General features: G+C 72.2%; 42 protein-coding genes and 3 tRNA genes (1 of these 45 cut by a window edge). 20 read left to right on the top strand and 25 right to left on the bottom strand.

The genetic code is table 11. The annotated features are described in order from the left end of the window. Nucleotides 1–533: the final stretch of an ATP-binding SpoIIE family protein phosphatase gene (locus tag ABT093_RS05210; RefSeq protein WP_350560536.1), read on the top strand. Its footprint begins 2,257 nt before the window's first position; only the last 533 of its 2,790 coding nucleotides appear in the window; its start codon lies off the left edge, out of view; it ends in the stop codon at nucleotides 531–533. A 41-nt stretch (nucleotides 534–574) separates the two neighbouring features. Here ABT093_RS05210 and ABT093_RS05215 read toward each other — a convergent pair whose 3' ends face one another. Both ABT093_RS05215 and ABT093_RS05220 read right to left on the bottom strand, forming a co-directional pair. Continuing rightward, entirely contained in the window at nucleotides 575–1,339 is a 765-nt protein-coding gene (locus tag ABT093_RS05215; RefSeq protein WP_350560538.1) for a hypothetical protein, read from the bottom strand. A gap of 220 nt (nucleotides 1,340–1,559) precedes the next feature. Then, the gene (locus tag ABT093_RS05220; RefSeq protein ID WP_350560624.1) at nucleotides 1,560–3,329 is read right to left on the bottom strand and encodes a phosphatidylglycerol lysyltransferase domain-containing protein; all 1,770 of its coding nucleotides are present in this window, start codon (nucleotides 3,327–3,329) and stop codon (nucleotides 1,560–1,562) included. Between the two features lie 359 nt (nucleotides 3,330–3,688). Here ABT093_RS05220 and ABT093_RS05225 point away from each other — a divergent pair, with 359 nt between their 5' ends. Then, the gene (locus ABT093_RS05225; RefSeq protein ID WP_502884131.1) at nucleotides 3,689–4,342 is read left to right on the top strand and encodes a response regulator; all 654 of its coding nucleotides are present in this window, start codon (nucleotides 3,689–3,691) and stop codon (nucleotides 4,340–4,342) included. Further along, nucleotides 4,339–5,481, top strand: coding sequence for a sensor histidine kinase (locus tag ABT093_RS05230; RefSeq protein ID WP_350560540.1), 1,143 nt, complete (start codon nucleotides 4,339–4,341; stop codon nucleotides 5,479–5,481). The genes ABT093_RS05225 and ABT093_RS05230 overlap by 4 nt, the downstream gene beginning before the upstream one ends. A gap of 118 nt (nucleotides 5,482–5,599) precedes the next feature. Here ABT093_RS05230 and ABT093_RS05235 read toward each other — a convergent pair. Beyond that, nucleotides 5,600–5,683, bottom strand: a tRNA-Leu gene (locus tag ABT093_RS05235). 415 nt (nucleotides 5,684–6,098) lie between these two features. Here ABT093_RS05235 and ABT093_RS05240 point away from each other — a divergent pair. From ABT093_RS05240 to pknB, 6 genes are all read left to right on the top strand, one after another. Next, nucleotides 6,099–6,962 (top strand): FHA domain-containing protein, encoded by an 864-nt coding sequence (locus ABT093_RS05240; protein WP_350560542.1) that lies wholly within the window; start codon nucleotides 6,099–6,101, stop codon nucleotides 6,960–6,962. Between the two features lie 13 nt (nucleotides 6,963–6,975). Beyond that, a complete protein-coding gene (locus ABT093_RS05245; RefSeq protein WP_350560544.1) occupies nucleotides 6,976–7,509 on the top strand; it encodes an FHA domain-containing protein FhaB/FipA in 534 nt (177 codons plus the stop codon). A gap of 53 nt (nucleotides 7,510–7,562) precedes the next feature. Then, a complete protein-coding gene (locus tag ABT093_RS05250; RefSeq protein ID WP_350560546.1) occupies nucleotides 7,563–9,239 on the top strand; it encodes a PP2C family protein-serine/threonine phosphatase in 1,677 nt (558 codons plus the stop codon). Between the two features lie 112 nt (nucleotides 9,240–9,351). Next, complete coding sequence (locus ABT093_RS05255) at nucleotides 9,352–10,773, top strand: FtsW/RodA/SpoVE family cell cycle protein (RefSeq protein ID WP_502884132.1); 1,422 nt, start codon at nucleotides 9,352–9,354, stop codon at nucleotides 10,771–10,773. Then, a complete protein-coding gene (locus ABT093_RS05260; RefSeq protein ID WP_350560548.1) occupies nucleotides 10,770–12,227 on the top strand; it encodes a peptidoglycan D,D-transpeptidase FtsI family protein in 1,458 nt (485 codons plus the stop codon). Before ABT093_RS05255 ends, ABT093_RS05260 begins: the two co-directional genes overlap by 4 nt. A 261-nt stretch (nucleotides 12,228–12,488) precedes the next feature. Beyond that, a complete protein-coding gene (pknB, locus tag ABT093_RS05265; protein ID WP_350560550.1) occupies nucleotides 12,489–14,651 on the top strand; it encodes a Stk1 family PASTA domain-containing Ser/Thr kinase in 2,163 nt (720 codons plus the stop codon). Between the two features lie 179 nt (nucleotides 14,652–14,830). On the opposite strand, the gene ABT093_RS05270 is transcribed toward pknB, so the two are convergent. From ABT093_RS05270 to ABT093_RS05290, 5 genes are all read right to left on the bottom strand, one after another. Continuing rightward, entirely contained in the window at nucleotides 14,831–15,712 is an 882-nt protein-coding gene (locus ABT093_RS05270) for a class E sortase (RefSeq protein ID WP_502884125.1), read from the bottom strand. Between the two features lie 31 nt (nucleotides 15,713–15,743). Beyond that, nucleotides 15,744–17,060 carry a class E sortase gene (locus ABT093_RS05275; protein ID WP_350560552.1) on the bottom strand — a complete coding sequence of 439 codons (1,317 nt, stop codon included), beginning with the start codon at nucleotides 17,058–17,060 and terminating at the stop codon, nucleotides 15,744–15,746. A gap of 5 nt (nucleotides 17,061–17,065) precedes the next feature. Further along, entirely contained in the window at nucleotides 17,066–17,728 is a 663-nt protein-coding gene (locus ABT093_RS05280; RefSeq protein ID WP_350560554.1) for an aminodeoxychorismate/anthranilate synthase component II, read from the bottom strand. Between the two features lie 54 nt (nucleotides 17,729–17,782). Then, on the bottom strand, nucleotides 17,783–17,965 hold the full coding sequence (locus ABT093_RS05285; RefSeq protein ID WP_350560556.1) for a hypothetical protein: 183 nt from the start codon (nucleotides 17,963–17,965) through the stop codon (nucleotides 17,783–17,785). A 74-nt stretch (nucleotides 17,966–18,039) separates the two neighbouring features. Next, nucleotides 18,040–18,801: a DUF881 domain-containing protein gene (locus ABT093_RS05290; RefSeq protein WP_502884126.1), complete on the bottom strand. Its 762-nt coding sequence runs from the start codon at nucleotides 18,799–18,801 to the stop codon at nucleotides 18,040–18,042. Between the two features lie 114 nt (nucleotides 18,802–18,915). Here ABT093_RS05290 and crgA point away from each other — a divergent pair, with 114 nt between their 5' ends. Continuing rightward, on the top strand, nucleotides 18,916–19,164 hold the full coding sequence (gene crgA, locus ABT093_RS05295) for a cell division protein CrgA (protein ID WP_350560558.1): 249 nt from the start codon (nucleotides 18,916–18,918) through the stop codon (nucleotides 19,162–19,164). A gap of 362 nt (nucleotides 19,165–19,526) precedes the next feature. On the opposite strand, the gene ABT093_RS05300 is transcribed toward crgA, so the two are convergent. Continuing rightward, nucleotides 19,527–20,432 carry a rhomboid family intramembrane serine protease gene (locus tag ABT093_RS05300; protein WP_350560560.1) on the bottom strand — a complete coding sequence of 302 codons (906 nt, stop codon included), beginning with the start codon at nucleotides 20,430–20,432 and terminating at the stop codon, nucleotides 19,527–19,529. Nucleotides 20,433–20,669: 237 nt separating this feature from the next. Here ABT093_RS05300 and ABT093_RS05305 point away from each other — a divergent pair, with 237 nt between their 5' ends. After that, entirely contained in the window at nucleotides 20,670–21,350 is a 681-nt protein-coding gene (locus ABT093_RS05305) for a DUF5324 family protein (protein ID WP_350560562.1), read from the top strand. A 72-nt stretch (nucleotides 21,351–21,422) separates the two neighbouring features. On the opposite strand, the gene ABT093_RS05310 is transcribed toward ABT093_RS05305, so the two are convergent. The 13 genes from ABT093_RS05310 to dnaA form a co-directional block, all read right to left on the bottom strand. Continuing rightward, nucleotides 21,423–21,495: transfer RNA gene (locus ABT093_RS05310), tRNA-Ala, on the bottom strand. 190 nt (nucleotides 21,496–21,685) lie between these two features. After that, nucleotides 21,686–21,814 carry a DLW-39 family protein gene (locus tag ABT093_RS05315; RefSeq protein WP_014137031.1) on the bottom strand — a complete coding sequence of 43 codons (129 nt, stop codon included), beginning with the start codon at nucleotides 21,812–21,814 and terminating at the stop codon, nucleotides 21,686–21,688. 257 nt (nucleotides 21,815–22,071) lie between these two features. Continuing rightward, nucleotides 22,072–22,455: a DUF6191 domain-containing protein gene (locus ABT093_RS05320; RefSeq protein ID WP_350560564.1), complete on the bottom strand. Its 384-nt coding sequence runs from the start codon at nucleotides 22,453–22,455 to the stop codon at nucleotides 22,072–22,074. Nucleotides 22,456–22,601: 146 nt separating this feature from the next. Then, nucleotides 22,602–22,678: transfer RNA gene (locus ABT093_RS05325), tRNA-Ile, on the bottom strand. Nucleotides 22,679–22,694: 16 nt separating this feature from the next. Further along, on the bottom strand, nucleotides 22,695–24,101 hold the full coding sequence (locus ABT093_RS05330) for a class I SAM-dependent methyltransferase (RefSeq protein ID WP_350560566.1): 1,407 nt from the start codon (nucleotides 24,099–24,101) through the stop codon (nucleotides 22,695–22,697). 277 nt (nucleotides 24,102–24,378) lie between these two features. Continuing rightward, entirely contained in the window at nucleotides 24,379–25,113 is a 735-nt protein-coding gene (locus ABT093_RS05335; protein WP_350560568.1) for a DUF3566 domain-containing protein, read from the bottom strand. Nucleotides 25,114–25,263: 150 nt separating this feature from the next. Further along, nucleotides 25,264–27,867, bottom strand: coding sequence for a DNA gyrase subunit A (gyrA, locus tag ABT093_RS05340; protein WP_350560570.1), 2,604 nt, complete (start codon nucleotides 27,865–27,867; stop codon nucleotides 25,264–25,266). A 55-nt stretch (nucleotides 27,868–27,922) separates the two neighbouring features. Continuing rightward, on the bottom strand, nucleotides 27,923–29,953 hold the full coding sequence (gene gyrB / locus ABT093_RS05345; protein ID WP_350560572.1) for a DNA topoisomerase (ATP-hydrolyzing) subunit B: 2,031 nt from the start codon (nucleotides 29,951–29,953) through the stop codon (nucleotides 27,923–27,925). A gap of 250 nt (nucleotides 29,954–30,203) precedes the next feature. Further along, nucleotides 30,204–30,731, bottom strand: coding sequence for a DciA family protein (locus tag ABT093_RS05350; RefSeq protein ID WP_376086692.1), 528 nt, complete (start codon nucleotides 30,729–30,731; stop codon nucleotides 30,204–30,206). A 196-nt stretch (nucleotides 30,732–30,927) separates the two neighbouring features. Next, nucleotides 30,928–32,061, bottom strand: coding sequence for a DNA replication/repair protein RecF (recF, locus tag ABT093_RS05355; protein WP_350560576.1), 1,134 nt, complete (start codon nucleotides 32,059–32,061; stop codon nucleotides 30,928–30,930). A 42-nt stretch (nucleotides 32,062–32,103) separates the two neighbouring features. Next, nucleotides 32,104–33,099, bottom strand: a complete 996-nt coding sequence (gene gnd, locus ABT093_RS05360; protein ID WP_502884127.1) for a phosphogluconate dehydrogenase (NAD(+)-dependent, decarboxylating) — start codon at nucleotides 33,097–33,099, stop codon at nucleotides 32,104–32,106. 93 nt (nucleotides 33,100–33,192) lie between these two features. Next, a complete protein-coding gene (gene dnaN / locus ABT093_RS05365) occupies nucleotides 33,193–34,323 on the bottom strand; it encodes a DNA polymerase III subunit beta (RefSeq protein WP_350560580.1) in 1,131 nt (376 codons plus the stop codon). Between the two features lie 952 nt (nucleotides 34,324–35,275). Beyond that, nucleotides 35,276–37,066 (bottom strand): chromosomal replication initiator protein DnaA, encoded by a 1,791-nt coding sequence (gene dnaA / locus ABT093_RS05370; protein ID WP_350560582.1) that lies wholly within the window; start codon nucleotides 37,064–37,066, stop codon nucleotides 35,276–35,278. 353 nt (nucleotides 37,067–37,419) lie between these two features. Between dnaA and rpmH the strand changes: the two genes are divergently transcribed. The 9 genes from rpmH to ABT093_RS05415 all read left to right on the top strand — a co-directional run bounded on the left by rpmH (nucleotide 37,420) and on the right by ABT093_RS05415 (nucleotide 44,248). Then, nucleotides 37,420–37,557, top strand: coding sequence for a 50S ribosomal protein L34 (gene rpmH / locus ABT093_RS05375; protein ID WP_030059672.1), 138 nt, complete (start codon nucleotides 37,420–37,422; stop codon nucleotides 37,555–37,557). Nucleotides 37,558–37,575: 18 nt separating this feature from the next. Then, complete coding sequence (rnpA, locus tag ABT093_RS05380; protein ID WP_350560584.1) at nucleotides 37,576–38,004, top strand: ribonuclease P protein component; 429 nt, start codon at nucleotides 37,576–37,578, stop codon at nucleotides 38,002–38,004. After that, nucleotides 38,001–38,372: a membrane protein insertion efficiency factor YidD gene (gene yidD / locus ABT093_RS05385; RefSeq protein WP_350560586.1), complete on the top strand. Its 372-nt coding sequence runs from the start codon at nucleotides 38,001–38,003 to the stop codon at nucleotides 38,370–38,372. The genes rnpA and yidD overlap by 4 nt, the downstream gene beginning before the upstream one ends. Beyond that, on the top strand, nucleotides 38,369–39,535 hold the full coding sequence (gene yidC, locus ABT093_RS05390; protein WP_350560588.1) for a membrane protein insertase YidC: 1,167 nt from the start codon (nucleotides 38,369–38,371) through the stop codon (nucleotides 39,533–39,535). The genes yidD and yidC overlap by 4 nt, the downstream gene beginning before the upstream one ends. A gap of 84 nt (nucleotides 39,536–39,619) precedes the next feature. After that, complete coding sequence (locus tag ABT093_RS05395; RefSeq protein ID WP_350560590.1) at nucleotides 39,620–40,150, top strand: Jag family protein; 531 nt, start codon at nucleotides 39,620–39,622, stop codon at nucleotides 40,148–40,150. A 174-nt stretch (nucleotides 40,151–40,324) separates the two neighbouring features. Further along, complete coding sequence (rsmG, locus tag ABT093_RS05400) at nucleotides 40,325–41,164, top strand: 16S rRNA (guanine(527)-N(7))-methyltransferase RsmG (RefSeq protein ID WP_350560592.1); 840 nt, start codon at nucleotides 40,325–40,327, stop codon at nucleotides 41,162–41,164. 291 nt (nucleotides 41,165–41,455) lie between these two features. After that, on the top strand, nucleotides 41,456–42,430 hold the full coding sequence (locus tag ABT093_RS05405; RefSeq protein ID WP_350560594.1) for a ParA family protein: 975 nt from the start codon (nucleotides 41,456–41,458) through the stop codon (nucleotides 42,428–42,430). Beyond that, entirely contained in the window at nucleotides 42,427–43,506 is a 1,080-nt protein-coding gene (locus tag ABT093_RS05410; protein WP_350560596.1) for a ParB/RepB/Spo0J family partition protein, read from the top strand. The genes ABT093_RS05405 and ABT093_RS05410 overlap by 4 nt, the downstream gene beginning before the upstream one ends. Nucleotides 43,507–43,630: 124 nt before the next feature. Continuing rightward, nucleotides 43,631–44,248 (top strand): GNAT family N-acetyltransferase, encoded by a 618-nt coding sequence (locus ABT093_RS05415; RefSeq protein WP_344330057.1) that lies wholly within the window; start codon nucleotides 43,631–43,633, stop codon nucleotides 44,246–44,248. Between the two features lie 143 nt (nucleotides 44,249–44,391). Here the strand turns inward: ABT093_RS05415 and trxA are convergent, their stop codons facing one another. The 3 genes from trxA to ABT093_RS05430 form a co-directional block, all read right to left on the bottom strand. Next, on the bottom strand, nucleotides 44,392–44,718 hold the full coding sequence (gene trxA, locus ABT093_RS05420; protein WP_350560598.1) for a thioredoxin: 327 nt from the start codon (nucleotides 44,716–44,718) through the stop codon (nucleotides 44,392–44,394). Nucleotides 44,719–44,864: 146 nt separating this feature from the next. Continuing rightward, a complete protein-coding gene (gene trxB / locus ABT093_RS05425; protein ID WP_350560600.1) occupies nucleotides 44,865–45,830 on the bottom strand; it encodes a thioredoxin-disulfide reductase in 966 nt (321 codons plus the stop codon). 173 nt (nucleotides 45,831–46,003) lie between these two features. Then, nucleotides 46,004–46,966: a zf-HC2 domain-containing protein gene (locus ABT093_RS05430; RefSeq protein WP_350560602.1), complete on the bottom strand. Its 963-nt coding sequence runs from the start codon at nucleotides 46,964–46,966 to the stop codon at nucleotides 46,004–46,006. Between the last annotated feature and the right edge of the window lie 169 nt (nucleotides 46,967–47,135).

The following is a 47,135-nucleotide window of genomic DNA, read 5'->3' on the forward strand; positions in this document are numbered from 1 at the left end:
TGCGGGGCGGCGACATAGGAGCCGGGCTGGCCGCGCTCTGCGGGAACCTCATCGACCCCCGGCAGAGCCCCGAGCAGGCCTGCGACGTGGTCCTGGACCGGCTGCACTCGGACGACCGCAAGGACGACGTCGCGCTGCTGGTGGCCCGCTTCGACGGGGTCCCGCCGAGCGAGGTCGCCACCTGGGACCTCACCGTCGACCAGCGCGAGGTCGGCCGCGCCCGCGCCCTGGTCCGCGAGCAGCTCGCCGCCTGGCACCTGGAGCCGCTCAGCGACACCGTCGTGCTGCTGGTCAGCGAGCTGGTCACCAACGCCGTCCGGGTCGCCCGCGACCGGGTCCAGCTCCAGCTGATCCGGGTCGACAAGCTGCTGGTCGAGGTCAGCGACGACAACCACAACCTGCCGTCGCTGGAGCCCGCCGAACAGCTCGGCGAGACCGGCCGCGGCCTCACCCTGGTCACCAAACTCGCCGAACGCTGGGGCACCGCCCGCAAGGCGGTGGGCAAGGTCGTCTGGTTCGAACTGCCTCTCTGACTGGAGCCCACTCGCCTCCGGGGTCGCGGTGCCCTCGCGGGCTACGGCACCGCGGCGCCGGCCGGGGTGCGGCGGCGGGCCTCGGTGGCCGCCTCCAGTGAGACGGTGGCGGCCGCCACCACGGTGGCCGCGCCGACCCCGGCCAGCACCCGCGGCCAGAAGTCCCCGAACACCTCCACCGAGACCGCGATCAGCAGCGCCGCGATCACCGCGACCACGTGCTCCATGCCCGCCAGGTTCGGCAGCACGACCGCCTCGCCGACCATCAGCGCCACCACCAGCCCGGCGGTGAACCAGGCCCGGCAGCGGAACGCGATGCAGATCGCCAGCGCCACCACCGCGGCCGACGGCCCGGTGTCCCGCACGTGCGCGACCCACTTCGGGAACCCGAAGAGGTGGTCGGGCCCGATCGCCACGCCGACCCGGGCGAACAGCGTCCCGGCCAGGGTGCAGGTGTACGCCACCACCAGGGTCAGCCGCCGGCCGAGCACGATCTCGGCGATCCCGAAGACCACGAAGACCTGCGCCAGCGCACCCCACACCGGCAGGTCCAGGGCCGGCACGTACAGCGACAGCGGCGTCCGCAGCAGCGAGACCTCCAGCGGCAGCGCCGCCTTCACCACCCCGATCTGGGTGACGAAGCGCTCCCCGCCCGGCAGGTGCTGGACGATGCTGAACATCAGAATCAGGCAGGTCGCCGCGGTGGCCAACGGGACGGCCGCGAACTTCTTTCGCGCCACCTGCTCCCGGACGGTACCGAACAGCGTTCCCCACTCGGCGACAGCGGCCTCTTTGGCAATAGCCACCGGCCCCTTTCGCACGCCCCCCGCGTGGGTCCTCCGCATCACAACCCGTTCTCCGAATCCCCGTTGGCGCGAGCGCCCTTCCCGACTACCCCCACATTAGAAGCCGCTTAACGAATCCACATCGGCATTTGTGCCGATCCCCGTCATCCTCAGGAGGGAGGAGCCACCCCGAAATCCCCCCATCCGGATGACCGGGCCCCTCCGCCCCCCGGCGGAGGGTCTACCCCTTCCCGCCCCGTGCCGCCACCGGCACGCGGGGCGCCTGCACGGCGGGCGGCCCCTGGTGCCGGCGACGGAACAGCGCGGGCAGGCTCGGTGCGGTGATGAAGCCCTCGGCCCGGGCACTGGCGATGCCGATCCGCGGAATCTCGCTGCTCTTCTCGAAGAGCAGATAACGCGGCTCCCAGATCGGGCGGTACTTGGCGTTGGCACGGTAGAGCGATTCGATCTGCCACCAGCGCGAGAAGAAGCCGAGAACGGAACGCCACAGCCGCAGCACCGGCCCGGCACCGAGCTTCGAGCCGCGCTCGAAAACGGAACGGAACATGGCGAAGTTCAGCGAGACCCTGGCCAGATTCACCTCGCGGGCACGCTGCAGGAGTTCGATCACCATGAACTCCATCAGGCCGTTCTCGGTGTCCCGGGCCCGGCGCATGAGGTCCAGCGAGAGCCCCTGCGCACCCCACGGCACGAAGCTGAGCAGCGCCTTCAGCTCACCGTCGGCGTCGTGGCACTCCAGCATCACGCAGCGCCCGTCGCCCGGGTCGCCGAGCCGGCCCAGCGCCATCGAGAAGCCGCGCTCGGTCGCACCGTCGCGCCACTGGTCGGCCTTGGCGACCAGGTCGGCCATCTCGCTCTCGGGGATCTCCTCGTGGCGGCGGATCCGCACCGTGTACCCGGCCCGCTTGACCCGGTTGTACGCCTGGCGCACCACCCGCATCGCCCGGCCGTCCAGCGAGAACTCGTCCAGTTCGACGATCGCCTCGTCGCCCAGCTCCAGCGCGTCCAGGCCGTGCCGGGCGTAGATCACACCGGCCTCCTCGGAGGCGCCCATCACGGCCGGTGCCCAGGCGTGCTCGCGGGCCTCGGACAGCCAGGCGTCGATCGCGCCCGGCCAGGCCTCCGGATCGCCGATGGGGTCGCCGGAAGCCAGCGAGACACCGCCGACCACCCGGTAGGCGACCGCCGCCTTGCCGCTCGGCGAGAAGATCACCGCCTTGTCCCGGCGCAGCGCGAAGTAGCCCAGCGAGTCCCGCTCGCCCTGCTTGTCCAGCAGCACCCGCAGCCGCTGCTCGTCCTCGGCGGTGAGCAGCTCGTTGCCCCGCGGGCTGCGGAAGGCCACGTAGAGGACGAGCAGGAAGAGCAGCGCGCCCATCGCGTTGATGACCGCGTTCACCCAGGTCGGCGCGTCGATCACGGAGCGCAGGTGCTCGGACGGGGTGATCGTGATCATCCGGCCGACCGAGTAGCGGAACATGTCCCAGAAGTCCGCGGCGGGCAGATTGTTGGTCAGCGCGACCAGCGCGGCGCCGACCACACCGCCGAAGCCGAGGCCGGCCACGAAGGTGGCGGCGGCGGTCTTCGGGTTGGAGCGGTCGCCCTTGGAGGTGAACTCCTTCCGGCCGACCAGCAGCGCCAGCACGAAACCGCAGGTCAGCACGGTGGAGACATAGTTCAGCGGGTGCCGGTCGAAGCCCTCGCCGGGCAGCGACATGGCGGCCAGGTAGAGCAGGGCGAACAGGCCGGCCAGCGCGATGTTGAAGATCCACGCGGCCCGCTTGCGGCGGCGCATGGCGATCGCCAGGAAGACCGAGAGCACCGCGCTGCTCAGGCCCGCGGTCATCAGGTACGGGGTGAAGTACTCGCCCTCGTTGTGCGTCTCGACCTGGTCGCGGAACTGCGCCAGGACCACGGTGACGATGTTCAGCAGGGCGATCAGCCGCAGGTACCAGACGGTCGCCGCGGCGGCCCGCGGGCGCCAGCGCGCCATCACGGCGCCGGGCTCCGACCCGGACCCGGTGGGGGAGGTGGACGGCTCCGGCTTCACAGTGGACGACACAGCTCAATTCCAAACGATCAGGTGGTGGGTCGCATCCGCACGCGACCCGGCTGGACACCCACCTCGGCCGGCAGGCCGACTGAGCGGCAGCCAATTCCATGGTTCCCCACCGACAGTGAGAATTGCGTGAACCGGGTAGCGGATTCACACCCCCGCCGTTCGGCGGGGGTCGCCCGGCCGGTCCGGGCCCGGCGAAGCCGCCGGTCAGGCCCTACCCTCGATTCCAGTCATGCGGACCGGCCCGGCCCGGCCGCCGAACCGAGGAGGGCCCCATCGCCACCACCCGCGTGCTGATCGTGGACGACGAGATCCTGGTCCGGTCGGGGCTGGGCCTCATCGTCGGCTCCGCCCCCGACCTGGAGGTGGTCGGCGACTGCTCCGGCGCGCAGACCGAGGAGTGCGTCCGGCGACTGCGTCCGCACGTGGTGCTGCTCGACATCCGGATGCCCGACATGGACGGCATCTCGGTGCTCCGCCGGCTGCGGGCGCTGCCCGACCCGCCGGCCGTGGCGATGCTCACCACCTTCGACACCGAGGAGTACATCGGCACCGCGCTGCGGGCCGGCGCGTCCGGCTTCCTGCTCAAGGACACCGCCCCGGACCAGCTGGTGCACGCCGTACGGGTGCTCGCGGCCGGCGGCAACATCCTCTCCCCCACGGTGACCCGCACGGTGATCGGCGGCTACGTGGACGGCGGCGGCCCGGACGCCGAGGCGGCCACCCTGGCCCGCACCCTGACCGGCCGGGAGCTGGACGTGCTGGCGCTGCTGGGCGAGGGCCTGTCCAACGCCGAGATCGCCGACCGGCTGTTCCTGGGCACCGGCACCGTGAAGGACCACATCAGCGCGATCCTCGGCAAGCTCGGCGCCGCCAACCGGGTCCAGGCGGCCGTGATCGCCCACCGGGCCGGGCTGGTCCGCCCGAAGCCGAGCGACGGGGCATGATCGGCGACGCCGCTCCCGCACGACGTCTGCCGCCCGGGCTCACCGCGCCCTGGCTGATGCTCCTGCTGCCCGCCCTCTACTCGCTGGTGGACGCCGCCCTGGTGGCCCGGGGCGCCCCGCTGTGGCAGAGCCTGCTGTCGGTGGTGGCCGCCGTGGCGCTGCCGTGGCGCCGGCGCTTCCCGGTCACCGTGCTGCTGCTGACCATGCCCGGCAGCTACTTCGACGACATCTGGCTCGCCCCGATCACCGCCGTCTACACGGTGGCCGCCGAACGCCCCCGGCCCCGGGTGGTGGTGCCCTGCGCCACCCTGTTCGCGCTGGTCGAGTTCTTCCACTGGCCGGTCTCCGAGCAGAGCTTCGAGCTCAGCCGGGACACCGCCCTGTACGCCATCCAGTCCGTGATGCTCGCGGCCGGCCCGGCGGCCACCGGCCTGCTCTCCCGGACCCGGCGCGAGCTGGCGTCCCGGCTGGACGAGCTGACCCGCGGGCAGGAGCGGGAGAGCCGGCTGCTCGCCGAGCGGGTGCTCAGCGAGGAGCGCGGCCGGCTCGCCCGGGAGATGCACGACGTGGTCTCGCACCAGGTCAGCCTGATCAGCATCCAGGCCGGCGCGCTCCAGGTGTCCACCCCCGACCCGGGGGCCGCGGGCGTGGCCCGGACCATCCGCGAACTGTCGGTGCGCACCCTGGAGGAGCTGCGCCACATGGTGGGGGTGCTGCGGGCCGGCGGTCCGCGGATGGACACCCCGCTGGCCCCGCAGCCCAGGCTGGCCGACCTGCCCCGGCTGATCGAGGAGAGCGGACTGGCCGCGGACACCGAACTCGTCCCGGGCGACCGCCCCTGGCCGGAGGCGGTCGAGCGGGCCGCCTACCGCACCGTGCAGGAGGCGCTCACCAACATCACCAAGTACGCGCCCGAGGCCGCGGTGCACGTCCGGATCCGGGCCCGCGGACGTCGGCTGCGGGTCGAGGTGCGCAACGACGCGCCGCCGGTGCGCCCCGCGCAGACCCTGCCGGGCGGCGGCCACGGCCTGGTCGGCCTGCGCGAACGGGCGCAACTGCTCGGCGGTTCGCTCACCGCCGGTCCGACTCCGGACGGCGGCTTCGAGGTCCGCGCCGACCTGCCGGCCCCGTCCTCCTGAGCGGTCCTGCCGGGCCGACCTCCCGGGCCGGAGGGGCAGGCCGGCCCGTGGCCGCCGGCGAGGAGAGCCGGAAGAACGAGAAAGCCCCGCAGATCCGAAGATCTGCGGGGCTTCGCTGTGCGCGAGGGGGGAGTTGAACCCCCACGCCCTTTCGGGCACTGGAACCTGAATCCAGCGCGTCTGCCTATTCCGCCACCCGCGCATGGGTGTTTTCCCTGCTTGCCGGGTGATCAGCCGATCCGCTCGGTACCATGTGGCCTTCGCGGTTCTTCGATCGGGCCACCCGGTGGGCGCCCCTTCCGACATGGAAAACAGTAGCACGACCTGCGGCTCACCTCCGAATCCGTTCCCGGGGCGGCCGAGCGCATCCGAACGGATGCCCGGCGAACAGGCGGGCGAAGGGCGGCGGGCCCGCCGGGCGGGAGGCCCTGGCATGTTGCCGCCCGGATGCGTCACCCTGTGTGTCCGAGCACACCCCCGGGCACCACGTGGTCCGGGAACCGTACGGATGGCCCCGGCGTGGATACGATCAGTACGGAAGTACCGCAAGTAGGCACGATCGGCTCCCCGGAGACCGGTCGGCAGGCAGGCGAACGAACCCTGGAAGGGGGTGCCCCATGGGAGTGCTGAAGAAGTTCGAGCAGCGACTTGAGGGTCTCGTCAACGGCACCTTCGCCAAGGTGTTCAAGTCCGAGGTCCAGCCCGTGGAGATCGCCGGTGCGCTGCAGCGCGAGTGCGACAACAACGCGAGCATCTGGAACCGCGACCGCACCGTCGTGCCCAACGACTTCATCGTCGAGCTCAGCCCGCACGACTACGAGCGGCTGAGCCCCTACTCCGGGCAGCTGGGCAACGAGCTGGCCGGCATGGTGCGCGAGTACGCGGAGGCCCAGCGCTACAGCTTCATGGGCCCGCTCCAGGTGAACCTGGAGAAGGCCGAGGACCTCGACACCGGCCTGTACCGGGTGCGCAGCCGCACCCTCGCCGCCGAGGAGCCGCAGCAGCAGGCCCCCCAGCCGACCCAGCCCGGCTACGGGCGCCCGCCGGCCGCACCGGCCCCCGGCGCGCCGTGGCAGCAGCCCGGCGCCGCCCCGTACGGCGCGCCCCCGCCGCCCGCCGCGCCCCCGGCCATGCCCCCCGGCCCGCCCGCCCCGGCCGGCGGCAACGTGCGCCCGTTCCCGGGCGCCGGGCACGGCACCTCGGTCCGCCGCTGGATCGAGGTCAACGGCGCCCGCCACCAGATCTCCGGAAACGCCTGCGTGCTCGGCCGCTCCACCGAGGCCGACGTCCGCATCGACGACCCCGGAGTCTCCCGCAAGCACGCCGAGATCCGGCCCGGCACCCCCTCGATGGTGCTGGACCTCGGGTCCACCAACGGCATCGTGGTGGACGGGCAGCACACCCAGCGCGCTACGCTCCGCGACGGCTCTCGAATCGTCGTGGGCTCCACCACCATCGTCTACCGACAGGTCGAAGGGTAGAGCGGGCGCGGTTATGTCAGAACTGACCCTCACGGTCATGCGGCTGGGTTTCCTGGCCGTGCTGTGGCTGTTCGTGATCGTCGCGGTCCAGGTGATCCGCAGCGACCTGTTCGGCACGCGGGTGAACCCGCGGGCCTCCCGCCGGGGCGGCGGCGCGACCGCGACCGCCCCCGGCCCCTCCGCCGGGCGAGCCCCGCAGGGCCAGCCGCCCGCCGGCGGTCCGGCGACCCAGGGCGGCGGGCGCCGCCGCGGCGCCCCGACCCAGCTCGTCGTGGTCGCGGGCTCGCTGGCCGGCACCACCGTCGCGCTGCAGGGCCAGACCATCACCCTGGGCCGCGCCCACGACTCCACCATCGTGCTGGACGACGACTACGCGTCCTCCCGGCATGCCAGGATCTATCCCGACCAGACTGGGCAGTGGACGGTGGAGGATCTAGGCTCCACCAACGGCACCTATCTGGACCGTCAGCGCCTGACCGCGCCGACCCCGCTCCAGCCGGGCACGCCGATCCGTATCGGCAGGACCGTCATCGAACTGCGGAAGTAGTAGCGCATGAGGGACAGCATCCCGTCCATGACCCAGAGGGGGGCACAGGTCGCATGACCCTGGTGCTGCGCTTCGCCGCCGGCTCCCACAAGGGACTGATCCGGGAGGGGAACGAGGACTCCGGCTATGCCGGCCCGCGGCTGCTGGCCGTGGCCGACGGCATGGGCGGCGCGGCGGCCGGTGAGGTCGCGTCCTCCGAGGTGCTCGGATCGATCGTCCGGCTGGACGAGGACGTACCGGGCGCCGACCTGCTGACCCTGCTCGGCGACGCGGTCCAGGGCGCCAACGACCGGCTCCGCCAGATGGTCGAGGAGGACCCGCAGCTCGAAGGCATGGGCTGCACCCTCACCGCGATGCTCTGGACCGGCCAGCGGATGGGCCTGGTGCACGTCGGCGACTCCCGGGCCTACCTGCTGCGGGACGGCGCGCTGGTCCAGATCACCCAGGACCACACCTGGGTGCAGCGGCTGGTCGACGAGGGCCGGATCACGCCCGAGGAGGCGGAGACCCACCCGCAGCGCTCGCTGCTGATGCGCGCCCTGGACGGCCGGGGCCAGGTCGAGCCCGACCTGTCGATCCGCGAGGTCCGGGCCGGCGACCGCTACCTGATCTGCTCCGACGGCCTCTCCGGCCCGGTCAGCCACCAGACCCTCCAGGACACCCTGGGCAGCTTCTACTCGCCCGAGCAGACCGTGCAGGAGCTGATCCAGCTCGCCCTGCGCGGCGGCGGCCCGGACAACATCACCTGCATCGTGGCGGACGTCCTGGACGTCGGCGCCACGGACACCCTGAGCGGCCAGTTCAACGACGTGCCGGTGGTGGTCGGCGCGGTCGCCGAGACCCCGCCGTCCTCGACCGCCGCCGACCGCTCGATCGCGGACACCCCGGCCGGCCGCGCCGCCGGACTGGGCCGCGGCCCGCAGGGCGCCTTCGGCCCCGCCGAGGGCTTCGGCGCCGGCCACCCGGACGGCCAGGGCGGCTTCGGGCCGGCCGAGGGCTATCCGGAGGGCCGCGGCGGCACCGATCCGGCGGCCTACGGGACCGAGGACTTCGACGACGGGGTGCCCCGCAGGAAGCGCAGGAACCGGGCGCTGACCTTCTCGCTGGTCGGCCTGGTCACCGTGGGCCTGCTCGGCGCGGGCGGCTTCCTCGGCTACCAGTGGACCCAGAGCCAGTACTACGTCGGCGCCGAGGGCGACCACGTCGCCGTCTACCAGGGCGTCAACCAGAGCCTGGCCGGACTGAGCCTGTCCTCGGTGCACACCCCGTACAAGGACATCGAACTCAAGTACCTCCCGCAGGACCAGCGCACCCACGTGACCAACACCATCTCGGCGAGCAGCCTCGGCGACGCCGACGACAAGGTGCGCAAGCTCGGCGAGCAGGCCGCGCTCTGCAAGAAGGTCGCCGACGTCCGGGCCGCCGCCGCCAACCCGGCCGCCCAGGGCACCGCCCCGGTGCCCGGCCAGCAGCCGGCCCAGCAGGCCGCCGGGACGGTGGCGACGCACGCCGGGTTCGTGACGGCCACCACCGCGCCCAGCCCGACCGCCACCGGCCGCGCCCCGGCCGCCGGCGTCCCCACGCCCACCCCGACCGCCGTCGCCACCACCCCGGCCGCCACGCCCGGCCAGGGCGCCGTGGCCCCGGCGGCCCCCGCGGCCCCGCAGGGCGACCTGCCGGGCCTGACCGACGAGGAGCGGCAGCGCGCCGACTCCTGCCCGAAGCCGTGACGGCCGTGCCCCGACCCGGGCCCGCTCCGAGCGGGCCCGCCGGCCGTCAGGGAGCGGCTTGATCGTGAGTACCTTCGATGTGAGCAGCGACGCCAACCGCCGGGATGCCGGCGTGCCGGCCGACCGCGCGTCCTCGCGGCGGCGCCGCAACACCACCATCTCGCCGCAGGCGACCCCGAACCGCCGCAACACCGAGCTGGCGATGCTCGCCTTCGCCGTGGCGCTGCCGGTCCTGGCGTACGCCAACGTGGGCCTGGCGATGGACGGCTCGCTGCCGGCCGGCATGCTCGGCTACGGCCTCGGCATGGGCGCGCTGGCCCTGATCGCCCACCTGCTGATGCGGAAGTTCGCGCCGTACGCGGACCCGCTGATGCTGCCCATCGCCACCCTGCTGAACGGGCTCGGCGTGGTGATGATCTGGCGGCTCGACAAGGCCGGCCCGCTGCTGAAGAGCAACTACCCGGCCGCCGCCAACCAGCTGATGTGGTCGGGCCTGGGCATCGCCCTCTTCATCGCGGTGATGGTCTTCCTGAAGGACCACCGGGTCCTCCAGCGCTACACCTACATCTCGATGGCGGTGGCCCTGGTGCTGCTCGCCGCGCCGGCGTTCTTCCCAGAGCGCAAGGAGGACTTCGGCGCCAAGATCTGGATCCGGATGGGCGCCTTCTCGATCCAGCCCGGTGAGTTCGCCAAGATCATCCTGACCGTGTTCTTCGCCGGCTACCTGATGGTGAAGCGGGACGCCCTGGCGCTGGCCAGCCGCCGGTTCATGGGCCTGTACCTGCCGCGCGGGCGCGACCTCGGCCCGATCATCGTGATCTGGCTGCTCAGCCTGCTCATCCTGATCTTCGAGAACGACCTCGGCTCCTCGTTCCTGTACTTCGGCCTCTTCGTGGTGATGCTCTACGTCGCCACCGAGCGGACCAGCTGGATCGTCGTCGGCCTGCTGATGTCGGTCGGCGGCGCGGTCGCGGTGGCCTCCACCACCAGCCACGTGAAGACCCGCATCGACGCCTGGCTCAACCCGATGGCCGCCTTCGAACCGAAGGCCCCCGGGTATGCCACCGAGCAGATCGGCCAGGCGCTGATGTCCTTCGGCTCCGGCGGGGTGACCGGCTCCGGCCTCGGTCAGGGCCGGTCCTGGCTGATCGGCTTCGCCGCCAAGAGCGACTTCATCCTCGGCTCCTTCGGCGAGGAGCTCGGCCTCACCGGCATGATGGCGATCTTCATGCTGTACGCCCTGCTGATCCAGCGCGGCCTGCGCACCGCGGTCGCCGCCCGCGACCCGTTCGGCAAGCTCCTCGCCGTCGGCCTCTCCTCGGCGATGGCGCTGCAGGTCTTCGTGGTCGCCGGCGGTGTCACCGGCCTGATCCCGCTGACCGGTATGACCATGCCCTTCCTCGCCCAGGGCGGCTCCTCCGTGGTCGCCAACTGGGCGCTCGTCGCGATCCTGCTGAAGATCAGCGACAACGCCCGCCGTCCCGGGGTGGAACACACCCCCACACCCGAGATCCAGGGGGGCACCGCCTCGTGAACAAGCCGATCCGCCGGGTCTCGATCTTCTGCCTCGTGCTGGTCCTGGCCCTCATGGTGCGCACCAACTGGATCCAGGGCGTGCAGGCCGACGCCTGGGCGAGCAACAAGTACAACAAGCGCCAGGTCTACGACCGCTACGCCTACCCGCGCGGCAACATCGTGGTCGACGGCCAGCCGATCACCCAGTCCACCTTCGTGAACGGCCTGCGCTACAAGTACAAGCGCTCCTGGACCGACCCCCAGATGTACGCCCCGGTGACCGGCTACTCCTCGCAGGCCTTCGGTTCCAGCCAGCTGGAGCAGCTGGAGGACGGCATCCTCTCCGGCAGCGACGACCGGCTGTTCTTCCGCAACACCCTGGACATGCTGACCGGCGAGCAGAAGCGCGGCGGCGACGTCGTCACCACGATCAACTCCAAGGCCCAGAAGGCCGCCTTCGAGGGGCTCGGCAACAAGAAGGGCGCGGTCGTCGCCCTCGACCCGAAGACCGGCGCGATCCTCTCCCTGGTCTCCACGCCGTCCTACGACCCGGCCAGCTTCGCCGGCAACGAGGACTCGGACACCAAGGCCTGGACCGACCTCAACGCCGACCCGAACAAGCCGATGCTCAACCGCGCGCTGCGCGAGACCTACCCGCCCGGCTCGACCTTCAAGCTGGTCACCGCGGCGGCGGCGTTCGAGAACGGCCTGTACCAGAACATCGACGACCAGACCCAGACGCCGGACCCGTACACCCTGCCGGGCACCAACTTCGTGCTGAAGAACGAGTCCGAGCAGGAGAGGTGCGGCAACGCCACCATCAAGTCCGGCATGGACCAGTCCTGCAACACGGTGTTCGCCAAGATGGGCGCCGACCTGGGCAAGGACAAGATGCGGGTGCAGGCCGAGAAGTTCGGCTTCAACAGCACCATCGACACCCCGGTCCGCTCCGAGAAGAGCGTCTTCCCGTCCAACTCCACCCCGGACGGCACCGCCCAGGACTCGATCGGCCAGCACGACACCCAGGCCACCCCGCTGCAGATGGCGATGGTCTCGGCGGCGATCGCCAACAACGGCACCCTGATGCAGCCCTACCTGGTGGAGGAGGAGCGCTCCGCCTCGCTGACCACCATCTCCAAGCACGACCCGAAGCAGTTCTCCCAGCCGGTCAGCCCGGCCACCGCGCAGAAGCTGCAGGACCTCATGGTCTCGGTGGTCGAGAACGGCACCGGCAGGAACGCCAGGATCCCCGGCCTGACCGTCGGCGGGAAGACCGGTACCGCCCAGCACGGCGAGGGCAACGCGGGCCTGCCGTTCGCCTGGTTCACCTCCTACGCCAAGGCCGCCGACGGCCGCTCGGTCGCGGTCGCGGTGGTCGTCGAGGACGGCTCCAACAACCGCGACGGCATCAGCGGCGGCCGGCTCGCCGCGCCGATCGCGAAGTCGGTGATGCAGGCCGTCCTGGGCAAGTGACGACGGGCGCCGACCGGTGAGGGATAAGTCACGATCGGGAGCCGTGTCCGCATACCGGTCTGGTATCGGCCTGCGGTCGACTCGGGTCCGGCGCGGTCCGACCGGTAGCGTATCCGCAGCAACGGGTGTGCCCGTTGCCGTCCACGCGGTGCCGGACGGTCCTGACCGCAGAACCACCCGGGGCCCGGACGGCGTCACACGGAGCGTGCGGGGACACCTACGTCACAACCTCACCGGCGTGTGAGGGAGAGGGTCTGAACTATGGAAGAGCCTCGTCGCCTCGGCGGCAGGTACGAGCTCGGCGGCGTCCTCGGACGCGGCGGCATGGCCGAGGTGTACCTCGCCCATGACACCCGGCTCGGCCGCTCCGTCGCCGTGAAGACGCTCCGGGCCGACATGGCCCGTGATCCGTCGTTCCAGGCCCGATTCCGCCGCGAGGCGCAGTCCGCGGCGTCGTTGAACCATCCCGCGATCGTCGCCGTGTACGACACCGGCGAGGACTACATCGACGGCATCTCCATCCCGTACATCGTGATGGAGTACGTCGAGGGCTCCACCCTGCGCGAGCTGCTGCACTCCGGTCGCCGGCTGCTGCCGGAGCGGGCGCTGGAGATGACCATCGGCATCCTGCAGGCCCTGGAGTACTCGCACCGGGCCGGCATCGTGCACCGCGACATCAAGCCCGCCAACGTCATGCTCACCCGGCAGGGCAACGTCAAGGTGATGGACTTCGGCATCGCCCGCGCGATGGGCGACGCCGGCATGACGATGACGCAGACCTCCGCCGTCATCGGCACCGCCCAGTACCTCTCCCCGGAGCAGGCCAAGGGCGAGCAGGTGGACGCCCGCTCCGACCTCTACTCCACCGGCTGCCTGCTCTACGAGCTGCTCACCGTCCGCCCGCCGTTCGTCGGCGACTCCCCCGTGGCCGTCGCCTACCAGCACGTCCGGGAGGAGGCGCAGCCGCCGTCCGTCTTCGACCCCGAGGTGCGCCCCGAGGTCGACGCGATCGTGCTCAAGGCGCTCGCCAAGGACCGCGACTACCGCTACCAGACCGCCGACGAGATGCGCGACGACATCGAGCGCTTCCTCGACGGCCTGCCGGTGGCCGCCGCCCAGCAGGCCGCCGCCTACGGCATGGGCGCCGCCGGGTACGGCTACGACCAGAACGGCTACCCGCAGCAGCACGACCCGTACGGCCAGACCAACGTGCTGCCGCAGCAGGTCCCCGGCGGTCCGACCACCGTGCTGCCGCAGGCCGCCCCGGCCGGCTACGCCGCCCAGCCCCAGGCCGGTTACGACGACGGCTACGGCCAGACCTACGCCGGCGCCCAGGGCGGCGGCAACGACGGCTACGACGACGGCTACGGCCGCGGCGGCCGGCGCGCCGAGGAGCCGCCGAAGAAGAGCAACACCTCCTGGATCGTGCTGGCGGTCGCCGCCGTGCTGGTCCTGGTCGGCACCTTCTTCGTCGCCCAGGCGATGTTCAGCAACAAGAAGGGCGACGACCCCAAGGACGCCCCGAAGCTCACGGCGCCCAGCCTGGTCGGCAAGACCCTGACCGAGGCCAGGACGGCCGTCACCCAGGTCGGCCCCAAGCTGGTGGTGACCGAGGGCGAGAAGATCGCCTGCCCGGACACCAACGTCAAGAAGGACCAGGTCTGCACGCAGACCCCGGTGGCCGGCACCCAGGTGGCCGAGGCCGCCACCATCACCGTGCAGCTGTCCTCGGGCCCGGCCAAGGCCACCGTGCCGGGTGTCGTCGGCAAGACCAAGGACCAGGCCATCAAGGCGCTCGGCGACGCCGGCTTCGCCAACGTCACCACCGAGTACAAGGACGACGACAACGCCCCGCTGGACCAGGTCATCGCGCAGGCCCCGGACAACGGCAGCGCCGACCCGTCCGCGCTGGTCAAGCTGACCGTCTCGCAGGGCAAGGCCAAGATCAACGTGCCGAGCGTGGTCGGCCAGCAGAAGGAGGCCGCGCAGGCCGCGCTGGAGGGCGCGGGCTTCCAGGTGGACGCCTCGAAGACGGCGACGACCAACGACCCGGCCAAGGTCAACACGGTGGCCTCGCAGAGCCCGGCGGGCGGCAAGCAGCCGGCCAACACCAAGATCACGCTGACCATCTACAAGGCGCAGGAGAAGGTCAGCGTCCCGCCGCTGCAGAACGTCACGCTCAAGGAAGCCATCAAGACGCTCGAAGGCGCGGGCCTGAAGTACATGGTCGTCCAGGGCCCGCAGGACCCGAACGCGATCGTCGTCTCCTCGGCCCCGGGCGCCGGGACCCAGGTGGACCCGAGCACCTCGGTCGGGCTGACGACCAGGGCGGTCGACCCACCGAAAGGGAACGAAACCCCCACACTTCCCGGGATCCCCGGATTCCCCAACCCCACGAACACCAAAGGGGGACCCAACAACTAAGCCCTGGTTCCCCTGGTTCTGAGCCCCTCGGGGCCGGACCGACCGGCTGGGTTGTTCCCCGACAGCCGCGAGGGCCCGTCGACACCGTGTCGACGGGCCCTCGGGCGTTTCCCGCGGCCTGCGGGGCCGGACGGGGCGGGCGGGCCCGTGCGGGGCCCCTGGAGCGGCCCCGGCGGCCCTCAGCCGCGCCGCAGCTCGGCGGGCGGGGTGCGCTTGGCGTCCACGTCGTCCACCCGCACCAGGCTCCCCCAGACCGCCATCCGGTAGCGCGAGGTGTAGACCGGGGTGCAGGTGGTCAGCGTGATGTACCGGCCCGGCCCGGTGTAGCCCGAGCCCTTCGGCACCGGGGCGACGATGCCGGTGTCGAACTTGGAGGTCTCCGGGAGCGTGTTGTCGACCCGGTAGACGTACCACTTGTCCCGGGTCTCGACGACGACCGCGTCGCCCTTGCGGAGGGCGTCGAGGTCGTGGAACTTCGCCCCGTGCCCGTCCCGGTGGGCGGCCAGCGCGAAGTTGCCGGACTCGTCCCAGGGCATCGCCGCGCGGTACGGCTGCTCGTAGACGCCGGCGACGCCCTCGGCCAGGGTGTCCGCGTCGGTGCCCATCCGGATCAGCACCTGGTAGCCCCGGCCCATCGCGGGGACGTGCAGGAAGCCGAGGCCCTCGCCCGTCGCGGGGGTCTGCCCGGTGCCGACCGCACCCGCGCCCGCGGTCGGACCGGCGCCGGGTGCCTGGGTGCCGGAGGCCCCCGGAGTCCCCGGGGAGCCGGGGGTGGCGGCGGGCGAGCCGGCCGGGGGAGCGGCCGGTCCCCCGGCCGCCCAGGAGTCGCGCAGCTGGTCGGAGGCCGCGGCGGCGGACCGGTCCGCCAGCACGTCGGTCCACCAGAGCGAGTAGGAGACGAACAGGCCGAGCACCAGACCGAGGGTGATCAGCAGCTCGCCGAAGACCCCCAGCACGGCCAGCGCCCGCCCCCGCCCGCGCCGCGGCCCCGTGCCGTGCCCGGACCGCTCGGCGGGCGGCGGGAAGGCCTCCTCGGCCACCGCTTCGGTCTCCTGAGTCACATCTCTCCCCTTGCTACTCGCCCGCTCGCGGTCAGCCTCCCGTGAGGGCGGCCGGCTTGCCCTGGCCGCGCGGCCGTTCCTCGGTCATCTTCCCAAAGATGATCAGCCGGTACTTCGAGCTGAACTCCGGCGTGCACGTGGTCAGCGTGATGTACCGGCCCGGCCCGCTGTACCCGGCGCCGTTCGGCACCGGCTTGATCACGCTCACGTTGGACGGCGGGGTCTCCGGGATTCCCCCGGTGACCTCGTAGGTGTAGTACGCGGTCGCGGTCTCCACCACGATCTTGTCGCCCTTGCCGAGCTGGTTGATCCGCCGGAACGGCTCACCGTGGGTGTTGCGGTGCGCGGCCAGCGCGAAGTTGCCCGCCTTGTCGGCCGGCATCCCGGTACCGGTGTAGTGCCCCACCAGGCCCTTGTCGAGCACCGAGCCCTTGGCGGTTCCCTCGGCGATCGGGAACTTCTGGCCCAGCTTCGGCATGTGGATGATCGCGAAGCCCTTGCCGGGCTCGAAGGTCTCCGGTTTGGCCGGATCCGGGGCCGGCTGTCCCGCCGCCGGGGCCGGGGCGGCCGCGTCGAACTGCTCCTCCAGCTGGCTGCGGGCCCCGTCGGCGGCCGCGTCGGCCTGCACGTTGGTCCACCAGAGCTGGTAGGAGACGAAGAGCAGCATCACCAGGCCGAGGGTGATGCACAGCTCGCCGAGGAAGCGGGCGAGGACCACCGCCGCCGACTCCTTCGGCCGGGGCCGGTCCGCGGCGGCGGTCCGGCCGCCCGCGCGGCGCCGTCCGCGTCCCTGGGCGGCCCGGCGGCGCTCGGCCCGGCCACCGGTGGCGGGCGGGACCGGTTCGGCGCCCAGCGCGTCCATGGTGACCGTCTCGGCGGCGGCGAGCACCGCCTGCTCCGTCGCGAACGCGTCCGGGCTCTCCAGGTGCAGCCGGAGCGTCTCCTCGGCCCGCTCGGGCGCGACGGGGGCCGCGGCCTGCTCGTAGACGCCCCAGCCGTCCTCGGCGCCGTGCTGCTGCGCCGCCCAGCCCTGCTCCGGGCCCGGCTGGGCGGGGATGTGGCCGCCGCGCCGGAGCTGCTGCTCCTGGTACGGGTCGTAGCCCTGGTACTGGCCCTGCTGGCCCTGCTGGTACTGGTCCTGCTGGTACGGCCCGGGCGGGACCTGCTGCCCGGGCTCGGCGTACGGGGCGTACGGGCCCTGGTGGCCCTGCTGGTAGGGGTCGGCCGGCTGCGCGTACGGACCGCCCGGGGGGAACTGCTGCTGGTACGGCGCACCACCCTGGTACGCGCCGCCGCCCTGCGGATCCGCCTCCGGTTGGTGGCGCTGCTCCGGACGCACCGCGGTCACGCCGCTCAGCCCCGGCCGATCACCGGGGCGAGCCCGGCCGACCGGTCGACGGCCTGCGGGTCGCCGCACTCGGCCAGCCAGTTGGCGAGCATCCGGTGGCCGCCCTCGGTGAGCACCGACTCCGGGTGGAACTGCACGCCCTCGACCGCGAGGCCGCGGTGCCGCAGCCCCATGATCACGCCGCTCCCGGTGCGGGCGGTGACCACCAGCTCGTCCGGCACCGTCGCGGGTTCGACCGCCAGCGAGTGGTAGCGGGTCGCGGTGAGCGGCGAGGGCAGGCCGGCGAAGACCCCGCCGTCCTCGTGCTCGACCGGCGAGGTCTTGCCGTGCAGCAGCTCGGGCGCCCGGCCGACCACGGCGCCGTAGGCCACCGCGATCGACTGCAGGCCCAGGCAGACGCCGAAGACCGGCAGTCCGATCCGCGCGCAGTGGTGCACCATCTCGATGCAGACGCCGGCCTCCTCGGGCGCGCCCGGGCCGGGGGAGAGCAGCACCCCGTCGAAGCCGGCGCCGCCGTCGCGGCGCACCGCGTGCTCGACGGTCACCTCGTCGTTGCGGACCACCTCGCAGGTGGCGCCGAGCTGGTAGAGGTACTGGACCAGGTTGAAGACGAAGCTGTCGTAGTTGTCGACGACCAGGATGCGGGGCGGGGTCGGCCGGGAGGTCATGGGCGCGCGTTCTCCGGGGGGTGCGGGGACTGGGGCGGGGGCGGGGCCTCCGGGTCAGCCGACGGCGCCGTCGCCGCCGTCTCCGTCCACTGTGACGTCGCCGAAGGGGAGCAGCGGTTCCGCCCAGGGGAAGACGTAGGTGAAGAGGAGGTAGACGATCCCCAGCACGAGGAGCACCGAGACGACGGCCTTGACCAGGGTGTTCCCCGGCAGGTGACGCCAGATCCAGCCGTACATGGTGCTCCCTCGACGTAGCGGACTGGGGTCAAGCGTAGACCCCGCCCCGTTCCGGGCAGGGCCGTCCCGCCGGTCTACTGCTGGCCGGTGGCCGCGCGCAGGTCGGCCGTTCCCGAGTAACCGGGCAGCGAGAGGTCGCCGCTCTCCTGCACCTTCCACCCCAGGCCGTACGCCTGTACGTACTGCAGGTAGTTGCGGATCGTCGGGTCCGCCTCCACCGAGGCGCGCAGCGCGTCGGTCTTCCCGACCGCCTTGACCACGTACGGCGGCGAGTAGACCCGGCCCTGGAGCAGCAGGGTGTTGCCGACGCAGCGCACGGCGCTGGTGGAGATCAGCCGCTGGTCCATCACCTGGACCCCCTCGGCGCCGGCCCGCCAGAGCGCGTTGACCACGGCCTGGATGTCCTGCTGGTGGATGACCAGGTCGTTGACGTCCGGCTCGCGCACGCCGGGCACGCGCGCGGTCGCGTTCGGCGGGGCGTCGTTGAGGGTGACGGTCAGGCCGGGGCCCTGGAGCGGGTCCAGGGCGGCGGCCTGCTCCAGGGCGGTGAGCTGCGCGGCGTCGGCGGGGCTGCCCTGCTGGTCGGTGAGCCGCTGGGCCCGCTCCTGGAGGTCGGCGAGCTGGGCCTGGGACTGCTGGTTCTGCGCGCTGCGCTGCCGTATCACGTCGGAGAGGCTGAGCAGCGAGTTGTCGGTGCGCAGGTCGGTGCCGCGCGCGGTCTGCGCGCTGATGTAGAAGAGCAGTCCGGCGAGCGCGAAGACGGCGCAGGTCAGGGCACGTCCGACAATTCGGGTGCCGGAGGCCTGGGTACGGGCCGGCCGAGGGGGAATCGACAAATTAGGCACCGTACCCTTATCTCCTTCGGACCCGCCGAACCACTACGCTAACGGACGCCGCCACACCACCGTGAACCCCTGCGCGGTCACAGCGCATCGACAGGAGAGCTCCTCGTGCCGAAGTCTCGACTCCGCAAGAAGTCCGACTACACCCCGCCGACCACGGCGACGGTGAAGATCAGTTCGGGCCGCGGCTGGGTTGCCCCACTGATGCTGGCGCTGTTCCTGGTCGGTCTGGTCTGGATCGTCACCTACTACGTGACCAGCGGCAGCTGGCCCGTGGAGAGCTGGCGGAACTGGAACATCCTGGTGGGCTTCGGCTTCATCGCGGCGGGTTTCGGCGTCTCCACCCAGTGGAAGTGACGCCGGGGCTGCTGCCCTGAGCTCCTTCACCGCCGCCCCGGACGGTCCGTCCCGGGGCGGCGCCGTGGTGTGCCCGGACGGCGGGCGCCCACCCGCGATGCCCGTGCGCGACCATCCGATCTCATGTTTATCCACATGGTTATCCACAGTGGGGAAAAGTCGCACGGGCCTGTGGATAACTCGCGCAGGGGGCGCGTTCCGCACCGCCGCGCACCTTTCCGTCACCTGCCGGATACGCACAGCAGGACACGCGTAGAACAGGCGTCCGCGAGGAGTCGTTCGCACCACCTGTGCACAACCGCGCACCTGCTGTGGACAACCGTGCGGGCACCGGACGCCCGTGCGGGTCCGGTGCGGGCGGATCACCCGTAGGCGGCCGTCCCGACGAGCACCATCGCCAGCACCAGGCCGGCCACCCCCACCAGCGTCAGCCCCTGCACGGTCGCCCGGTGGGCCCGCGGCGCGTACATCAGCCCGGCCGCGGTCAGCATCCCGGCGATCAGGCCGCCGAGGTGCGCGCGCCAGTCGATCCCCTGCACCGAGAAGGTGACGATCAGGTTGAACACCAGCAGCGCGACGATCGGCCCGAGCGGCGCCCGGACCCGCCGGTAGAGCACCACGGTCGCGCCCAGCAGGCCGAAGACCGCCCCGGAGGCGCCCAGCGAGCGCATCCCGTCGCCGGCCAGCAGGAAGGCGAAGGCGCTGCCGGCCAGGCCGGAGAGCAGGTAGAGCGCGAGGAAGCGGGCCCGGCCCAGGGCCGCCTCCAGCTGCGGGCCCAGCACCCAGAGCACCAGCATGTTGGTGGCGATGTGCCAGGGCGCGGTGTGCAGGAACACGGCGGTCAGCAGCCGGTACCACTGCTCCGGGCCCTCGGCGACGCCGTTGGCGTACGGGTAGATCCGGTCGGGCGAGAAGCTGCGCAGTTCGAGGTCGAAGGCCAGCCAGGGCGTGAGCACGTAGGCGGCCAGCACGAAGACCACCAGGTTGATGCCGATCAGCGCCTTGGTGACCAGCGCGCCGTCCGCGGCCGGACGCCCGCCGAACCGGGTGGTGGCCCGCCGGACCTGGCGGCCGCCCTCGCTGACGCACTCCGGGCAGTGGAAGCCCACCGAGGCGTTCACCATGCACTGCGGGCAGATCGGCCGGCCGCAGCGCGAGCAGCCGATGCCGGTCTCCTGCTCGGGGTGCCGGTAGCACCGGGACAGCCCGTTCGCGCCACCCGCTCCGGGGGCCGGGTCGGTCGGCGGCCTCGACTCGTCCGGGAGCATCGGCTATCCCTTCTGCCACGACTTGCTGCGACGACACGTGCGCGCTCCCGACGGGGACCCGCCGGAACCGCCAGCCTACTGCGGCCATACCCCCGGCCGAACGGCCCACTCGTCCCTCCCACCGGCCCAGCGCACCCCGCGTACGGCCCACTCCGGCATGCCACCGGACAAATCCGCATGCATGATCAGCATTCAGGTGGATAAGTGCATAAAGGACGCCACCAGGAGGAGAGACTCGTGACCCGTTTGGACTCGACCCGAACGACGGCCGGCAACCTCGCGGACAACGCCCGGCAGCAGGCCGCCCAGGCCGCCCACACCGTCCGCGTCCAGTACGACCGGCACATCGCCCCCCAGGTCGGTCACGCCTTCGCCAGCCTGCCGCCGGAGGCCCAGGAGAACGCCCTGAAGGCCCTGCACCGGACCCAGGAGGCCGCCCTGGCCGCCCGCCACTCCGCGTCCCGGATCGCCGACCAGGCGCGGTGCACCGTCGCCCCCAGGGTCGTGCACGCCGTCGAGGAGGCCCGCGCGGCCGTCGTCCCGGTCGCCCAGGAGGCCCAGACCCGCGGCGCGGCCGCGCTGACCGCCATGCGCGGCAACGTCACCTCGGCCGAGATCAGCGACCTCGCGGCCCGCAACGCCCGCAGGTCGCGCCGGGCCGGCTGGGCGACCGGGCTGGCCGTGGCCGGGGTGATCGCGATCGGCAGCGGCATCGCCACCTGGCAGTGGTGGCGGCACCGCAGCAACCCGGAGTGGCTGGTGGAGCCCCCGTCCGTGGCCCGTCCGACCGGCGCGCACGCCTCCGGCACCGACCCGGACACCCCGCTGAACGGCTCCCCGGAGACCGGCGGCCCCGCACCGGCCGACGCGCCCGCCGAGGACGGCTCCGAACAGCGGGACCCGCGCGAACCGCACTGAGAACGCGGACCGGCCGCTGACCAGGATTCAGGTCAGCGGCCGGTCGCCGTCCACACACGGTGGAAATAACTGTGGAGCTTAGGAGACTCGAACTCCTGACATCTGCCTTGCAAAGGCAGCGCTCTACCAACTGAGCTAAAGCCCCGGGGCGGCACTGGGCGCACCGACGGACACTAGCGTACCCGGTTCCGGTACGAATCCGGTGCCCCGTCCCGGCACTGCTGCCGTGCGGGGCCGGAACCTCCGGCCGACCCGGTCACCCGACCGGGCCGGCCGGCCCTGGAGGCGCCGCGCGGCGCCTCCGAAGACTGTCGATCGTCAGATCGCCGTGGGCCTCAGCGACCGGCCGGAACCGGGTCGGTGGCCTCGGTCCACAGGTCCTGCTCGGCGCGGTCCGCCTGGACCTGACGGTAGACAAAGAAGCCGCCGAGGGCGACCAGGGCGACCAGGAGAAGCTTCTTCACCGCGGGACCTCGTCCTTCTTGCGTTGACGGACTCAGCAGCCGGGCGCCGATCGTTCCGATCGGGCCGACGAGTCCGTGGTTGTGTTACGAGCACGAACGGGCGGTCGGGATGCCGGACTGCCCTTGCGGCCGATGATACACACCGGTGTCCCAATCGTGACCAGCCACCGCTGCCTCCAACCGACCGGTCCGGCCGGAGGATTGACGCCACACCTCCTGTCGTACGGTCGGCCCGGCGCGGAGCCCGCGCGAAGCCCTCACCGTTCCCGCCCGCCGGACCCGGAACCGGCCGCCGGACCGGGCCCGGAACCGGGCTCCGAACCGGCCGGGGAACCGGCCTGCGACACCACCACCGCCACCCCGGACGCCAGGTCCACCCGGGTGCGCGGCGGGGCCCCGTCGTCCTCCTCGTCGCGCAGCATCAGGGAGCTCTGCCGCTCGTCGAGCTGGTGCTGCTTGCCGGCCGCGAACTGCGCGTGCAGCTGCTCGAAGCCGGTCGCCGAGATCTGCCCCTCCCGGCCGGTCCCCCGCCACGGCACCAGGCGCGACCGGCGCGCCCTGAGCGCCAGCTGGTCGACGAAGGCCAGCACCACCAGCAGACAGACCAGGCCGGGGATGGTCATCGCGAAGACCAGGCCCATGGCGTCACCGCCTCCACCGTCGGACGCACACCGCCGGGGCGGACCCCGGCCTCACCGGTAGAACACCCGGGCGGCGCCCGTGGTTCCGGGAACCGGCGACCGGAAAACGCCGAAGGGCCCGGAGCATCGCTCCGGGCCCTTCGCGGTGGTGGGGCTAACAGGACTTGAACCTGTGGCCTCTTCCTTATCAGGGAAGCGCTCTAACCGTCTGAGCTATAGCCCCTTGCCGCACTGAAAGATTAGCGGACCGATCCCCGATCCCCCAAATCCGTTTGGGCCGGGCCCCCGCCGGGGCCCTGCGGGACCGGCAGGTCGGAGGCGGTGCCGGTCCCGGAGCCGGGGGCGGCCAGCCACTGCGCGCGGGTCGCCGGGAGGTGCGCGGCACCCCCGGCGGTGGTGCGCACCGCGAGGACCTGGTTCACCCCGATCCGGTTCTCCTCGAAGGCCAGCGCGGAGGCCGCCATGTAGAGCCGCCAGACCCGCGCCCGGCCGCGCCCCGCCAGCCCGACCGCCTCCGTCCAGCGCGCCTCCAGGTTGGCCACCCACTCACGCAGGGTCAGCCCGTAGTGCTCGCGGAGCGACTCGACGTCGCGCACCTCGAAGCCGGCCTCCTCCAGCCGGGAGACGGTGGAACCGACCGGGGAGAGCTCGCCGTCCGGGAAGACGTAGCGGTTGATGAACGGGCTGGGCCGGTACGGCTCACCGGGGTGATCGGGGCGGCGGGCGATCTGGTGGTTGAGCAGCCGTCCCCCGGGCACCAGCAGCCGGTACAGGCCCTGCGCGTACACCCGGTACTGGGCCTCCCCGACGTGCTCCGCCATGCCCACGCTGGAGATCGCGTCGAACGGTCCGTCCGGGATCTCCCGGTAGTCCTGGAGCCGGATCTCCACCCGGTCCGAAAGGCCGGCCTCCTCGACCCTCCGCCGGGCCAGCGCGACCTGTTCCTCGGAGATCGAGACGCCGACCGCCGTCACCCCGTAGTGCCGGGCCGCGTGCAGCACCAGCGAGCCCCAGCCGGAGCCGACGTCCAGCAGCCGCATCCCGGGCCGCAGGCCGAGCTTGCGGCAGACGAGGTCCAGCTTGGCCTCCTGGGCCGCCTCCAGGCTCTTCGCGGCGGGCTCCCAGTAGGCGCACGAGTAGACCATCGACGAGCCCAGCACCAGGGCGTAGAAGTCGTTGCCGACGTCGTAGTGGTGGTGGATCGCGGCGCGGTCCCGGCCGCGGCTGTGCAGCCGCCCCCGGCCCACCGGGGCCTCCTCCGGCGGCGGCGCCGGCTCGGGGCCCAGCGCGCCGGCCCGCAGCAGCGCGCCCATCACCCGGCGGCCCCGCACGCCGAGCACGTCCCCGGGACCGAGCCGCAGCCGGCGGATCTCCGGACGCTCGGCGAAGTGCGCGACGGCCCGCAGCACGTCGTACAGGTCGGTGCCCGGGGCGACCTCCAGGTCCCCCGAGACGTAGGCCCGGGCCAGGCCCAGCTCGTCCGGGTGCCAGAGCAGCCGGCGCAGTGCCCGGCGGTTGCGCAGCACCACGGTGGGCGCCCCCGGCGGTCCGGCGACGCTGCCGTCCCAGGCCCGCACCCGCAGCGGCACCGGGATCCCCAGCAGCCCGTCCAGGGCCTCGACCAACCGCCTTGCGAGCTCCGCCATCGCGCGCCTCCGTCCCGCCGTGCCTGAGCAAGCCGTCCCGGACCCGTCCGGCGGGAACCGGGGAGGCCCGCGGCGACCGGGTGACGCGGCACGGGCGGACCAAGCTAAGCCCACCGCGCCCCCGGCCCGTCCGGGCGGCACGCCGCGCCCTGCGGCTGTCACCCGAAATGCCGACGGGCCCCACCGGCTGCAACAGCCGGTGGGGCCCGCTGATTCCGTCCGCGGACGGAAGGCCCCCGCCCGTGGCGGTAACTGATCCCGGGTCACGCCCGGGCGATCAGTCCTCCTCGGCCAGGGTGAGCTCGATGCCGCCGGTGAAGCCGGCCGCCGCGTTGTAGATGAACGCCGAGAGCGTGGAGAGCGCGGTCAGCAGCACCACGTCGACCACCGCGATCAGCGAGGTGAAGGTCATCACCTTGCCGAAGCCCACGTAGTCCATGATGTCCAGGCCGCCGCCGTTGGTGTCCGAGCCGGTGACGTCCTTCAGGGTCTTGCCGAGCGAGTCGAAGACGCCGAGCGAGTCCAGCGTCATCCACAGCACCGCGGCCGCCACGATGATGATGATCCCGACCGCCAGCGACAGCAGGAAGCTGACCTTCATGACCGACCACGGGTCGGCCTTGGTCACCCGCAGGCGGGCCTTCCTGGTCCGGCCCAGGGTGCCGGAGGCCGGCGGGGCGGCCGGACGGCGGGTGCCCGCGGCGGGCGTCCCGCCGGGCGGCGTGTTGCCGCCGCCGACCCGGGTGCCCCGGGGCGGGGTCGGCTGCCCCTTGGCGTAGGTCGTCGGCTGCGAGAAGCCGCTCCCGCCCGGCGCCGCGGCACCCGGCGCCGGAGGCGTCGGCTGGCCGCCGTACGTCCCGCCCTGGCCCGCCCCGCCGACCGGCGGCATCAGCGAGGTGGACGCGGACGGATGCTCGGCCGGCGGCTGCGGAACGCCGTACGCCCCGCCGCCCTGTGCTGCGCCCGGACGGCCGCCGGCGGCGCCTCCCGCAGCACCCGTGGCTCCACTCACTGGTCCTCCCGCACTTCCCACCAGGACGGACGCACCGCCCTGCTTCGTCACTCGTCACCCAGCGCCCGGCGGGATTGCCCGGAACTGGTCGGCGGCCGGTACCGCCACGTCGTGTACGGACGTGACGGTACCGGCCGACGCGGTACGGGGTCAGTCCCGGGTGGTCTCCCCGCCGGACTCCGGCTCCGTACCCTCGGCCACCGCGGTGGACTCGGTGCCCGCCACCTCGTCCTCCGCCGACTCGTCGTCCTCGGCCTCCGCGTTGCGGGCCATGCCCACGACCGCATCGCGCTTGCCCAGGTTGATCAGTTGGACGCCCATGGTGTCACGTCCGGTTTCACGAACCTCGGAAACCCTCGTGCGGATCACTCCTCCGGACAGGGTGATCGCCATGATCTCGTCCGTCTCGTCGACGACCAGCGCGCCGACCAGCGAGCCCCGGCCCTCGACGATCTTCGCCGCCTTGGTGCCGTAGCCGCCGCGTCCCTGGACACGGTACTCGTCCACACCGGTGCGCTTGGCGTAACCGCCGTCGGTCGCGGTGAAGACGTAGGTGCCCGGACGGACCACGTTCATCGAGAGCAGTTCGTCGTTCTCGCGGAAGGCCATGCCCTTGACGCCGGAGGTGGCGCGGCCGGTGGAGCGCAGCGCCTCGTCGGTGGCGGTGAAGCGGATCGACTGCGCCTTCTTGGAGACCAGCAGCAGGTCGTCCTCGGCGGAGACCAGCTCGGCACCGATCAGCTCGTCGTCCCGGCCCTCCTCGTCCTGGCGCAGGTTGATCGCGATCAGTCCGCCGGAGCGCGGGGAGTCGTAGTCCTTCAGCGGGGACTTCTTCACCAGGCCGGCCCGGGTGGCGAGGACCAGGTAGGGCTTGTCCTCGTAGGTGCGGACGGCCATCACCTGGGCGATGTGCTCGTCCGGCTGGAAGGCCAGCAGGTTGGCCACGTGCTGGCCGCGGGCGTCGCGCCCGGCGTCCGGCAGTTCGTAGCCCTTGGCGCGGTAGACCCGGCCCTTGTTGGTGAAGAACAGGATCCAGTTGTGGGTCGTCGTCACGAAGAAGTGGTCGACGATGTCGTCCTGCTTGAGCTGGGCGCCGCGCACGCCCTTGCCGCCGCGCTTCTGCGAGCGGTAGAGGTCGGAACGGGTGCGCTTGACGTAGCCGCCGCGGGTGATCGTGACGACGATGTCCTCCTCGGCGATGAGGTCCTCGATGGAGAGGTCGCCGTCGGAGGGGATGAGGGTCGAGCGCCGCTCGTCGCCGTACTTCTCGACGATCGCGGTGAGCTCCTCGGAGATGATCCCGCGCTGGCGGGTCGGCGAGGCCAGGATCGTGTTGTACTCGTCGATCTTGCGCTGCAGCTCGTCGTGCTCGTCGGTGATCCGCTGGCGCTCCAGGGCGGCCAGCCGGCGCAGCTGCATCTCCAGGATCGCGTTGGCCTGGAGCTCGTCGATCGACAGCAGCTCCATCAGGCCGGTGCGGGCCGCGTCGGCGCTCGCCGAGGCCCGGATCAGCGCGATGACCTCGTCGATCATGTCCAGGGCGCGCAGCAGCGCGCGCAGGATGTGGGCGCGCTCCTCGGCCTTGCGCAGCCGGAAGGTCGTGCGCCGGACGATGACCTCGACCTGGTGGTTGACCCAGTGCCGGATGAAGGCGTCCAGCGACAGGGTGCGCGGCACGCCGTCGACCAGGGCCAGCATGTTGGCGCCGAAGTTGGTCTGCAGGTCGGTGTGCTTGTAGAGGTTGTTCAGCACGACCTTGGCGACCGCGTCGCGCTTGAGCACGATCACCAGGCGCTGGCCGGTGCGCGAGGAGGACTCGTCGCGGACGTCGGCGATGCCGGCGACCCTGCCGTCCTTGACCAGGTCGGCGATCTTCAGCGCGAGGTTGTCCGGGTTGACCTGGTAGGGCAGCTCGGTGATCACCAGGCACTGGCGGCCCTGGATCTCCTCGACCTCGACCACGGCCCGCATGGTGACCGAGCCGCGCCCGGTGCGGTAGTAGTCGTCGATGCCGCGGCGGCCGACGATCAGCGCGCCGGTGGGGAAGTCCGGGCCCTTGATCCGCTCGATCAGGGCGTCCAGCAGCTCCTCGTGGGAGGCCTCCGGGTTCTCCAGGTACCAGAGCGCGCCGGAGGCGACCTCGCGCAGGTTGTGCGGCGGGATGTTGGTGGCCATGCCGACCGCGATGCCGGTGGCGCCGTTGACGAGCAGGTTGGGGAAGCGCGCGGGCAGGACGGTGGGCTCCTGCGAGCGGCCGTCGTAGTTCGGCGCGAAGTCGACGGTCTCCTCGTCGATGTCGCGCATCATCTCCATCGCCAGCGGCGCCATCTTGCACTCGGTGTAGCGCATGGCCGCGGCCGGGTCGTTGCCCGGGGAGCCGAAGTTGCCGTTGCCGTCCACCAGCGGCATCCGCATCGACCACGGCTGGGCCAGGCGGACCACGGTGTCGTAGATCGAGGTGTCACCGTGCGGGTGGTAGTTGCCCATCACGTCGCCGACGACGCGGGCGCACTTGTAGTAGCCCTTCTCGGGGCGGTAGCCGCCGTCGTACATCGCGTACAGCACGCGGCGGTGCACCGGCTTCAGGCCGTCGCGCACCTCGGGCAGGGCCCGGCTGACGATCACGCTCATCGCGTAGTCGAGGTACGAGCGCTGCATCTCGGTCTCGAGCTCGACCGGCTCGATCCGCAGGGCCACCGCGGCGGCCTCGGGGGTCTCGGGCTGCTCGCCTTCGGGACGGTTGTCGTCGACCACTGGTGGTCAGTTTCCTTTCACGCGGACTGGTACGTGCGGGGCCTGCGGGCAGGCGTCACACGTCCAGGAAGCGGACGTCCTTGGCGTTGCGCTGGATGAAGGAGCGGCGGGCCTCGACGTCCTCGCCCATGAGGATCGAGAACAGCTCGTCGGCGCGGGCGGCGTCCTCCAGGGTGACCTGGAGCAGCAGGCGGTGGGCCTGGTCCATGGTGGTGACCCGGAGCTCCTCGGCGTTCATCTCGCCGAGACCCTTGAACCGCTGGATCGCGTCGTCCTTCGGCAGGCGGCGCCCCGCCTCGACCCCGGCGGCGATCAGCGCGTCGCGCTCGCGGTCGGAGTAGGCGTACTCGAAGTCGTCCTTGCCCCACTTGATCTTGTACAGCGGCGGCATCGCCAGGTAGACGTAGCCGGCCTCGACCAGCGGCCGCATGAAGCGGAACAGCAGGGTCAGCAGCAGGGTGCGGATGTGCTGGCCGTCGACGTCGGCGTCGGCCATCAGCACGATCTTGTGGTAGCGGAGCTTGGACTCGTCGTAGTCCTCCTGGATGCCGCAGCCGAAGGCCGAGATCAGCGCCTGGACCTCGGTGTTCTGCAGCACCTTGTCGATCCGGGCCTTCTCGACGTTCAGGATCTTGCCGCGGATCGGGAGGATCGCCTGGATGCGCGGGTCCCGGCCCTGCTTGGCCGAGCCGCCGGCGGAGTCACCCTCGACGATGAAGATCTCGCACTCGGCCGGGTCCTTGGACTGGCAGTCGCTGAGCTTGCCGGGCAGCGAGGCGGACTCCAGCAGGCCCTTGCGGCGGGTGAGGTCGCGGGCCTTGCGGGCGGCGACGCGCGCGGTGGCGGCCTGGATGGACTTGCGGATGATGTCCGCCGCCTCGTTGGGGTTGCGGTCCAGCCAGTCGTTCAGGTGCTCGTGGACGACCTTCTGGACGAAGGTCTTCGCCTCGGTGTTGCCCAGCTTGTCCTTGGTCTGGCCCTCGAACTGCGGCTCGCCGAGCTTGACCGAGATGATCGCGGTCAGGCCCTCGCGGATGTCCTCGCCGGAGAGGTTGTCGTCCTTCTCGCGGAGCAGCTTCTTGTCCCGCGCGTAGCGGTTGACCAGGCCGGTCAGCGCGGCGCGGAAGCCCTCCTCGTGGGTACCGCCGCCGTGGGTGTGGATGGTGTTGGCGAAGGAGTAGACCCCCTCGGTGTACGAGGAGTTCCACTGCATGGCGATCTCCACCGAGATCGCCTTGTCCTTGTCCTCCGCCTCGAAGTCGATCACCGAGGGGTGGACGACCTCGCCCTTGCGGGAGTTGAGGTGGGCGACGAAGTCGGCGATGCCGCCGTCGTACTTGTAGGTGACGGAGAGCGGCTTGCCCTCCTCGTCGACGTGCTCGGGGCGCTCGTCGGTCAGCGCGATGGTCAGGCCCTTGTTGAGGAACGCCATCTCCTGGAACCGGCGGGAGAGCGTCTCGAAGGAGTAGACCGTGGTCTCGAAGATGTCCGGGTCGGCCCAGAAGGTGACGCTGGTGCCGGTGCGCTCGGTGGCCTCGTGCTGCGACAGCGGGGCGGTCGGGGTGCCGGCCTTGTACTCCTGCGTCCAGCGGTGGCCGTCGGTGTGGATCTCCACCGCGAGCCGGGTGGAGAGCGCGTTCACCACGGAGACGCCGACGCCGTGCAGACCGCCGGAGACCGCGTAGCCGCCGTTGCCGAACTTGCCGCCCGCGTGCAGAACCGTCAGCACGACCTCGACGGCCGGCTTGCCCTGGCCCGGCATGATGCCGACCGGGATGCCGCGGCCGTTGTCGACCACGCGCACGCCGCCGTCGGCCAGGAGGGTCACGTCGATGGTGTCGGCGTGCCCGGCCATCGCCTCGTCGACGGAGTTGTCCACGATCTCCTGCACCAGGTGGTGCAGGCCGCGCTCACCGGTCGAACCGATGTACATGCCGGGGCGCTTGCGGACGGCGTCGAGGCCCTCCAGCACCTGGATGGCGCTCGCGTCGTACGACCTGTCGGACTGGTCGGTCTGGTCTGGGATCTGGCTGGGGTTGCCGGAATCGGCCACGAAGCGCCCTCTCTGGCACAGCGCGGGCCGCATCCCCGCTCCCTCTGCGGGCGGGCGTGCGACCACGGCGTTTCGACTCGGTTGCCACTAGCAACAGTGTTTGGTCCCCAGTCTACCGGTACGACTGACATCGATGGGCGTTTGGCAGCCTCTGAGGGCAGAAATGCCGCCCTGAATCCCCTCGGGACATGTCCCGATACTCGCCCGGGGGGCTGAGACCGCCTGGCAGGGCCGTCAGGGGTTCCGGAGGATCACGGTCCGCTCCACCCCGGCACCCCCGCGCCTATCCCCAGGTGTCCCCGGGCCCCTTGCTGCCGGGGGCGCGCAGCCGGCCGTAGCCGCGCACCGGGGCGGCGGGGCCGAGCACCTTGATGGTGCGGACCGTGCCGTGCCCCAGCTCGTGGTTCAGACGGGCCACCAACTGCCGTGCCAGCCAGCGGAGTTGGGTGGCCCAGGCGGTGGAGTCGCACTGCACCGTGAGCACCGCGGCCTCGTCGTCGTAGGAGGTGGGCGTGCAGTGCGCGGCGATGTCCGGCCCGACGATCTGCGGCCAACGGCCCATCACCCCGCCGACCGCGGCCGAGGACTCCCAGCCCCGCTCGGTCAGCAGCCGGGTCAGCGCCGCCCCCAGCGGCACCGGGTCGCGGCCGTCCGAGCGGGCCCCGCTGCGCAGACCGTGCCGCTTCGCCTCGCGCTTCTCGCGCACCTGCTCACCGCGCTGGCGGGCCTGCGCCCGGGCCGCCCGCAGCGCCGAACGCGCCAGGTCGGCACCGGTCGGCTCGGGGTGCTCCGCCGAATCGCTCACGGCGATCTCCTTATCCCCACCCTGTGGACAACGGTGAGCCGTCCAGCGTACGGGAGCCGGGGAGGGCGGCGACGGCACGGGTCGGCGCTCCCGGGGGTACGGACGCGGGGTGTGCGAGCGCCGGCGGCGGCCGGTGGGGCGCGGTCGGGCACGGTGGGGCGGCCTCGGTTCGGGCACGGTGGGGGGCGTGGTGGGGGCGCGGTCAGCCGGCGACGCGCTGCACGGCGCCGTCGGCGACCGCGTACCGGGCGCCGGCCAGCGCCTTCGGCACGTCCTCGGCCACCGCCGCGGTCACCAGCACCTGCTCGCCGCCGGCCACCAGCTCGGCCAGCCGGTCGCGGCGGGCGGCGTCCAGCTCGGCGAAGACGTCGTCGAGGATCAGCACCGGCTCTCCCCCGTCGGCGCGCAGCAGCTCGTACGAGGCCAGCCGCAGCGCCAGCGCGAACGACCAGGACTCGCCGTGGCTGGCGTAGCCCTTGGCGGGCAGCGGGCCGAGCTTGAGCACCAGCTCGTCGCGGTGCGGGCCGACCAGGGTGACCCCGCGCTCGACCTCCTGCTTGCGGGCCGTCCGCAGCGCCTGCAGCAGCTGCTCCTCGGCCTGCTCGCGGCTGGTCGGCAGGTCCCCCTCGAAGGAGCTGCGATACTCCAGCGCGGTGTCGCCGCCGCCCGGCGCGAGCTGCCCGTAGGCGGCCTCGACCAGCGGCTGGAGGGTGGCCACCAGCTGGAGGCGGAAGGCGGTGAGTTCGGCGCCGGCCCGGGCCAGGTGGCCGTCCCAGACCTCCAGGGTGGAGAGGTCGGCGCCCTTGCCGCCGCCGGCCCGGCGGGCCATCGCGGCGGTCTTGAGCAGGGCGTTGCGCTGCTTGAGCACCCGCTCGTAGTCCTGCCGGACCCCGGCCAGCCGGGGCGCGCGGGCGGTCAGCAGCTCGTCCAGGAAGCGCCGGCGCTCCCCCGGGTCGCCCTTGACCAGGGCGAGGTCCTCGGGGGCGAACAGCACGGTGCGCAGCAGGCCCAGCACGTCGCGCGGGCGGACGTTGTCGGAGCGGTTGATCCGGGCCCGGTTGGCCTTGCCGGGGGTGATCTCCAGCTCGACCAGGGTGGAGCGGCCCCGGTCCACCACGGAGGTGCGGATCACCGCGCGCTCGGCGCCCAGCCGGATCAGCGGGGCGTCGGTGGCGACCCGGTGGCTGCCCAGGGTGGCGACGTAGCCGACCGCCTCGACCAGGTTGGTCTTGCCCTGGCCGTTGGGGCCGACGAACGCCGTCACGCCCGGGTCGAGGGCGACCTCGGCCCGGGCGTAGGAACGGAAGTCGGCGAGCGACAGGTGCGCGACGTGCATGACGGTGGACTGCGCTCGCCTTCTGTGGAGGACCTGCGGGGACTACTTCGACTCGACCGCGTGGCCGCCGAACTGGTTGCGCAGCGCGGCGATCATCTTCATCTGCGGCGAGTCGTCCTGGCGGGAGGCGAAGCGGGCGAACAGCGAGGCGGTGATCGCCGGCAGCGGGACGGCGTGGTCGATCGCGGCCTCGACGGTCCAGCGGCCCTCGCCGGAGTCGGCGGCCCAGCCCCTGAGCTTGGCCAGGTGCTCGTCCTCGTCCAGGGCGCGCACGGCCAGGTCGAGCAGCCAGGAGCGGATCACGGTGCCCTCCTGCCAGCTGCGGAAGACCTCGCGGACGTCGGTGACCTCGGGGGCGGCCTCCAGCAGCTCCCAGCCCTCGGCGAAGGCCTGCATCATCGCGTACTCGATGCCGTTGTGGACCATCTTGGCGAAGTGGCCGGCGCCGACGGCGCCCGCGTGCACCGAGCCGAAGTCGCCCTCGGGCTTGAGCGCGTCGAAGACCGGCTGGACCTTGGCGACGTGCTCGGCGTCGCCGCCGTACATCAGCGCGTAGCCGTTCTCCAGGCCCCAGACGCCGCCGGAGACGCCGCAGTCGACGAAGCCGATGCCCTTGGCGGCCAGCGCCTCGGCGTGCTTGACGTCGTCGGTCCAGCGGGAGTTGCCGCCGTCGACGACCACGTCACCGGGCGAGAGCAGCTCGGCCAGCTCGTCCACGGTGGCCTGGGTGGCGGCGCCCGCCGGGACCATGACCCAGACGACGCGCGGGCCCTGCAGCTTGGAGACCAGCTCCTGGAGGCTCTCGACGTCGGAGATGTCGGGGTTGCGGTCGAAGCCGATGACGGTGTGGCCGGCGCGGCGGATCCGCTCGCGCATGTTGCCGCCCATCTTGCCGAGACCGATGAGGCCGAGCTCCATAGCCAAATCCTTACCTGTGGTGACGTCCCTGCGGGCGGCGCCGTTGCCGCGCTTCCTTGAGCCTACGTGCTGGAGCGCGGCGGCCTCCTCGCGGTCGGGCCGAGCGGGGGAGGGTTCCACAGGTTTGTTCACAGGGCTGTGGGCGGAGCCGTGGACGAGCGGCTCCCGGGCCGGACCGGTGGCGGCCGGACCGGCCCGGGAGCGGGGGCCGGGTCAGCCGGAGAGGCGGACCGGCATGATCAGGTACTGGTAGGCCTCGTCCGCCTCGGAGTCCACCGCGGCCTTGCCGCTGAGCAGCGCCGGCTTGGTCGGGGTGGTGAAGCTCAGCTGGGCGTAGGCGGAGTCGATGGCCTTGAGGCCCTCCTCCAGGTAGCCCGGGTTGAACGCGATCGAGATGGCGTCGCCCTCCAGGGAGGCGTCGATCCGCTCGGTGGCCTGGGCGTCGTCGCCGGAGCCGGCCTCCAGGGTGAGCACGCCCTCCTCGAAGTTCAGCCGGACCGGGGTGTTGCGCTCGGCGACCAGGGAGACGCGCTTGAGCGCCTCCAGGAAGGGCTGGGTCTGGATCGCGGCGATCGCGTTGAACTCGGTCGGGAAGAGGCTGCGGTACTTGGGGAACTCGCCCTCCAGCAGCCGGGTGGTGGTCCGCCGGCCGGCGCCCTCGAAACCGATCAGGCCCTCGCCCGCGCCGCCCGAGGAGAGCGCGATGGAGACGCTGTCGCCGCTGCCCAGGGACTTGGCGATGTCCTGCAGGGTCTTGGCCGGGACGAGCGCGACCGCGGAGATGTCGGCCTGCTCGGGCTTCCACAGCAGCTCGCGGACGGCGAAGCGGTAGCGGTCGGTGGCGGCCAGGGTGATCCGGTCGCCCTCGATCTCGACCCGCACACCGGTGAGCACCGGCAGGGTGTCGTCCCGGCCGGCGGCCACGGCGGCCTGGCTGACCGCGGAGGCGAAGACGTCGCCGGGGACGGTGCCGGTCGCGGTCGGCATCTGGGGCAGCGCCGGGTACTCGTCCACCGGCAGGGTGGGCAGGGTGAACCGGGAGCTGCCGCAGACCACGCTGACCCGCTGGCCGTCGGTGGAGATCTCCACAGGCCTGTTGGGAAGGTTGCGCGAGATGTCGTTGAGCAGCCGGCCGGAGACCAGAACGGTGCCGGCCTCCTCGATGTCGGCCTCCAGCTCGACCCGGGCCGAGACCTCGTAGTCGAAGCCGGACAGCGCCAGGCTGCCGTCCTGGGCCGTCAGCAGCAGGCCGGCCAGCACCGGCACCGGCGGCCGTGCCGGGAGGCTGCGGGCAGCCCAGGCCACCGCCTCCGCGAGGACGTCACGCTCCACCCGGAACTTCACCGGTAACCGCCTCCTGGATCGAGCGCTCCCGCTCGCACGTCTGGTTCTTCTGATCTTGGTCTTCGGTGCGGCTGTCCGCCGAGCTCCGCCGCTCCGCTTCCAGTCGCCGAGGACAGTCTGACGTACTCCACCGACAGACGGGGCAGACGGGCGGAAGCAACTCGAACGGATGTCGGGGAGCGGTTGTCCACAGATTTCGGCCCCACCCGCTTTTGAACCAGTCGAGCGGTCTATAGGTGTAGTGGTAGTAGTAGGGCCTGTGGAAACCGTGGATAACCCTGTTTGCGCAGGTCAGACCCGGTTTTTTGTCCACAGGACGTGTGGATGGGGCCTGTGGACGAACACGGCCCGCTGTGGACGGCGGAGCGTTACCCACAGGGCACGCTGGGTATCCACAGGTTATCCCCAGCACTGTCCCCAGATCCGGGCCCGGTTATCCACGGGCGTCGGTCAACTTTTCGTGACGGCTTTCACACCTGGGCATGAACGAGGGCAGAAGCTTGTCGAACTGTGGACACAGCTGTGGACAACCTGGGGATAACCTCGCCCGGCCTGGGGACAACCGGTGGACAACCCGGACGGCCCACTGATGGGCGGCCAATTGTCCACACCCTGTGGATAACCGTTGTGCACAAGTCCACAGGCACCTGACCTGCGCGGAAGAGCGTAGCGCCGGGCGCCCTGTGGAGGAATTCTGGATAACTCACGGCGCACCGGCCTGTGGATGACGGAGAACCGGCCCCGCCTGTGGATTTCCGCCTCGCGCACCGGTGGCGTTCGAATCCACGGTCAGATGTTCGGCGCGGGCTGTGGACTGGCGGAGCGTCCGTCACCCGCATCCCTGCCCGGCCGGCGCGCGGTGCACACCTGTGGATATGCCGAAAGGGCGCCAGGATCGCTCCTGACGCCCTTTTCCGGCCACCTCGGGCCCGCCCCGCGGCGGGCCGCCGGGCTAGCTCTTGATGCGGTTGGTCAGCTCGGTGACCTGGTTGTAGATCGAGCGGCGCTCGGCCATGAGTGACCGGATCTTGCGGTCGGCGTGCATCACGGTGGTGTGGTCGCGGCCGCCGAACTGCGCGCCGATCTTCGGCAGCGAGAGGTCGGTGAGCTCCCGGCAGAGGTACATGGCGATCTGACGCGCGGTCACCAGCACGCGGCTGCGCGAGGATCCGCAGAGGTCGTCCACACCCAGCCCGAAGTACGCGGCGGTCTGCTGCATGATCACCTGGGCGGTGATCTCCGGCCCGGCGTCCTCGTCGCCGCCCGGGATGAGGTCCTTGAGGACGATCCCGGCCAGCTCCAGGTCCACCGGCGCCCGGTTGAGGTTGGCGAAGGCGGTGACCCGGATCAGGGCCCCCTCCAACTCCCTGATGTTCCGGGTGATCCGGGACGCGATGAACTCCAACACGTCGGCGGGAGCGTTGAGTTGCTCCTGGATCGCCTTCTTGCGCAGGATCGCGATCCTGGTCTCCAGCTCCGGCGGGGTGACGTCGGTGATCAGCCCCCACTCGAAGCGGTTGCGCAGCCGGTCCTCCAGCGTGGTCAGCAGCTTGGGCGGCCGGTCGGAGGAGAGGACGATCTGCTTGTTGGCGTTGTGCAGGGTGTTGAAGGTGTGGAAGAACTCCTCCTGCGTGGACTCCTTGCTGGCCAGGAACTGCACGTCGTCCACGAGCAGGATGTCCATGTCCCGGTAGCGCTTGCGGAAGGTGTCCGCCTTGCCGTCCCGGATGGAGTTGATGAACTCGTTGGTGAACTCCTCCGAGGACACGTACCGCACCCGGGTACCCGGGAAGAGGCTGCGCGAGTAGTGCCCGATGGCGTGCAGCAGGTGGGTCTTGCCCAGCCCGGACTCGCCGTAGATGAAGAGCGGGTTGTACGCCTTGGCCGGGGCCTCGGCGACCGCCACCGCCGCCGCGTGCGCGAAGCGGTTGCTCGCGCCGATGACGAAGGTGTCGAACAGGTACTTGGGGTTCAGCCGGGCGGCCGGCTCGTCCTTGCGGCTGCCGCCGGCCGGGGGCGCGCCGGGCGGGGCGGGCACGCCGGGGACCGCCGGGCGGTCGGTGGCGCGCTCGGCGGGGGCCTTCTCGCCGCCGCGGGCGGCCGGGCGGGCCCCGGGGGAACGGCGGCCGGAGGCGGTCCGCGGGTGCTCGCCCGGGCCGGGGCCGTAGGCGCCGCCGAAGAGGTCGCCCTGGGTGGTCGAGGGCGGCGCCGGGACGGGGCGGTGCGGCCGGGGGGCCGGCTCCTCGGGCTCGCGGTAGGCCGGCGGCTGTTCCTGGTAGCCGGGCCAGGCCGGGGCGCCGGTCGGGCCACCGTACGGCGCGGGGGGCTGCTCGTAGCCGCCGTGGTCGTAGGGGTGGCGCTCGTAGTCCTGCTCGTAGGCCTGCGGGTAGGACGGGCCGCCGTAGCCGCCGGCGTCCGGCTCGGACGGGCTCGGGTACGGCTCGGCCGGGGCCTGCGGCGCGGGGGTGGTCGGCACGGCGTTGGCGTCGACCATCACGGCGATCCGCACCGGGCGGGCCAGCTCGCGGGAGAGCAGCTCGGTCAGCTGCGGCAGCAGCCGGCCCTCCAGCACCTGCTTGGCCCGCTCGTTGGGGGCCGCCAGCAGGGCGGTGTCGTGCATCATCCACATGGGCTGGGTGCGCTGCACCCACTGCTTGTCCATCTCCCCGATGTCCGGGTCGCCGACCAGCCGCTCGACGACTCTCGCCCAGACCGGGACGAGGTCGCTGTTGACATCAGCCACTGGTGCACGCTTTCCGATGAACAAACCAGACAAGTCCTGCAACGGTAGTCAGCGAACAGAGCCGGATCAAGTCGTTGTCCACAGGCTGTGGGTAAACGGCCTCCAGGCGGCTGGTTTGACCCTCGCGCCCCGTCCCGCGTACCGTAACCAGGTCGAGTTGTCGATGGCCGCTGCCGCATGTCCGCGGGTCCACCCGCTCCATAAGGCGCGCAGCACGGGCGCCGTGGATTGCCTCAAACCCCAGCCGAACTGGGGAGATGGGCCGGATTTCCGAAACAGGGGAGATCACGCGGACGCACGGTGACGGCCAAGCGACTCCCCGTCATCCTACGATTCACCTCAGGAGCCCCCGAGTGAGCAAGCGCACCTTCCAGCCGAACAACCGTCGCCGCGCGAAGACCCACGGCTTCCGGCTGCGGATGCGTACCCGCGCCGGCCGCGCCATCCTGGCTGCCCGCCGTGGCAAGGGCCGCGCCAGCCTTTCCGCCTGATCCGCACCAGAGTCTGCTGTGCTGCCCTCCGAGAATCGGCTGCGGCGGCGCCAGGACTTCGCGACCGCGGTGAAACGCGGTCGCCGGGCCGGTAGGCCCCTGCTGGTCGTCCATCTCGCCAGAGAGGACGCCCCCGGGGACCGCACCGACCGGACCAGCGACACCCGCCCGCACGTCGCCGAGGGGACTCCTTCGGCGCGTGCGGGTTTCGTCGTGAGCAAGGCTGTCGGCCCGGCGGTCACCCGCAACCTGGTCAAGCGCAGGTTGCGCCATCTCGTGCGTGATCGTCTGTCCCGGCTCCCCGCCGGTAGCCTGATAGTGGTGCGTGCGCTGCCCCCGGCCGCGTCCGCCTCGTGTCAGGACCTTGAACGCGACCTGGACGCGGCGCTCAAGCGGTTGCTCAAGGCCGAGCACGCCGCCTCGGCGCCGACGGGAGCAGGGCGATGAAGTACCTGCTGATGGGTCTGATCAGGGTCTACCAGTGGACCATCAGCCCACTGCTCGGTCCGGTGTGCCGCTACTACCCGTCCTGCTCGCACTACGGCTTCGAGGCCGTGCGCACGCATGGGGCGGTGAAGGGCGGGGCGCTGACCGCGTGGCGCATCCTGCGCTGCAATCCGTGGACTCCCGGCGGGGTCGATCATGTCCCGCCGCGCAAGCATCCGGTGTGGCACCGCCGGCTGCGGGACCGGCTGAAGGGCCGGTCCGCCGCCGAACAGCCGGTGATCACGCCCCCCGCCGGTCCGGACCCCGAGGGCCCGGCGACCATTGGCCCCATGGGGCCAATCCCAATGTCCAAGGAGCCTGACCGGTGACCTTCTCCTTCCTCAACCCCCTGTACACAGCGGTGTCCTGGATCATCGTCCAGTTCCACTCGCTGTACAGCCACGTATTCGACCCGAACGGTGGCTGGGCCTGGGGTCTGGCCATCGCCTCGATGGTGGTCGTCATCCGGATCTGCCTGATCCCGCTCTTCGTGAAGCAGATCAAGGCGACCCGGGCCATGCAGGCGATCCAGCCGAAGATGAAGGCCATCCAGGAGCGGTACAAGAACGACCGCCAGCGCCAGTCCGAAGAGATGATGAAGCTGTACAAGGAGGCGGGTACCAACCCGTTCTCCAGCTGCCTTCCCATCCTCGTGCAGGCGCCGTTCTTCACCGCGCTCTACGGCGTGCTCGCCAAGGTCGCCGACGGCAAGCCGATCGGCGTGATCGACGGCACCCTGCTGGACAGCGCGCAGCAGGCCCACATCTTCGGTGCGCCGCTCTCGGCGACCTTCGTCGGCAGCAGCGACGTCAGCGTCAAGATCGTCGTCGCGGTGATGATCATCCTGATGTCGCTGTCGCAGTTCATCACCCAGCGCCAGCTGATGACGAAGAACGTCGACCTCACCGTGAAGACGCCGTTCATGCAGCAGCAGAAGATGCTGATGTACGTCTTCCCGATCATGTTCGCCGTGATGGGCATCAACTTCCCGGTCGGTGTCCTGGTCTACTGGCTGACCACCAACGTCTGGTCGATGGGCCAGCAGCTGATCGTCATCCGCAACAACCCGACGCCGGGCAGCAAGGCCTGGGACGAGCGCCAGGCCCGGCTGAAGAAGACCGGCCGGCTGAACCCGGACGGCTCGGTCATCAAGGGCCCGCTGTTCGGCCTGCTCCCCGCGAAGAAGTCGGCCGCCACCGCCGAGGCCGTGGTCGAGGAGTCGGTGCAGGCGCGCCGGCAGCAGCCGCGCAAGCAGACCAAGTCGCAGCGCCAGCACGGCGGCGCCCAGCCGGCGAGCCTGACCAAGGACGCCCCGGCCGAGCAGCCCGCCGACGCCGTCCCCGCCGAGCCCGCCGGGAGCGGCACCTCCGGCGGCACCGGTGCGGCCAAGCAGACCGCGGCGCGTCCGGCGGGTGCCAAGTCGGGTGCGGCCCGCCAGCAGGGCGGCCGGCAGCAGCCCAAGCGTGGCGGTCAGCGGCCGAAGAAGAAGTGACCGGTCCGCTCCGGACCGGCCCCGCGGCCCCCTGAACCTCGTTACCGGCCCACCACCCGGGCCCATCTCCGAAGGAGTCCATCAGTGACGGAAGGCATCACCTCCGCCGTCGAGGCCGAGGCCGCCGCCAGCGCCGACGAGAGCCTCGTCGCCCGCCTGGAGCAGGAGGGCGACATCGCGGCGGACTACCTGGAGGGTCTGCTCGACATCGCCGATCTCGACGGTGACATCGACATGGACGTCGAGGGCGACCGCGCCCTGGTCTCCATCGTCAGCGACGGCAACGACCGCTCCCTGCAGCGGCTGGTCGGCCAGGACGGCGAGGTGCTGGAGGCCCTGCAGGAGCTGACCCGGTTGGCCGTCCACCGGGAGACCGGCGAGCGCAGCCGCCTCATGCTGGACATCGCCGGGTTCCGGGCTCGCAAGCGCTCGGAGCTGGCGACCATCGGCGCCCAGGCCGCCGAGCAGGTGAAGAGCTCGGGGGAGCAGGTCAAGCTGCGCCCGATGACCCCGTTCGAGCGCAAGGTCGTCCACGACGCGGTGGCCGCGGCCGGTCTGCGCAGCGAGTCGGAGGGCGAGGAGCCCCAGCGGTGCGTGGTCGTGCTGCCGGCCTGACGGCAGGGTGACCGCCGGCGGCTTCGGCGGTCGGCATGCGACATGAGGACCCGACCCCGTCCGCCACGCGCGGGCGGGGTCGTCGTCCCTTCGCGGGCGGTGGCCCGGGAAGAGTTGTTTCACGTGAAACGGTGCAGGAGCGGGTCGGTGGATCCGGGGAGCGGAGAGTTCGAGATGGACACGGAGAGCGCGCCTGCCGGCGGGTCGGAGACCGGCGCCGGGGGGCCGGGGGCCGGGGACGCGGCCGGTGGCGGGCGTCCGCCGGTCGAGCCGCCGCCCGCGCCGCCGGCCGTGGCCCGGGAGGTCTTCGGCGAGCGGTTCGACGCCGCGGTCCGTTACACCGAGCTGCTGGCCACCTCGGGGGTGACCCGGGGGCTGATCGGTCCGCGCGAGGTGCCCCGGCTCTGGGACCGCCACGTGCTGAACTGCGCCGTCCTCGCCGAGCTGCTGCCGGGCGGGACGACGCTCTGCGACGTCGGCTCCGGGGCCGGCCTGCCCGGCATCCCGGTGGCACTGGCGCGGCCGGACGTCTCGGTGACGCTGCTGGAGCCGCTGCTGCGCCGCACCACCTTCCTGGAGGAGGTGGTCCGCGAGCTGGGGCTGGAGAACGTCACCGTGCTCCGCGGCCGCGCCGAGGAGATGGTCGGCAAGCTGGCGGTGGACGTGGTGACCGCGCGGGCGGTGGCGCCGATGGAGCGGCTGGCCGGCTGGGGGCTGCCGCTGCTGCGGCCGCACGGCCAGATGCTGGCGCTCAAGGGCGACAGCGCCGAGCAGGAGCTGGCCGACTCCCGGGCCGGGCTGGCGAAGCTCGGTGCGGTGGAGTGGTCGGTGATCGCGGTCGGCGAGGGCACCCTGGAGACCTCGACCCGGGTGGTCCAGGTCAAGGTGGGCGAGAGCCCGGGCGGTGTGAAGGCGGCGACCCGCCGGGCCAAGGCCGCGGCCAGGGCCGGCCGGGCGGGCAGCCCGGCGCGCGGCGGCGACCGGGGCCGCAGCCCCCGGCGGCGCGGCCGCTGAGCCGGACGTGGTGCCCGGCACGGGCGGGTCGGTCCTCGGACCGACCCGCCCGTGGCGCTTCCGCGGCCGCCCGAGGGGGCGGAGCGGGGCGGGACCGGGGTCGGCGGCGTTCGGGTGACGGCTGGGAGGACGGCAGGACGACATCGGAACACCGGAGTGTCGCATCGTCAGAATTCCGACATTGCGGGCATGGTGTTTCACGTGAAACGTCGCTCTCTCCTCTCGGGAATCCTCTCGCGCAGCCGGGCGGCGACTGTTGCCGCTCCGGTTTCACGTGAAACACTGAGCCCCATGCAGGACTCGGAGACCATCGACCAGATCGATGACACGCCCATCGCGCGTGCTGCCCAGGCTGCGGTCCAGGCCATCGGCCGAGCGGGCGAAGGACTGCCCCGGCCCGCTGCCACCCGGGTGATGGTGGTGGCCAACCAGAAGGGCGGGGTGGGCAAGACCACCACCACCGTCAACCTCGCCGCCTCGCTGGCCATGCACGGCCTGCGCGTCCTGGTGATCGACCTCGACCCGCAGGGCAACGCCTCGACCGCGCTCGGCATCGACCACCACGCCGAGGTGCCCTCGATCTACGACGTCCTGGTGGAGGGCAAGCCGCTGGCCGACGTGGTGCAGCCGGTGGTCGAGGTCGAGGGGCTGTTCTGCGTCCCCGCCACCATCGACCTGGCCGGCGCCGAGATCGAGCTGGTGTCGCTGGTGGCCCGGGAGAGCCGGCTGCAGCGCGCCATCGCCGCCTACGAGCAGCCGCTGGACTACATCCTGATCGACTGTCCGCCCTCGCTGGGCCTGTTGACGGTCAACGCCCTGGTCGCCGGCCAGGAGGTGCTGATCCCGATCCAGTGCGAGTACTACGCGCTGGAGGGCCTCGGCCAGCTGCTGCGCAACGTCGAGCTGGTCCGGGCGCACCTCAACCAGGCACTGCACGTCTCCACCATCCTGCTCACCATGTACGACGCCCGGACCAGGCTGGCCGCCCAGGTGGCCGAGGAGGTCCGGACGCACTTCCAGCAGGAGGTCCTGCACACCGCGATCCCGCGCTCGGTCCGCATCTCGGAGGCGCCCAGCTACGGTCAGACGGTGCTCACCTACGACCCGGGCTCCACCGGCGCGCTCTCCTACCTGGAGGCCGCTCGGGAGCTGGCGCTGCGGGCGGTGTCCGCGGGGGCCGGAGGCTCGTTGGTGGGGCAGCAGCGGGACGGTTCGGGGCAGGGCGCCCCGGGGGCACAGCACGGTACGACGGAGGGCAATCGGTGAGTGGTCGCAGGGGTCTTGGACGAGGGCTCGGGGCGCTGATCGGCCCCGCCGCCCCGGCGGGCGGTGGAGCCGGGACCGGCGCCGCGGCGCAGCCGGTGGCGGCCCCGGTGGCCTCGCCCGGGGCGGTCTCGCCGACCGCGGTGCCGGTGCTGCCGTCCGGCCGGGGGACGCTGGCGGCCAAGGCGGCCGCGGAGAGCCTTCGGGAGCAGGCCGCCGAGGCGGAGCTCGCGCGGATGGATGGTGCCTACTTCGCCGAGCTGCCGCTGGACGCGATCACCCCGAACCCGCGCCAGCCGCGCGAGGTGTTCGACGAGGACAAGCTGGCCGAGCTGGTCGCCTCGATCAAGGAGGTGGGCCTGCTCCAGCCGGTGGTGGTGCGCCAGGCGGCGCCGGGCCGCTTCGAGCTCATCATGGGCGAGCGGCGCTGGCGGGCCTCCCGGGAGGCCGGTCTGGAGCAGATCCCGGCGATCGTCCGGGCCACCGAGGACGACAAGCTGCTGCTGGACGCCCTGCTGGAGAACCTGCACCGGGCGGAGCTCAACCCGCTGGAGGAGGCGGCCGCCTACGACCAGCTGCTGCGGGACTTCTCCTGCACCCATGACGAGCTGGCGGACCGGATCGGGCGCTCGCGCTCGCACGTGTCCAACACCCTGCGGCTGCTGAAGCTGTCGCCGACGGTCCAGCGGCGGGTGGCCGCCGGGGTGCTGACGGCCGGCCACGCCCGGGCGCTGCTCGGGGCTCCGGACACCGAGCGGCAGGAGGAGCTGGCCAAGCGGATCATCACGGAGGGGCTCTCGGTGCGGACCACCGAGGAGATCGTCGCGCTGATGCAGCGCGAGGAGAAGCCCAAGCGGCCGGCTCCCAAGGCGGGCAAGATCCTTTCGCCGGCCTTCAACGATCTGGCGAGCCGGCTCTCCGACCGCTTCGAGACCCGGGTGAAGGTCGAGGTCTCGCAGCGGGGCGGGAAGCTCGGCAAGGGCAAGGTCGTCCTGGAGTTCGGCTCGGTGGAGGACCTCAACCGGATCCTGGACAGCATGGCGCCCGGCGACGACGGGCTGCGGCTGTCGCAGGGCTGAGCCGGTCCGGCACGGCGGTGCCGATGGGTGCATGGTTCGCGTGAGCGCTGTTTCACGTGAAACATGCACCCGTCGTCGTTCGGGGGGAATGCTCGACTGTGGAGTGGACGAGGAGGTGCGGGGCATGGGACGCCGGATCGTTCCGCTGACGCTGGACAACCTCGCGGACCTGCCGTCGACCTGCCGTTCCTGCGTGTTCTGGGAGCTGGACCCGGTCAGTGGCCGGGCGGCGGTCGAGTCCGGCAAGCCCGAGCTGGAGAAGGAGGGGTGGATCTCCGCCGTGCTGCTGGAGTGGGGCTCCTGCGGCCGGGTGGTCTACGTGGACGACCGGCCGGCGGGCTTCGTGCTCTACGCCCCGCCCGCGTACGTGCCGCGGGCGCAGTCCTTCCCGACCAGTCCGGTCTCCTCGGACGCCGTCCAGCTGATGGTCAGCCGGGTGCTGCCGGGCTTCCAGCGGCAGGGGATCGGGCGGGTGCTGGTGCAGACGGTGGCCAAGGACCTGCTGGGCCGGGGCTTCCGGGCGATCGAGGCGTTCGGGGCGGTGGGCCGGCAGCCGGTCAGCTGTGTGCTGCCGGCCGAGCACCTGCTGGCGGTGGGCTTCAAGACGGTCCGCCCGCACCACCGCTATCCGCGGCTGCGGCTGGAGGCGCGGACCACGCTCTCCTGGCGCGGGGACGTCGAGGGGGCGCTGGAGCGGCTGCTGGGCGGCGGGCGGAAGGAGCCGGCGCTGCGGCCGTTCTGAGCGCCGCGCGGTGCCGTGCAGCGCCGTGCCGGGGTGTCGCCGGGCGCCGGCGATGCCGGCCGGAGCCGGAAGGGGCGGGAAACGGAAGAGGGCGGGGCTCCCGGTGGGGAGCCCCGCCCTCGTGGCGTTCCGGAGGAACGGCCTCAGATCAGGCCGTCCAGCTCGCGCAGCAGCGCGGCCTTCGGACGGGCACCGGTGATCTGCTTCACCGGCTCGCCGTTCTTGTAGAGGATCAGGGTCGGGATGGAGATGACGTTGTACGCCGCGGCGGTCTGCTGGTTGGCGTCGACGTCGAGCTTGGCGATGGTGAGCTTGTCGCCGTGCTCGGCCGCGATCTCCTCCAGGACCGGGGCCACCTGGCGGCACGGGCCGCACCATTCGGCCCAGAAGTCGACGAGGACGGGCTTGTCGCTCTTGAGGACGTCGGCATCGAACGTCTTGTCGGTCACGGTGGTGGTGGCGCCGGCCACGGTCACTCCTAAGGGTCAAGCGGGAGAAGGGCTGCCAGGTCTACAACACCGCGCGGGGCGGTTCTGTTTCGGCCCGGCGGGGTGGGCGGGTTCACGTTTCACGTGGAACACGCCCACCTGGACGGAGAGGTCGGTGGGGTCGGGGGTCAGACCGCGACGGTGGCGGCCTGGGCCTCCAGGTCGGCCAGCGAGGCCAGGTAGCGCTCGGCGTCCAGGGCGGCGGAGCAGCCGGTGCCGGCGGCGGTGATGGCCTGGCGGTAGGTGTGGTCGACGACGTCGCCGGCGCCGAAGACACCCGGGATGTTGGTGCGGGTGGAGGGGGCCTCGACCTTGAGGTAGCCCTCGGCGTCGAGGTCCAGCTGGCCCTTGAAGAGCTCGGTGCGCGGGTCGTGGCCGATGGCGATGAACAGGCCGGTGACCGGGAGCTCGCGGGTCTCGCCGGTGGTGGTGTCGCGCAGGGTGACGCCGGTCAGCTTCGGGTCGCCGTGGATGGACTCGACCGCGCTGTCCCACTCGAAGCTGATCTTCTCGTCGGCGAAGGCGCGCTCCTGCATCGCCTTGGAGGCGCGCAGGGTGTCCCGGCGGTGGATGACCTTGACGCTCCGGGCGAAGCGGGAGAGGAAGGTCGCCTCCTCCAGGGCGGTGTCGCCGCCGCCGACCACCGCGATGTCCTGGTCGCGGAAGAAGAAGCCGTCGCACGTGGCGCACCAGGAGACGCCGCGGCCGGACAGCTTGTCCTCGTTCGGCAGGTCCAGCTTGCGGTGCTGGGAGCCGGTGGTGACGATCACGGCGCGGGCCTTGTGGACGTTGCCCTCGGAGTCGGTGACGGTCTTGACGTCGCCGGTGAGGTCGACGGCGACGATGTCGTCGGGGACCAGCTCGGCGCCGAACCGCTCGGCCTGCGCCCGCATGTTGTCCATCAGCTCGGGGCCCATGATGCCGTCCCGGAAGCCGGGGAAGTTCTCGACCTCGGTGGTGTTCATCAGGGCGCCGCCAGCGGTGACGGCGCCCTCGAAGACCAGCGGCTTGAGGGAGGCACGAGCCGTGTAGAGAGCGGCCGTGTACCCGGCCGGGCCGGAACCGATGATGATCACGTTACGGACGTCGCTCACTGCATCTCCTGGTTCGCATCGCGACCCGCGTTTGCTGCGGGGAGGGCGGTCCTGCTCCGCCGCCCGGGACAACGACTGACCAGTGTCTCGCATTCCCAGGAGGATCAGTACCAGGCGCCCGCACTCTGGGAGTGTCGTGCGGCCGGTGGCATGGATCGCACGGGAACCATCGGTCAGCCGGCCGGGACGGTGCGGTGCAGCAGCAGCCCGCAGCCGGGCGAGCGGAGGTAGACGTCGAGCTGGTCGGAGCGGCCGGGCAGGGCGTACACGAGGAGCTCGGCCGGGGCGCCGGCCCAGCTGCCCCGGCCGGTGGCCAGCAGGGCGGCGGTGCTGGGCGGTGGGCAGGCCGGGGTGGAGCGGCCGCCGCCGGTCAGGCCCTGGCCGCCCTCGGCGGGAGGGACGGCGGTCGCCCCGGCACCGGCGGAGGGCTTGGCGGGATGCTCCGGCCGTTCGGTGGCCGTTTCCGCGAGCAGCTGCCGGACCTGGGCGGCGAGCTCCTCCTCGCGGTAGACGGTGCCGCCGGGGGCCTGGTCGGCCTTGCTGCCGTCGCCGGTGCCCGGCGTCGGGCTCGGGGCGCTCGGGGCCGCCGAGGCGGCGGCGCGGACCCCGGCCGCGTCGACGGTGGCGCTGAGGTCGTGGCGGGGGGAGGAGGACAGCGAGAGGAAGGCGCCGCCGATGCCGAGGGCGAGCAGCGCGGCGGCCGAGCCGAGCAGCAGCGCCCGGCGGCGGCGCCCACGGGCGGCGCGGCCCGGTCCGGTGGCGGCGGAGGGCCCGGCCGGCGGAGCGGTCGGCGCGGACGGCCGGGGGGACGGCACGGCGGACGGCGGGGACGGCACCGGCGGAGCGGACGGCACCGCGGCGGGCGCCGCGCCGTCCTCCCGGGCCGCGGCCGCGAGGGCGGCGTCGATCCGGGCGGCGACGTCGGCGGGCATGGCCGGGGGCTCGTCCGCGGCGAGCAGTGCCCGCACCTCGGCGAGCGCGTCGGCGGTCTCCCGGCAGTCGGCGCAGCCGTCCAGGTGCCGGCGCAGCGCGTCGGCGTCGGCGGGAGGGAGCAGGTCCTCGGCGAGGTCGGCCAGCTCGTCGGCCTCGGGGTGCGGGCCCGCGGCGTGGTCGGGGGAGGAGAGGGGCGCCGTCATCGCGTGCTCGCGTCTCCTTCCAGAATCGGCCGGGCTGGATCCGGGGCTGTCCCTGTGACGGTCCGGGGCCCCGGTGGGTTCCCGGACGGGTGGGCGCCCGGCCGACGGGGGGGGGGTGTTCGGTTCAAAACCCCCCCCCCCGGGCGGGGGGGGCCGCGCCGGGGGGCGG

The sequence above is a fragment of the Kitasatospora sp. NPDC002551 genome, assembly GCF_040296005.1.
GTDB lineage: Bacteria > Actinomycetota > Actinomycetes > Streptomycetales > Streptomycetaceae > Kitasatospora.

Coding starts and splice junctions, on each gene's coding strand:
- ABT093_RS05220 (WP_350560624.1), bottom strand. CDS start 3,329: ATGGCGCGCTGGCGCCCGCGGGCCGCCGCGGCGACCGTCTGGTACCTG.
- ABT093_RS05230 (WP_350560540.1), top strand. CDS start 4,339: ATGATCGGCGACGCCGCTCCCGCACGACGTCTGCCGCCCGGGCTCACC.
- ABT093_RS05240 (WP_350560542.1), top strand. CDS start 6,099: ATGGGAGTGCTGAAGAAGTTCGAGCAGCGACTTGAGGGTCTCGTCAAC.
- ABT093_RS05245 (WP_350560544.1), top strand. CDS start 6,976: ATGTCAGAACTGACCCTCACGGTCATGCGGCTGGGTTTCCTGGCCGTG.
- ABT093_RS05250 (WP_350560546.1), top strand. CDS start 7,563: ATGACCCTGGTGCTGCGCTTCGCCGCCGGCTCCCACAAGGGACTGATC.
- pknB (WP_350560550.1), top strand. CDS start 12,489: ATGGAAGAGCCTCGTCGCCTCGGCGGCAGGTACGAGCTCGGCGGCGTC.
- ABT093_RS05280 (WP_350560554.1), bottom strand. CDS start 17,728: ATGACCTCCCGGCCGACCCCGCCCCGCATCCTGGTCGTCGACAACTAC.
- ABT093_RS05285 (WP_350560556.1), bottom strand. CDS start 17,965: ATGTACGGCTGGATCTGGCGTCACCTGCCGGGGAACACCCTGGTCAAG.
- ABT093_RS05300 (WP_350560560.1), bottom strand. CDS start 20,432: ATGCTCCCGGACGAGTCGAGGCCGCCGACCGACCCGGCCCCCGGAGCG.
- ABT093_RS05320 (WP_350560564.1), bottom strand. CDS start 22,455: ATGGGCCTGGTCTTCGCGATGACCATCCCCGGCCTGGTCTGTCTGCTG.
- ABT093_RS05330 (WP_350560566.1), bottom strand. CDS start 24,101: ATGGCGGAGCTCGCAAGGCGGTTGGTCGAGGCCCTGGACGGGCTGCTG.
- gyrB (WP_350560572.1), bottom strand. CDS start 29,953: ATGCGGCCCGCGCTGTGCCAGAGAGGGCGCTTCGTGGCCGATTCCGGC.
- recF (WP_350560576.1), bottom strand. CDS start 32,061: ATGCACGTCGCGCACCTGTCGCTCGCCGACTTCCGTTCCTACGCCCGG.
- yidD (WP_350560586.1), top strand. CDS start 38,001: ATGAAGTACCTGCTGATGGGTCTGATCAGGGTCTACCAGTGGACCATC.
- rsmG (WP_350560592.1), top strand. CDS start 40,325: ATGGACACGGAGAGCGCGCCTGCCGGCGGGTCGGAGACCGGCGCCGGG.
- ABT093_RS05405 (WP_350560594.1), top strand. CDS start 41,456: ATGCAGGACTCGGAGACCATCGACCAGATCGATGACACGCCCATCGCG.
- ABT093_RS05415 (WP_344330057.1), top strand. CDS start 43,631: ATGGGACGCCGGATCGTTCCGCTGACGCTGGACAACCTCGCGGACCTG.
- ABT093_RS05430 (WP_350560602.1), bottom strand. CDS start 46,966: ATGACGGCGCCCCTCTCCTCCCCCGACCACGCCGCGGGCCCGCACCCC.